53 protein-coding genes and 1 riboswitch (2 of these 54 cut by a window edge) are annotated in these 55,929 nt (G+C 56.9%); of the genes, 24 read left to right on the top strand and 29 right to left on the bottom strand.

Going from position 1 to position 55,929, the window contains the following annotated elements:
- The 6 genes from BHW66_RS07155 to BHW66_RS07130 all read left to right on the top strand — a co-directional run.
- Positions 1 to 32, top strand: the 3' end of a protein-coding gene (locus tag BHW66_RS07155; protein ID WP_046434322.1) for a metalloregulator ArsR/SmtB family transcription factor. Its footprint begins 295 nt before the window's first position; the window shows 32 of its 327 coding nt (coding positions 296-327); the start codon falls outside the window, past its left edge; the stop codon is at positions 30 to 32.
- A gap of 75 nt (positions 33 to 107) precedes the next feature.
- Positions 108 to 941 (top strand): MTH895/ArsE family thioredoxin-like protein, encoded by an 834-nt coding sequence (locus tag BHW66_RS07150; RefSeq protein WP_102758656.1) that lies wholly within the window; start codon positions 108 to 110, stop codon positions 939 to 941.
- A gap of 30 nt (positions 942 to 971) precedes the next feature.
- A complete protein-coding gene (locus BHW66_RS07145; RefSeq protein ID WP_046434323.1) occupies positions 972 to 1,658 on the top strand; it encodes an aromatic aminobenezylarsenical efflux permease ArsG family transporter in 687 nt (228 codons plus the stop codon).
- Between the two features lie 28 nt (positions 1,659 to 1,686).
- Positions 1,687 to 2,661, top strand: coding sequence for a permease (locus BHW66_RS07140; protein WP_046434579.1), 975 nt, complete (start codon positions 1,687 to 1,689; stop codon positions 2,659 to 2,661).
- A 116-nt stretch (positions 2,662 to 2,777) separates the two neighbouring features.
- Positions 2,778 to 3,842: an HD domain-containing protein gene (locus tag BHW66_RS07135; protein WP_102758655.1), complete on the top strand. Its 1,065-nt coding sequence runs from the start codon at positions 2,778 to 2,780 to the stop codon at positions 3,840 to 3,842.
- A gap of 12 nt (positions 3,843 to 3,854) precedes the next feature.
- Positions 3,855 to 5,966, top strand: coding sequence for a ComEC/Rec2 family competence protein (locus BHW66_RS07130; protein WP_102758654.1), 2,112 nt, complete (start codon positions 3,855 to 3,857; stop codon positions 5,964 to 5,966).
- On the opposite strand, the gene miaB is transcribed toward BHW66_RS07130, so the two are convergent.
- From miaB to BHW66_RS07115, 3 genes are read right to left on the bottom strand one after another with little or no spacing between them, the layout of a single operon-like run.
- Positions 5,929 to 7,305 (bottom strand): tRNA (N6-isopentenyl adenosine(37)-C2)-methylthiotransferase MiaB, encoded by a 1,377-nt coding sequence (gene miaB, locus BHW66_RS07125; RefSeq protein WP_046434325.1) that lies wholly within the window; start codon positions 7,303 to 7,305, stop codon positions 5,929 to 5,931. The genes BHW66_RS07130 and miaB overlap by 38 nt on opposite strands.
- 8 nt (positions 7,306 to 7,313) lie before the next feature.
- The gene (locus BHW66_RS07120; RefSeq protein WP_046434327.1) at positions 7,314 to 8,537 is read right to left on the bottom strand and encodes a class I SAM-dependent RNA methyltransferase; all 1,224 of its coding nucleotides are present in this window, start codon (positions 8,535 to 8,537) and stop codon (positions 7,314 to 7,316) included.
- Between the two features lie 15 nt (positions 8,538 to 8,552).
- Positions 8,553 to 8,876, bottom strand: a complete 324-nt coding sequence (locus BHW66_RS07115) for a hypothetical protein (protein WP_012419899.1) — start codon at positions 8,874 to 8,876, stop codon at positions 8,553 to 8,555.
- A 145-nt stretch (positions 8,877 to 9,021) separates the two neighbouring features.
- Here BHW66_RS07115 and BHW66_RS07110 point away from each other — a divergent pair, with 145 nt between their 5' ends.
- Positions 9,022 to 9,594 (top strand): thioredoxin family protein, encoded by a 573-nt coding sequence (locus BHW66_RS07110; protein WP_046434333.1) that lies wholly within the window; start codon positions 9,022 to 9,024, stop codon positions 9,592 to 9,594.
- A gap of 178 nt (positions 9,595 to 9,772) precedes the next feature.
- On the opposite strand, the gene BHW66_RS07105 is transcribed toward BHW66_RS07110, so the two are convergent.
- Positions 9,773 to 11,236: a hypothetical protein gene (locus BHW66_RS07105; protein ID WP_046434335.1), complete on the bottom strand. Its 1,464-nt coding sequence runs from the start codon at positions 11,234 to 11,236 to the stop codon at positions 9,773 to 9,775.
- A gap of 154 nt (positions 11,237 to 11,390) precedes the next feature.
- Here BHW66_RS07105 and BHW66_RS07100 point away from each other — a divergent pair, with 154 nt between their 5' ends.
- Together BHW66_RS07100 and BHW66_RS07095 are read left to right on the top strand one after the other, a co-directional pair.
- A complete protein-coding gene (locus BHW66_RS07100) occupies positions 11,391 to 11,663 on the top strand; it encodes an HU family DNA-binding protein (protein ID WP_046434337.1) in 273 nt (90 codons plus the stop codon).
- Between the two features lie 129 nt (positions 11,664 to 11,792).
- Complete coding sequence (locus BHW66_RS07095) at positions 11,793 to 13,946, top strand: alpha-galactosidase (protein WP_046434339.1); 2,154 nt, start codon at positions 11,793 to 11,795, stop codon at positions 13,944 to 13,946.
- Positions 13,947 to 14,228: 282 nt separating this feature from the next.
- Here the strand turns inward: BHW66_RS07095 and BHW66_RS07090 are convergent, their stop codons facing one another.
- The 5 genes from BHW66_RS07090 to BHW66_RS07070 all read right to left on the bottom strand — a co-directional run bounded on the left by BHW66_RS07090 (position 14,229) and on the right by BHW66_RS07070 (position 17,132).
- Positions 14,229 to 14,474, bottom strand: coding sequence for a hypothetical protein (locus BHW66_RS07090; RefSeq protein ID WP_286688983.1), 246 nt, complete (start codon positions 14,472 to 14,474; stop codon positions 14,229 to 14,231).
- 59 nt (positions 14,475 to 14,533) lie between these two features.
- A complete protein-coding gene (locus tag BHW66_RS07085) occupies positions 14,534 to 14,953 on the bottom strand; it encodes a hypothetical protein (protein WP_286688982.1) in 420 nt (139 codons plus the stop codon).
- Positions 14,954 to 15,051: 98 nt separating this feature from the next.
- A complete protein-coding gene (locus tag BHW66_RS07080) occupies positions 15,052 to 15,483 on the bottom strand; it encodes a hypothetical protein (protein WP_046434345.1) in 432 nt (143 codons plus the stop codon).
- Between the two features lie 13 nt (positions 15,484 to 15,496).
- A complete protein-coding gene (locus BHW66_RS07075; RefSeq protein WP_143247088.1) occupies positions 15,497 to 15,985 on the bottom strand; it encodes a hypothetical protein in 489 nt (162 codons plus the stop codon).
- Between the two features lies 1 nt (position 15,986).
- Positions 15,987 to 17,132: a hypothetical protein gene (locus BHW66_RS07070; RefSeq protein WP_143247087.1), complete on the bottom strand. Its 1,146-nt coding sequence runs from the start codon at positions 17,130 to 17,132 to the stop codon at positions 15,987 to 15,989.
- Positions 17,133 to 17,159: 27 nt separating this feature from the next.
- Here BHW66_RS07070 and BHW66_RS07065 point away from each other — a divergent pair, with 27 nt between their 5' ends.
- Entirely contained in the window at positions 17,160 to 17,585 is a 426-nt protein-coding gene (locus BHW66_RS07065; RefSeq protein WP_143247086.1) for a hypothetical protein, read from the top strand.
- A 430-nt stretch (positions 17,586 to 18,015) separates the two neighbouring features.
- Here BHW66_RS07065 and BHW66_RS07060 read toward each other — a convergent pair whose 3' ends face one another.
- From BHW66_RS07060 to BHW66_RS07030, 7 genes are all read right to left on the bottom strand, one after another.
- Positions 18,016 to 19,629 (bottom strand): aspartate:alanine exchanger family transporter, encoded by a 1,614-nt coding sequence (locus tag BHW66_RS07060; protein WP_022197729.1) that lies wholly within the window; start codon positions 19,627 to 19,629, stop codon positions 18,016 to 18,018.
- A 114-nt stretch (positions 19,630 to 19,743) separates the two neighbouring features.
- Positions 19,744 to 20,223, bottom strand: a complete 480-nt coding sequence (locus BHW66_RS07055; protein ID WP_022197728.1) for a response regulator — start codon at positions 20,221 to 20,223, stop codon at positions 19,744 to 19,746.
- Positions 20,210 to 21,652: an ATP-binding protein gene (locus BHW66_RS07050; RefSeq protein ID WP_046434351.1), complete on the bottom strand. Its 1,443-nt coding sequence runs from the start codon at positions 21,650 to 21,652 to the stop codon at positions 20,210 to 20,212. Before BHW66_RS07050 ends, BHW66_RS07055 begins: the two co-directional genes overlap by 14 nt.
- 67 nt (positions 21,653 to 21,719) lie before the next feature.
- Positions 21,720 to 23,459, bottom strand: coding sequence for an SLC13 family permease (locus BHW66_RS07045; protein ID WP_046434353.1), 1,740 nt, complete (start codon positions 23,457 to 23,459; stop codon positions 21,720 to 21,722).
- Positions 23,460 to 23,537: 78 nt separating this feature from the next.
- Entirely contained in the window at positions 23,538 to 24,290 is a 753-nt protein-coding gene (locus BHW66_RS07040) for an anaerobic ribonucleoside-triphosphate reductase activating protein (RefSeq protein ID WP_102758652.1), read from the bottom strand.
- Positions 24,291 to 24,316: 26 nt separating this feature from the next.
- On the bottom strand, positions 24,317 to 24,511 hold the full coding sequence (nrdD, locus tag BHW66_RS07035; protein ID WP_046434355.1) for an anaerobic ribonucleoside-triphosphate reductase: 195 nt from the start codon (positions 24,509 to 24,511) through the stop codon (positions 24,317 to 24,319).
- A 53-nt stretch (positions 24,512 to 24,564) separates the two neighbouring features.
- Entirely contained in the window at positions 24,565 to 26,661 is a 2,097-nt protein-coding gene (locus tag BHW66_RS07030; RefSeq protein ID WP_012419910.1) for a ribonucleoside triphosphate reductase, read from the bottom strand.
- 156 nt (positions 26,662 to 26,817) lie between these two features.
- Positions 26,818 to 27,016: riboswitch (cobalamin riboswitch) on the bottom strand.
- Between the two features lie 258 nt (positions 27,017 to 27,274).
- On the opposite strand from BHW66_RS07030, the gene BHW66_RS07025 reads away from it, so the two are divergent.
- Positions 27,275 to 29,446 (top strand): glycoside hydrolase family 88 protein, encoded by a 2,172-nt coding sequence (locus BHW66_RS07025; protein WP_215833657.1) that lies wholly within the window; start codon positions 27,275 to 27,277, stop codon positions 29,444 to 29,446.
- Positions 29,447 to 29,497: 51 nt separating this feature from the next.
- Here the strand turns inward: BHW66_RS07025 and BHW66_RS07020 are convergent, their stop codons facing one another.
- A complete protein-coding gene (locus BHW66_RS07020) occupies positions 29,498 to 31,216 on the bottom strand; it encodes a phosphoethanolamine transferase (RefSeq protein ID WP_022197721.1) in 1,719 nt (572 codons plus the stop codon).
- A gap of 228 nt (positions 31,217 to 31,444) precedes the next feature.
- Positions 31,445 to 31,993 (bottom strand): ferritin family protein, encoded by a 549-nt coding sequence (locus tag BHW66_RS07015; RefSeq protein ID WP_012419913.1) that lies wholly within the window; start codon positions 31,991 to 31,993, stop codon positions 31,445 to 31,447.
- Between the two features lie 154 nt (positions 31,994 to 32,147).
- Between BHW66_RS07015 and BHW66_RS07010 the strand changes: the two genes are divergently transcribed.
- Positions 32,148 to 32,696 carry a hypothetical protein gene (locus tag BHW66_RS07010; RefSeq protein ID WP_042447801.1) on the top strand — a complete coding sequence of 183 codons (549 nt, stop codon included), beginning with the start codon at positions 32,148 to 32,150 and terminating at the stop codon, positions 32,694 to 32,696.
- 239 nt (positions 32,697 to 32,935) lie between these two features.
- On the opposite strand, the gene BHW66_RS07005 is transcribed toward BHW66_RS07010, so the two are convergent.
- A complete protein-coding gene (locus BHW66_RS07005; RefSeq protein ID WP_012419915.1) occupies positions 32,936 to 34,084 on the bottom strand; it encodes a M42 family metallopeptidase in 1,149 nt (382 codons plus the stop codon).
- A gap of 90 nt (positions 34,085 to 34,174) precedes the next feature.
- Positions 34,175 to 35,824: a beta-N-acetylhexosaminidase gene (locus BHW66_RS07000; RefSeq protein WP_215833658.1), complete on the bottom strand. Its 1,650-nt coding sequence runs from the start codon at positions 35,822 to 35,824 to the stop codon at positions 34,175 to 34,177.
- 129 nt (positions 35,825 to 35,953) lie between these two features.
- On the opposite strand from BHW66_RS07000, the gene BHW66_RS06995 reads away from it, so the two are divergent.
- Entirely contained in the window at positions 35,954 to 37,144 is a 1,191-nt protein-coding gene (locus tag BHW66_RS06995; protein WP_046434361.1) for an MFS transporter, read from the top strand.
- 8 nt (positions 37,145 to 37,152) lie between these two features.
- Here the strand turns inward: BHW66_RS06995 and BHW66_RS06990 are convergent, their stop codons facing one another.
- Both BHW66_RS06990 and mscL read right to left on the bottom strand, forming a co-directional pair.
- Positions 37,153 to 38,298 (bottom strand): alkaline phosphatase, encoded by a 1,146-nt coding sequence (locus BHW66_RS06990; RefSeq protein WP_046434591.1) that lies wholly within the window; start codon positions 38,296 to 38,298, stop codon positions 37,153 to 37,155.
- Positions 38,299 to 38,387: 89 nt separating this feature from the next.
- Positions 38,388 to 38,801 carry a large conductance mechanosensitive channel protein MscL gene (gene mscL / locus BHW66_RS06985; protein WP_012419919.1) on the bottom strand — a complete coding sequence of 138 codons (414 nt, stop codon included), beginning with the start codon at positions 38,799 to 38,801 and terminating at the stop codon, positions 38,388 to 38,390.
- 188 nt (positions 38,802 to 38,989) lie between these two features.
- Between mscL and BHW66_RS06980 the strand changes: the two genes are divergently transcribed.
- The 3 genes from BHW66_RS06980 (at position 38,990) to efp (ending at position 41,422) form a co-directional block, all read left to right on the top strand.
- Complete coding sequence (locus BHW66_RS06980; RefSeq protein ID WP_046434364.1) at positions 38,990 to 40,246, top strand: acetylornithine transaminase; 1,257 nt, start codon at positions 38,990 to 38,992, stop codon at positions 40,244 to 40,246.
- 27 nt (positions 40,247 to 40,273) lie between these two features.
- Positions 40,274 to 40,732 carry a hypothetical protein gene (locus BHW66_RS06975; protein WP_046434366.1) on the top strand — a complete coding sequence of 153 codons (459 nt, stop codon included), beginning with the start codon at positions 40,274 to 40,276 and terminating at the stop codon, positions 40,730 to 40,732.
- 123 nt (positions 40,733 to 40,855) lie between these two features.
- Entirely contained in the window at positions 40,856 to 41,422 is a 567-nt protein-coding gene (gene efp, locus BHW66_RS06970; protein ID WP_012419922.1) for an elongation factor P, read from the top strand.
- Positions 41,423 to 41,527: 105 nt separating this feature from the next.
- On the opposite strand, the gene BHW66_RS06965 is transcribed toward efp, so the two are convergent.
- A complete protein-coding gene (locus BHW66_RS06965; protein WP_215833659.1) occupies positions 41,528 to 42,469 on the bottom strand; it encodes a glycoside hydrolase family 16 protein in 942 nt (313 codons plus the stop codon).
- Between the two features lie 173 nt (positions 42,470 to 42,642).
- On the opposite strand from BHW66_RS06965, the gene BHW66_RS06960 reads away from it, so the two are divergent.
- Positions 42,643 to 44,901 (top strand): heavy metal translocating P-type ATPase, encoded by a 2,259-nt coding sequence (locus BHW66_RS06960; RefSeq protein WP_215833660.1) that lies wholly within the window; start codon positions 42,643 to 42,645, stop codon positions 44,899 to 44,901.
- 30 nt (positions 44,902 to 44,931) lie between these two features.
- On the opposite strand, the gene recN is transcribed toward BHW66_RS06960, so the two are convergent.
- Positions 44,932 to 46,590 (bottom strand): DNA repair protein RecN, encoded by a 1,659-nt coding sequence (gene recN / locus BHW66_RS06955; RefSeq protein WP_046434595.1) that lies wholly within the window; start codon positions 46,588 to 46,590, stop codon positions 44,932 to 44,934.
- 64 nt (positions 46,591 to 46,654) lie between these two features.
- Here recN and BHW66_RS06950 point away from each other — a divergent pair, with 64 nt between their 5' ends.
- From BHW66_RS06950 to BHW66_RS06925, 6 genes are all read left to right on the top strand, one after another.
- The gene (locus BHW66_RS06950; protein ID WP_046434597.1) at positions 46,655 to 47,428 is read left to right on the top strand and encodes an MBL fold metallo-hydrolase; all 774 of its coding nucleotides are present in this window, start codon (positions 46,655 to 46,657) and stop codon (positions 47,426 to 47,428) included.
- A 25-nt stretch (positions 47,429 to 47,453) separates the two neighbouring features.
- On the top strand, positions 47,454 to 48,248 hold the full coding sequence (locus BHW66_RS06945) for a WecB/TagA/CpsF family glycosyltransferase (RefSeq protein ID WP_094140487.1): 795 nt from the start codon (positions 47,454 to 47,456) through the stop codon (positions 48,246 to 48,248).
- Positions 48,249 to 48,351: 103 nt separating this feature from the next.
- Entirely contained in the window at positions 48,352 to 49,101 is a 750-nt protein-coding gene (locus BHW66_RS06940) for an MmcQ/YjbR family DNA-binding protein (RefSeq protein ID WP_094140485.1), read from the top strand.
- 104 nt (positions 49,102 to 49,205) lie between these two features.
- Positions 49,206 to 49,532 carry a hypothetical protein gene (locus BHW66_RS06935; RefSeq protein ID WP_046434602.1) on the top strand — a complete coding sequence of 109 codons (327 nt, stop codon included), beginning with the start codon at positions 49,206 to 49,208 and terminating at the stop codon, positions 49,530 to 49,532.
- A 78-nt stretch (positions 49,533 to 49,610) separates the two neighbouring features.
- Positions 49,611 to 49,940, top strand: a complete 330-nt coding sequence (locus tag BHW66_RS06930; RefSeq protein ID WP_046434370.1) for a hypothetical protein — start codon at positions 49,611 to 49,613, stop codon at positions 49,938 to 49,940.
- Between the two features lie 55 nt (positions 49,941 to 49,995).
- Positions 49,996 to 50,163, top strand: a complete 168-nt coding sequence (locus tag BHW66_RS06925; RefSeq protein ID WP_153816450.1) for a hypothetical protein — start codon at positions 49,996 to 49,998, stop codon at positions 50,161 to 50,163.
- Positions 50,164 to 50,254: 91 nt separating this feature from the next.
- Here the strand turns inward: BHW66_RS06925 and lpxI are convergent, their stop codons facing one another.
- The 5 genes from lpxI to BHW66_RS06900 form a co-directional block, all read right to left on the bottom strand.
- A complete protein-coding gene (gene lpxI, locus BHW66_RS06920; RefSeq protein ID WP_046434374.1) occupies positions 50,255 to 51,118 on the bottom strand; it encodes a UDP-2,3-diacylglucosamine diphosphatase LpxI in 864 nt (287 codons plus the stop codon).
- 29 nt (positions 51,119 to 51,147) lie between these two features.
- Complete coding sequence (locus BHW66_RS06915; RefSeq protein ID WP_046434376.1) at positions 51,148 to 52,422, bottom strand: 2-oxo acid dehydrogenase subunit E2; 1,275 nt, start codon at positions 52,420 to 52,422, stop codon at positions 51,148 to 51,150.
- 18 nt (positions 52,423 to 52,440) lie between these two features.
- Positions 52,441 to 53,415, bottom strand: coding sequence for a transketolase C-terminal domain-containing protein (locus BHW66_RS06910; RefSeq protein ID WP_046434377.1), 975 nt, complete (start codon positions 53,413 to 53,415; stop codon positions 52,441 to 52,443).
- A 21-nt stretch (positions 53,416 to 53,436) separates the two neighbouring features.
- Positions 53,437 to 54,438, bottom strand: coding sequence for a thiamine pyrophosphate-dependent dehydrogenase E1 component subunit alpha (locus BHW66_RS06905; RefSeq protein WP_232053480.1), 1,002 nt, complete (start codon positions 54,436 to 54,438; stop codon positions 53,437 to 53,439).
- Between the two features lie 184 nt (positions 54,439 to 54,622).
- A complete protein-coding gene (locus tag BHW66_RS06900; RefSeq protein ID WP_215833661.1) occupies positions 54,623 to 55,435 on the bottom strand; it encodes a MerR family DNA-binding transcriptional regulator in 813 nt (270 codons plus the stop codon).
- A 296-nt stretch (positions 55,436 to 55,731) separates the two neighbouring features.
- Here BHW66_RS06900 and BHW66_RS06895 point away from each other — a divergent pair, with 296 nt between their 5' ends.
- Positions 55,732 to 55,929: the 5' portion of an efflux RND transporter periplasmic adaptor subunit gene (locus BHW66_RS06895; protein WP_046434379.1), read on the top strand. 957 nt of this gene lie beyond the right edge of the window; 198 of the gene's 1,155 nt are visible here — the first part of the coding sequence; the start codon lies at positions 55,732 to 55,734; its stop codon lies off the right edge, out of view.

Here is a 55,929-nt window from a genome sequence, read left to right as displayed (position 1 = left end):
GTTTGAAGGAAAGTCCCATTCTGCGGAGATAAGGACATGATACTCTAGTTTCTTCTGATTTCTACACAAACACTTTGATATTCTTCAAAATCTAAATCAATAATACCATGAACAACATTGTCGTTTACGGACCGGGATGCGCCAAGTGCACTGCACTGGCGGATGTGACGAAGCAAGCCATGCAGGAACTCCATTTGGACGCTTCTCTGGAAAAAGTGACGGATGCCATGCAATTTGCCGTAGCGGGAGTACTCGTGACCCCGGCGTTGGCTGTGGATGGCAAGGTATTTGTTTCGGGGAGAGTTCCATCCAAGGATGAAATCAAGAAGATTCTTCAAGAGACCATTCAGGCTGATTCTTCCCGGCAGAAATCCTGCTGTTGTTCCGGCGTAGCAGAATCTGCGTTACCTCAAGAAAATGATTCTCATGCGAAAGAGGTATCATGTTGCGGAGGGAGCTGTTGCAGCAGTGAGGCATCCAAAGGATGCTCCGGATGGAAAAAGGCTGTAGTCTGGGTGGTTGCCCTGCTCATCCTGCTTGCCATCGTCAAAGTTATCAACCACCAGGGAGCTGAAAACCGTGAAGAACCAGCCGCCACAACTGTGACGATGAAATCCGGGGTAGAGGCGGTTTATTACGAATATGGGGCGAGATGCCCAACCTGCATCCGTATGGAGACATGGACGAAGGAGGCGATCGAAAAGAATTTTCCGATTCAGCTTAAGGAAGGCAAGTTGGCTTTCCGCGCCATTCCCGCCGACAAGGACGCCGTTGGCAAGTATGAATTGACAACCAAATCTTTGCTTCTCAAGGATTGGAAGGACGGCAAGGAAACGCGCTGGGTGGATCTGGATCGCATCTGGGACTTGAGTGGTAATGAACAGGAGTTCAAGGAATATGTGGTTCAGAGCATCCGGAAAGCACTGGATGACGCTCATTGAACGTTTACCTTCCTTCTAATATTTTCCGTGATGGACTGGCCTCTTTTATCTCTGCTGCCTATAGGCGTAGCGGCAGCCGTTTCTCCTTGTCCCCTGGCAACGAATATTGCCGCTGTGGGATTCATTTCCCGTGGCATCGGCTCCCGTCATCAATCAGCCATCGCCTCACTTCTCTATACTTTGGGCCGTGTGAGCGCTTATGTGCTGATCGGGTGGTTGGTAAGCCGGGGCTTGGCATCGGTCCCCATGTTGTCATTCTGGATGCAGGAGGAACTGCCGGTGTATCTGGGCCCGGTGATGATGGTGGCAGGGCTGATCCTTCTGGGGTTCATCCCGTTCTTTTCCCTAGGGAAAAAACCGGGAGAGGCAACAGCTCAAAGCCTTATGGCTAAAGGCGGCATCTGGGGGGCGTTTGCGCTAGGTTTTCTGTTCGCCCTAGCTCTTTGCCCTCCTTCGGCGGCGCTGTTTTTCGGAACGGCTGTCCCTTTGTCCATACAGGCTGGGAGCACTGGTTCCCTATTAGGAATTTCCCTGTTCGGCATAGGAACGGCCCTGCCCGTGGTCGCATTTGCCTTACTGCTGACATTCAGTGCGGAGAAAGCCGCTGCTGCCGTGCGCCACATGCCTAAAATCCAGCAAATCATGAAACTTGTGACGGGATGGTTCTTCCTGTTGCTTGGCGGGTACTGGCTGTTCAGCCGGATTCTTCTCGTTTGATTCTTTCTACATTACCCTTTCTTATTATATGATTCAAGATTTTGCCAACTGGCTGGTTTACAAGATGTTGGAATTTACTCCCCACACACAACTGGGGGAGGCGGTCAACTTTTTCGTGTACGATACGGTCAAGATTCTTTTCCTGTTATACGCGATCAGCCTCATCATGGGGGTGGTAAACGCCTATTTCCCTGTAGAACGCATCCGCGTATTTCTGATTACGAGGAAGCTTTACGGGCTTCAATATTTCTTCGCGGCTCTGTTCGGAGCCATGACGCCATTTTGTTCCTGTTCCTCCATTCCCTTGTTCATCGGATTTGTGAAGGGTGGCATTCCCTTGGGGGTGACGTTTGCCTTCCTGATTACGTCTCCTTTGGTTAATGAGGTGGCGATCGCCATATTCCTCGGAGCATTCGGTATCAAGATTACGGTGATCTATGCTGTTTCCGGCATCCTGTTGGGCATGGTCGGGGGTATAGTCCTGGAGAAATTCAAGCTAGAACGTTATTTGTCTCCCTGGATACGTGACTTGCTGGTTCAGTCGAATGCAGAGAGCAATGACTGGGAACGGAAAAAGACACCCTTCATGGGCAAATTGCCCGTTATCATGCGCGATGCCTGGGGAATCGTCAAGGGAGTGACCCTGTACGTGGTAATCGGCATTGCCATTGGGGCGGCAGTGCACGGCTATGTGCCTGCCGGATTCTTCGAAGAATCCATGAGCCGGGAAAATTGGTGGTCGGTGCCTGTCGCTGTCATCTGTGCGGTACCCATGTATGCAAATGCTGCGGCTATTGTTCCGGTGATCGAGGTATTTGTCGCAAAGGGAGTACCAATCGGAACGGCAATTGCATTCATGATGGCGACAGTAGGACTTTCCCTTCCGGAAGCCGCCCTTCTCAAAAAAGTGATGACCTGGAAGTTGATCGGTATTTTCTTCGGAACGGTCACGGCGTTTATCATTTTGTCAGGTTATGTATTTAATTTACTGATTTCTTGTTAAGAAAACCGTCATTGGATTATTTAGTCCATATGAATATTGGGAAAATAAGCGGTTTCCTTTTTTTATTATCGTAGTCCTCCCGCGTTTTCTTGACGGATGGAGGGAAGAGGGGCAAGATGGCACGCATGGAACAAGTCAGTCTCATGGAATTGGGCAAGCTGGCCGCAGAAGGCCAGGTTGAAGCGGAAGTTTTTGCCCAGATTGCCCAATGCGCGCAGAAGATGACCAAAGGCAACAAGCCGTATCTGGATGTGTCTTTTGCCGATGCGGAAGGGACCATGGGATTGAAGGTGTGGGAGGATAAACCCTGGTTCCGGACGCTTGCTTCGCTGCCCCTCCGCAGTTTTGTGAGCCTGCGCGGCCAATGGGCCAAGGGAGGGTTCGGCATGGAAGTTGCCGATTTGGACGTGCGGTTGCTGGACGAACAGGAAAAGGAAAACTTTCTGGCCGGCTCCGGAACCTTGAAGAAAAAGCAGGAAGCTGATCTGAAGGAAATCTGCATGTTCATCAAGGGCATGAATGATCCGCGCATACGCGCCCTGTGCATTGAATTCATTGAGCAGTTCGGGGAACGCCTCCAGCGCGCCGCCGCCGCCCGCACTTACCATCATGCCCGCCGCGGCGGACTGGTGGAGCACGTGGCGGGGATGATGCGCACGGCCTCTGCCGTCTGCCAGGCGAATCCGGAGCTGAACCGTGACCTTCTGCTGGCCGGGTGTCTGTTCCACGACTGCGGGAAGTTGTGGGAAAATTGCTACCCGAAGGAGGATTTTACGATGCCTTATTCGGAGGCCGGAGAACTGCTGGGCCATATTCCGCTGGGCATTGAACTGGTCAACAATTTGTGGAAGCGCATCATGTCCCTTCCGGAGGCGGATTCCTGGAAGACGCTGGACCCTCCTTCACCGGACGTGCGCATGCACCTGCTGCACCTGATTGCGTCCCATCACGGGGAACTTGCCTTCGGTTCTCCCGTGTTTCCCAAGACGCCGGAGGCGGTGGCCCTGCATTACATCGACAATCTGGACGCCAAGCTGGAAATGTTCCGCGGGGCTTATGAGACAAGCGAGGCCCTGGCTCCCAGAGTGCTCCAGCGCAAGGCCCCCCTGCCTGCCAACGTTGTTCTTCCGCTGCCTTCCGTTCTCCCTCTGGAGCCGGACGGCGAAGACGCTCTGCCGTAAGGTTCCCCCTGCATGGAAGAGGTTCGGCGTGTTCTTCGTCCGTGGCCGGAACGGATGACGGCATCTGCTCCCTTGCTGATTCCGGCTTTGTCCCTGCTGTGCGCCTGCGCGGCAATGGATGTTTCCCTTTGGTTCTGGATTCCATGCTTCTGCCTGGCGTCGCTGCCGTGTTTTTTACGTGCGCCCTCCATGGGGGTGCTTGCCGTTGCCCTGGCGATGTGGGCCGCCGTATATCTTTTCGCGTATGAACGGGAATACGCAGGCGTTCCCGTGGAAGCGGGGAGAGTCATGGTTATGGAAGGCTCCGTTGAGGCTTTTTCCGGAAAATCCGTGTTGTTTCGCCCGGATGGTTCCCGGTGGCTGTACGCGGTTTCCTCCCGTGACGGGGCCTGCCCTCTGGAGGCAGGGGAACGCTACCGGATCAGGGGAGAGGCGTATCCGCTTCAGGCGCCGTGCGGTCCCGGCATCTTTGACCGGGAGCGTTGGGGGTACCTGCACGGCATCATCGCCGGAATCCGGCTGGATGAGTACTGCCGGAACGGGCCGGGAGACTGGCGCAGCCGTTTCCGGGCTTTTTCCCTGCGGCTCCGGGAAAGGGCTGCCTCCCTGCTCAGGGAGGGCGCCCCTCCGGATGATGAGGCCCGGCAGGTGATGGTTTCCGCCGTGCTTGGGGACAAGACGGACGCGAGGCCGGAAACGATGGCGAAGTTTCTGGAAAGCGGCTGCATGCATGTATTCGCTGTCAGCGGCATGCATGTGGGCGTGGCCGCCATGCTGGTTCTGGGTATGCTGAGGCTTTTGCATGTGTACCCCCGTGCGGCCCGGCTGGCCTGCATCCTTTTGCTGGCGGCGTACGTGTTCGTGACCGGGATGTCCGCTTCCGCCCTACGGGCGTTCATCATGGCGACAGTCTGGCTTCTGGCGTTTGTGCTGCGCAGAAAGGGACATCCGGCCAATATTCTGGCGCTCGCTTTCATCCTCCTCTGTTTAATGAACCCGCTCCAGGTTTTCCAGCCGGGGTTCCAGCTTTCTTTTTGCGTTTTTGCCGTCATTGTCTGCCTGGCGGAATGGCTCAGCCGGGAAAAGCCCCTGTGGTCGCCGGACCCGTTTATTCCTCCCCGGATTTATCATGCGCGGGAAAGATTCCTGGTGCGGCTGGAAAAAGCATGCCGCGGCGCGCTGATCGTCTCCGTGGGGGCGTGGCTGGCTTCCATTCCCCTGACGGCATGGCACTTCGGAACCTGGAACCTGTATGCTCCCTTGACCAATTTGTGCCTGAGCGTACTTGTCTTTCCCCTTATGGGCATTTCCCTGTCCGGGCTGATGTTCGCGTGGTGCCCGTGGATGCTGCATGTCTGTAATACGGCCGCTTCCTGGCTGGCGTCCGCCATGCTGTCCGTAGCCGGGGGAGTGGCTTCCCTGCCGTACAGTTATCTTTCTTCCGCACCGCCTTCCGGGGAAAATGAAGCTGTTATCGTTCCCTTGCAGAAGGATGCCTGGGCCACAGTCATTTCCAATCCCGCATTGGTTGTGGGAAGCGGAACGGAAGATGCGGTGCGGTACACCCTCCTTCCCGTGCTGAAGGCGCGCAGTATCCGGCCCTGCGGCATGCTGTCCTGGGGAAACGGCAAAGCGGAACGGGCCGGAGAGAAAGAACTGGAGAAGGAATATCCCGGAATCCGGAACTGGGGCGCGGAGTTCGGGGAATGTCCCGTCCGGCAATGGAGGTTACGGCCGGGCAATGCACTTGTGCTGGAAGATTTTCCTGTCCCGTTGCGCACGGGAATCCGTCAGGACCGGAACCGGGTGTTGTCATGGGAATGCCGAGGGCGGCGGTTCCTGATGATAGGGAATACCGGGTTTTCTTCCCTGGCGCGTGCGGAGAAAACACCGCGGGCGGACGTATTGCTCATCGGGCATCATCCGCGCGACCCGGTGGACAGCGCGGCGTGGATCAGGGCCACAGGCGCCCGCGCGGTCATTTTCACGACGGAGCATGAATGCCCCGTACCGGAGGGAACAGCCGTATACCGTCTCCGGGAAACCGGAACCCTCTATCTGCGGATGGAAGAAAAGAGCGTGCAAATTATCCCCTGGAGGGGCATGGAACGCCGTACAGAGTAAATCCCGTGCTTTCCTCAATGCGGATGGGAAGGATCTCTCCCGCCAGGTCAGGGGCGGCATCCACCATGACGGGCTTGTTCTGGGAGGTCCGGCCGGAGAGGCGCGCCGCATTCGTTTTGGACGGCCCTTCCAGAAGAACTTCCTGCACGGTGCCTACCAGATCCCGGTTTTTCCGGATAGCTATTTCATTGACTACGGCCAGAAGATCCTGGTTGCGCGCTTCCTTCACTTCCTCCGGAATCTGATTCTCCATAACGGCGGCGGGTGTGCCGCGGCGCGGGGAATAGCGGAAAATGAATGCGTTGTCAAACTGGACCTGTTCCACGGCCTGCCTGGTCAGCAGGTAATCCTCCTCCGTTTCTCCTGGGAAGCCCACAATGATATCCGTGGTGATGGACAAATCCGGGCGTGCCTGCTTCATCCGGGAGCAAAGGTCCAGATAGGTTTCATTCCTGTACGGCCTGCGCATCATTTTCAGGATGCGGTCGCTGCCGCTCTGCATCGGGAAATGAATGTGGCTGCACAACTTGGGAAGGTAGGTGAACGCCTGCACCAGATCCTGGCGGAAACCGATGGGATGCGGGGAAACGAAGCGGATGCGCCGGATTCCTTCCACTTCATGCACGGCTTCCAGCAGCTGGACGAAGCCGCCCTTGCCGCCTGCCGTTTCCATCTGCCTGCCGTACCGGTTGACGATCTGGCCCAGCAGCGTGACTTCCTTCACGCCGGCGTCCGCCAGCATCTTCACCTCATCCACCACGTCCCGGATGGGGCGGCTGCGTTCTGCGCCGCGGGTGTAGGGAACAATGCAGTAGGCGCACTTCATTTCGCACCCCTGCATGATAGAGACATACGCCGTGGAGCGCACGCCGGGATTCAGGTGATCCCGGATTCGGTTCTGGGAATCCTCCTCTTCCGCCACATCGCACACATGCGTACCGGAAAAGGCGGTTTGCAACTCATCCATGCGGCGTTCCTGGCGCGCGCGCAGAATGCCGTCCACATGTTCAAATACGCGGTGGTATTTCTGGGTGCCGACCACGAGGTCCAGGCGCGGCAGTTCCTTGAACAGCTCCTCTTTTTTACTTTGGGCCATGCAGCCCATCATGCCGTACACTACATGCGGACGGTGCCGCTGCTGCTTGGCCAGAAGCCCCATTTTTCCCAGAGCCTTTTGTTCCGCCTGTTCCCGGATGGAACAGGAGTTGAACAGGATGACGTCCGCCTCATCCTCGCGGTCCGTCATGGTGTAGCCCTTCTGCACGAACATGCGGGCCACCTGTTCGGAGTCCCGTTCGTTCATCTGGCAGCCGTAGGTTTTGATATAAAGCTTGGGCATGGAAAAAATCAGGTATTTTTTTTCAGGGTGACCACGCATTCCAGATGCTTGGTCTGGGGGAACAGGTCAAAGGGCTGGACGGCGGTGACGGAATACCCGGCCTTGTCGAATTCCGCCAGATCCCGTATCTGGGTGGCGGGATTGCAGGAAACGTAAACGACTTTTCCGGGGCCGAAGGCAAATAACTGGGCCAAAAATTCCGCACTGCATCCTTTCCGGGGAGGGTCGATCACCACGGCGGTTTTTCCTGCAGGGAAATCCACCCGGGCAAAAATGGCTCCGGCGTCCGCCGCCAGAAATTCCGCGTGTTCAATTCCGTTGCTGCGGGCATTGCTGCGTGCCCAGTCCGCAGAAGTCTCGCTGACTTCCACGCCCAGCACTTTTTTAAATTTCTTCGCCAGGCTCAGGGCGAACAGGCCGGAACCGCAGTAGGCGTCCACCAGGAATTCCTCCCCGTCCATACTCGCCTGTTGGGCCACGTAATCCGTAAAAAGCGGAAGAATGAAAGGATTATTCTGGAAAAAGTCTCCCGCCAGAAAATGGAATTCCAAATCGCCCACCCGTTCGCAGGCGACGGCATTGTTATTGGTGATGACGGTTTCTTCCGAGGCCCGGAGCAGAATGGTGGCTCCCCGTTTGAACCGGGCGGCGGCCTGGTAAACGCTTTTGCGGGCCAGGGGCAGGGCTTCATTGATGCACTCCATGGCAATCGGGCATTGCGGCACGTCCACTACGTCCCTTCTGGAGCCTGCTTTCAGGAAACCGATGGCCGGCTTGCCTCCTTCCTTCGGCTTGTCAAAATGAGGCGTAATCTTGGAGCGGTAATGGTATTGGCGGGGGGAGGCTACGGCCGGATTGACGGGCAGTTCCAGCCCTGCCTGCAAGCGGAGCAGATCCGCTACCTGCCGGGTCTTCCAGAGAAGCTGGCGGTCATAGGAAAAATGCTGGTACTGGCATCCCCCGCAGGTTCCGAACAGGCGGCAGCCCGGTTCCACGCGGTCCGGGCTGGGGTTAATTACTTCCACCAGATCGGCGGAGGAATAGTTCCTGTCATTACGCCAGACGCGCGCCTTTACACGGTCTCCCGGCAGGGCGAAGGGGACAAAAACCACCCATCCGTCCACGCGGCCAATGCCGTCGCCTGCATTGGAAAGGGCGTCAATATCCAGTTCAAGCTCCTGGTGGTAGGAAAAAGGTTCGGGGTGGAAACCCTTGGGAATGGTCGCAGTCATGGTGGTGGGAAAAGATTATGGGGCGGAAGGGGTAATCAACTTGCCGTCCAGATCGTACAGCAGGGTTTCCGGCAGCCGGGGGGTGCGCAGTCCGGGGCGGAAATCGCCCGGCAAGACAGCCGGCCCCGGTGCGGATTCTTCATTCTCATCCTCTGGAAGAATCTCCTGTTGCGCCGGAGCGGGCGCCCAGGGTGCGGGCTGGTTGGCTGAAGCGGTTTGTTCCGGCTGAACGGCAGGAACTGGGGCGGGGTCCTGAGGTGCCGTTTCCTTGTTGGAGGCGCAGGAAGAGGTCCAGGCCAGCCCGGCAATCAGACAGGAGCGGATCAGGAGTTTTCTCATGGCGCGGATTCTTACAGCTTCATCCGGACTTGGCAAGTGAATAGCCCTGTTATGGACCGTGTAAAGGGCATTTCTTTTTTACTTGGAAACCGGGGAATGCTTGCTGTTTGACTCTTCCAGGATAGTGTTTATAGTAGGAGCACGTATGAGATTTTTTCTTTCTCTGTGTTGTTACGCTGCGGTTTCAGGGGTGTTTGCCCCACAGGCCGGCGTGGCGCAACAGCTTCCTCCCATTTTCGGGTTTGCCAATAAAGACAGGATACCTGAAGTTAATAAGTCGGGCAGTCCCGTTTTTGATAAACTCCGTAATGAAGCTATGAAGAAAAAGCAGCCGCTGGTAATTTATCTTACTGGTTCTTCGTGGTGTTCCCAGTGCAATATTTTTACCCGGGAATATATCAAAAAAACAAATTTCAAAAATGCCGCCGGGAAAAAATTTATATTTTGGCTGGTGGATACCAAACAGGTGCCGGGCAATTCTCCGGGGACGTTTCAATTTAAAATGGTTCCGGAAGAAGCCGCAAAAATCGTGGGGTGTGTGGATTCTCCCCGCGCGCCGTATGTGGTTCTTGGACCTCCCGCCGTGTTTATCATTGATCCTGTTTCCGGAAAATTGATCAAGAGCCTGTTCTCCAAGAGTGAAGTGGACAAGTATGGAAAACCTCTTGCCGGAATTATTGAAGAAACCTGGGTGGAGTTTTCCCGCAAGCCCAAATAGGAAACGGAATGTATGCGGGGAACGTCCGGTATTTTCATGCTCCAGCCAAGATGACGGGGAACAATTCCAAAAGTTCTTTTGTTTATTTATAGGAAGCGAAAAAATCCTCCCGGCATCCCTCCGGCTCCTTTAAAAAAGGCAGCGTGCGGAATCTTTTTCCGGGGCGGAGCGATTGCCGTTAAAAACGGTAAATGCAGCGCAGCCATGGGCGCGACGTGCCGGAATAGTAGGGATACCACCGGTGTCCGGGGTGGTGCATGGTGCGGCCCCATTCATCCTGACGGCGCGCCTGGGGCGCATAGAAGAGCTGCTTCCACTCCCGGCTGGCGAAGGAAGAAGGCTCTGTTTCCGAAGCCGGAGGCGCCAGAAACGCCTGGAAGGCGCTGGAAGAACAGCAATAATAGGGAATGTTGAACCGGGGCGCCATTCCGAACGCCAGCAGAAGCCATATCCAGACGCGGAAACCGGGACGCCGCGTCCAGGAGGAAGCCAGAAAGGCAAGCAGGCAGGCCATGACCGGAACGCTTCCTTTGCAAAGCAGGTCATTGACGTCTCCGTTCACGTAAAAAAAAGGCAGAATCAGGCCGGTTGCCAGAGTACAGATAAAGAGGGGATTCCTCTGGAAATCCCGCCAGCAGAACAGGGCGTACAGCAGGAATGAGGTCGCCATAAGCAGGAAATCCCCCGGACGCGTATAAAAAGGCCGCATGCCCATGTGGGAGGATGGCGCGTTTACCGCCCCATAATAAAGAAGAAAACACGTTCCCAGCAGAACGGCGGCCGAAAAGGAGGGATGGAGCAGGACATCCCGGAGAGGGAGGACGCCTTTCCATTGGCGGCGCCACTGGCAGGCCGCCAGGGGCAGCCCTCCAAGGGCCGCGAGGGGGGAATAAAAGGCCGTGGCTGCGAACAGAATAGGCATCCAGTATAGGGGCATGCGTCCTGAAGCCAGGAAGATGAAAAAGAGCAGAACAGGAATGGATGCGTTTGCGCTGCACATGATTTGTTCCGCCGTGCCGAAGTAATGCAGGCGGAACAGGTTCAGCCCCAGCCAGCACTGGAGATTCAGCAGAGAGCCGAATGCCGCCATCAGCAGGGCGAGCAGCAGGGAGCGGCGTCCGGAGAAAACGCAGAGCCACAGCCAGGAAAGGAACAGGCCCCAGGCTCCCCACAGAACGACAAGCATGCGCGCGGCGTCCAGCCCCGCCAGTTTTCCCGCCAGGGCTGGGACCAGCCAGAACCCCGTGTTGTAAATCAGCACGTTCCCGTCCGGAAAGATGACGGGCCACGGGCTGGCGACCAATTCACGCAGACAGGCATTTCTGACGATATGGTCAGGGTGCTGGTTGACCCACTCCCCCCATCCGGAAAGCGCCATCAGGGCGGCAAACGCCGCCAGGGCGAGAAATGAAGAGCGGGTGAACAGGGGGAAGGCGGGGAGAGAATCCCTTGTTTGCGGTTCCTTGCGTTTTCGGGGCGCCAGTCCCGCAGCCGTCAGGAGCGTGAGAGGGAGAGCGGCGTACCAGTGCATCCACCCGGCCAGGAATACCAGCACGGGCAGCAGAAGCCAGGCGCAGGTGTGCCACTTCAGCGCGGTTGCGTTGAACGCTTGTTCCGGGCACGGGGCATCAGCGGCAGGCATTTCCCCGGAACCTTAATGGGGCCGGCCTGCGGGGGCAAGGAGGAAACTCGCAGACCGGAACGGAAGGGGGCATTTGTATGGGTATGGTGGCAGGAATGAGCGCGCGCCGTTGCCTCTTTACCGGAAAAACGGGGCAGGTCATGCTGGGAGGCCTATGAATAAAACACAATTTATCAGGGAGCTCCAGCGTGAGCTGGGGAAGGACGTTACTTCCCGGCAGGCGGAACACGCGTTGAACGCGGTGCTGGAGACGATTGCGCGGTCGGTCCGGAGGCGGTCGCTGGTGAAATTCCGGGGCTTTGGCACTTTCCGCGTCAAGCGCCGCCGCGCCCGCATCGTACGCCATCCGGAAAACGGCGGCAGGCTGCTGGTGCATGAATCGAAAACCATGAAATTCCGCCCCTCTTCCCTTCTGTGGAAGGAGTAGGGAAGCCGTTCGGCAGCTCCTGTCATTTTGCCATTGACTTCCCCGTCCGCGGAGGCCCTTAATGTGGATAAGGCAGGAACATTTTTGCCTGCCTGCATAAGTAACTGGCCCCTTCCACGTTTGCCGATCATGACTCCGGATTCCGTTCATCTGCTGACCCGTTCCTCCCAGATGACCCTGTGCAAAGATGAACAGGGCCGTGTGCGCCGCGCCTATTACGGCCCGAGGCTGCATCAGCCGGAGGATGCCCTGGAAAACGCCGCGGATGCTCCTCTCCTGTATTCCTCCCTGGCGGATTCCGTAACAGGGCTTCCCAATGCGTCCGGCGAGTACTGCATTTGCGTGACCCAGGCGGACGGGGCCCTTTCCCTGAGTCTGGAATGCCAGGGTTGGGAAGTGCTGGAACTGGATGACGACCGGGAAGAAGCCGTCTTCTATGGGAAGGACCCTTCCTACCCTGTGCGGGTGGAAATCCACGTGCGCTCCCACAGGGAATCGGACACCTTTTTGCAGTGGGCGGTTGTTCGGAACGAAGGGAAAGAAGGCATCCGCCTGCACCGCGCTGCGTCCGCACAACTGGGTTTGCGCGCAGAACGGTACTTCGTCACCAGCTTCCGCGGCACCTGGGGCGGCGAGTCCCTGATGAGTGAGGAAGAAGTGGCCCGGGGGCATGAACTTGCCCTGGTATCCGGAACCGGCACCCGCACCGCCCAGGAGGGAAGCCCCGGATTCATCATCTCTCTGGACGGTCCGGCGCGGGAGGATTCCGGGGAGGTTGTTCTGGGGGCGCTGGCATGGTCCGGCAATTACCGGATATGGTTCCGGCACAGCCCGTATCATTACCTTTTTGCCGGAGCGGGACTGGATACGGCTCCCGCGCCCTATCTGCTGGACGGCGGCGGCGTGTTTGAAACGCCGCCCCTCATTCTGACGCACAGTAAAAACGGCAAGGGAGAGGCCTCCCGGCGCATCCACTGCTGGGCGCGCCGCTACGGCCTGCGCGGCGGAGGAACAGAGAGGCCAACCTTGCTGAATTCCTGGGAGGGGGTGTATTTTACCTTTACGGAAAAAGTGCTGCACGGCATGATGAAACGTGCGGCGGACTTGGGGATAGAGCTTTTCGTGCTGGATGACGGCTGGTTCGGCAACCGGTTCCCCCGCAATGACGCCCGCGCGGGATTGGGGGACTGGCAGGTGAACCGCGCTAAATTGCCCCATGGGCTGGAAGGCCTTATCCGCCATGCGGAAGAACTGGGGATACGCTTCGGCATCTGGGTGGAGCCGGAAATGGTGAACCCTCATTCGGAGCTTTATCAGAACCATCCGGAGTGGGTCATCGGTCTCCCGCATCGAGAAAACAGGCAGGAACGCAGCCAGTATTTGCTGGACCTGAGCAATCCTCATGTATGTAGGTACATTCTTGACGCCATGCGGAAGCTGCTTGGAGAACATCCGGGCATTTCCTACGTCAAATGGGATTGCAACCGCAAAATTTCCGACCCCGGCTCTCCCTGGCTGGACGCCTGCCGCCAGGGGAATCTGCCCATTGACTATGTGCGGGGCTATGAACACGTTCTTGATACGCTGGCGGCGGAATTCCCGGATGTGACATTCCAGGCCTGTTCTTCCGGCGGAGGCCGCGCCGACTATGGAACCATGCGGAGGCATCATGAATTCTGGACGTCCGACAATACGGACGCTTATGAACGCGTGTTCATGCAGTGGGGCATAGGCCACCTGTTCCCGGCTCTTTCCATGGCCGCCCATGTGACAGCCTCCCCCAACCACCAGACGGGCCGCTCCACGCCGCTCAAATTCCGGTTTGACGTGGCCATGTCCGGACGGCTTGGCTTTGAACTCCAGCCATGCGACATGACGGAGGAGGACATAGCCTTTGCCAAACGTGCTCTGGCGGAATACAAGCGCATCCGTCCCGTAGTCCAGTTCGGGGACTTGTACCGCCTATCGTCCCCGTATGAAAGCCGGGTGGCCTCCCTGATGTATGTATGCGGAAAACGGGCTGTCGTTTTCGCCTGGCTGATGGATAAATGGCTGGCGGATTCCCCTCCACCCCTGCGCCTGAAAGGCCTGAATCCTGCCGCCAGGTACCTGGTGCGGGAAATCAACATGAATGAAGACGGCTCTCTCACGAACGTTCACGAACAGGTGCTGGGCGGCGATTTCCTGATGGACGCCGGCATCCGCATCCGCTGGAAAAAGGCCTTCCAGTCCGTCTGCCTGGAGGTGGCGGAAACAAACCCTGATGCTCCGGCTTCATCATGAAATCGGCGTTTGGCGTGGGAGCCATAGCCGCCTTACTGATGTGATGAGTTAGGAGTTCTCTTAGAGGTGAGGGTATACAGCCAATGCGGCAGAAGACAGGCGCATTCCAATGCCGGTTTGCCGATGTTCTTCTCTTTTTCTACAGGAAAAGGTGATCATTCAATCTTGATGAGGCCCTCCCTGATGAGCCGGGCCGCTTCCCGTTCTATTTCCTTTTGATGTTGTTTCATGTAGGCCTGGTACGCTTCCTCAATATCGAAACGGATGGTCAGGACCCATTCTTCAGCCCTTCCCTCTGATGCGGTAATCTGGATAATGTTTTTTTATATATTCCCGCTGTTTTTCCAGGAGCTTGTCCAAATCCTTCTCATTAAACACAGCGGGATTGGTGATGACAGGGGTATCTTTTTCTTCTTCCTGCTGCTGTGCGTCCGGCTGCCGCGGCTGTTCTTCCTGCGCTGCAATTGGGCTGATGAACCCGGGCAGGCAGGAGACGGATAGGGCGAGTATGGTTGATGCAGGCTTCATGATGCTGGTCAGGCGGCGTGCGGTTTTTGCCTCTCCCTTTTATACAGGAAGCAATCAGATTATTCAATTTGAATGACGCCTTCCCTGATGAGTCGTTCCGCTTCCCGTTCTATTTCCTTTTGATGTTGTTTCATGTAGGCCTGGTACGCTTCCTCAATATCGAAACGGATGGTCAGGCCCCATTCCTCATCTTCGTTTTGTAAATCAAACTCCGAATAGTGACGGCTGTCAAAATAATCCTGCTCTTGCGGATAATGTTTTTTTATATATTCCCGCTGTTTTTCCAGGAGCTTGTCCAAATCCTTCTCATTAAACACAGCGGGGTTGGTGATGACAGGAATATCTTTTTCTTCTTCCTGCTGCTGTGCGTCCGGCTGCCGCGGCTGTTCTTCCCGCGCTGCCGCGAGACTTCCTGTTTTCAGCATAAGGAAAAACAGAACAATGCCCGTGGTCGCGACGAATTTCAGAGGATGATTCATATGGAATTCTGTTATGGTTTTTTCCTTGGGAAAACAAGAAAGGTCATGAACGTTCCAATGCTGGTTCGTGTTTCCTCTTCGTTACAGGAAAAGGCCGATCATTCAATCTTGATGAGGCCCTCCCTGATGAGCCGTGCGGCTTCCCGTTCTATTTCCTTTTGATGTTGTTTCATGTAGGCCTGGTACGCTTCCTCAATATCGAAACGGATGGTCAGGACCCATTCCTCATCTTCGTTTTGCAAATTAAAAAATGAATATCGATGACCATCAGAATAATCTGTATACTCTCCTTCAGCCCAGATTTGATAATCTGGGTAATGTTTTTTCACATATTCCCGCTGTTTTTCCAGAAGCTTATCAAAATCTTTCTCGTCAAAAATGGTAGGATTCATAATGACAGGAATATCTTTTTCCTCTTCCTGCTGCTGTTCGTTCAGCTGCCGGGGCTGTTCTTCCTGTGCCTCAATCTGGCTGATGATCCCCAACATGCAGGAGAAAAATATGGCGAATATGTTTGATATGGATTTCATATTTCTGTTCAGGTTATTGGTGGTTTTTGCAATCTTCCTTTAATTGTTTTTTTAAGAGATTACTAATTTTATTTATTCCTTCCTTTACTACATAAGGAATATCTTTTGGAGGATGGTAGTCCACTCCGGACCGGGATATATTGGTCATGTGGCCTATTTTCCATTCTGATTCTACCTTTCCGTGATGGACAAACCGATAGATATAAACGATATGCACGTGGCGGAAAGCCTTATCCGTTTTCAGATTTTCAGCCAGGGTAAGGAGGCCGCTCGCTTTTTTGATGGCCTGGACGGCTATTTCGCTCAATACTTTTTTGGAGATTTTTCCCAATCCTTTTTCTGCCGCGCCCAACGCAGCCGGTTTGGAACCGCTGGCGGTAGTATAGGAGATAAAATCACCTAGTTCGGCCTTGCACTCTGCTGAAGCGGGCAGGAAGCTGAAAGAGCAAAGGATCATTGCCGCGATATATGGCCATATTCGTATGGATGGTTTCTTCTTCATATCAATTTATTTCCGTGGAGCCGGGTTTCATTCCCGCGTTCTTTTCCGTTGAGGCGGAAATTTTTTCAATAAACTCTTTTCCCTCTCTGTTTAACTTCCCATCCCCCCAGATGCTTAACAGGGTTTGATAGGTTTCCACATAGTATTTTTGCGTCTTATCCCTTTCCGTCAACGCTTCAATGACTCTTTGCATCACTTTGACCGAATATTTTTTCATCTTAGGTGTCCATACGGCGTGTTTTCCCTTTTGGGTCCATAAGGACAGATGTTTTCCGGTAAAGCCCGGCTTGTATTCGGCGACGCCTTTGATTTCAGGACAATCCCCCACTAACCTGTTCCAGACCAGGCGGGTAAAAAGTTCTTCCGCATGGGGCGTGCAGTCGGGGCCGAGCGCGCAGGCATAGAGTTCATAGGGATTCACCCTGTTTTCCCGGATATTCAGCACGCTTTTCGCCGCGTGCCAAATGAGATTGTGCTCATTGGGCATCGCTTGAGCCAGTTCCTTGAGCAAGGCGAGTTTTCTCCGGTCGCTGGCGTTTTTGGCCTTGATATCCAGATAACGCTGCCACGCAGGATAATTGAAGGGATTAAATTGACGCGCTTCCCGCAAGAGCAACTCCACATGTTCCTGTTTTTGTGTGCAGAAGGACAGATAATACGTTAAAGCCGATTCTTCCGCATGAGGATGATGAATGAATGAATCGTAAGCCATCACCAGTTGAACAGGGCCTTGCCAGGGAATCTGAGCGCCGCCGCTGGCCCAATTCCAGCCGCCGAGATTGTTGCCGATTTGCCAGTGGCCATTGGGGTGTTTCCATACGAAAGCGCAGTGTCCCGGCTGTCCAATCGGGTAAGCGGGAACTCCTTTGGAACGCAGGAATCCAGCCGCGCCTTTGGAGACGGCGCCGCATACTCCTCCGTATTCCGTGTAAAGTTTCAGCGTGATGGGCTTGTGGTCGTAAAAAGCGCTTCCGGCATGGACGCTGACGCCTTTGTCATTCTTTTTACGGTAGGGAATGAATCCGGGAAATCTGCTTCCGGCTTTCTCCGGCCTGATTTTTTTCCCTGCGATAAATTGCTGTGCCCATGCCAGATCTTCAAAACCTTCTTTTCCCCGGAATACGATGGCCCATTCCCAGGGTTGCAAGGTTTCTGCCTGTGGATAGCATTTGGCGTGGTGATGAGAATCCCGGTAGAAGTTAAATTTGGCGATGCATTCTTCAGGAGAAAAGATGTTTGCGACAAGGCCGGCTCCCAATGCCATGCTGAGTTCAACGGGATTGAAATTCTGATCGCTGGTATTCCAGATTTGGTAAAAAACGGAAAGAGTACTTTTGCCGGCTGGACCAGATTGGGCGAGCATGTTGAATACTTTCGGGTGGCTGGAAAGCCATTTCCTGAAGACCTGATCCTTGAGTTCCTCCTGAGTGAAAGGTTTCCCTCCTTCGGCAGTATTGAAAAACTGGTGCAGGCAGCACAATGCCGCCACTTGAGGGGATTGAATCAGTTTTCGTATTTTGTCGGAGGTAAGCGGGCCGGAATCAAGCCGGCTGCGCAGGACTTCCCGGATTTTACCGGCAATGAAGGAGGATCGCCCTGAAGAAAGCAGTGTTTGTATGTCTGCTTCATATGAAGCCAGCGTGCCAAAGCTCTCTATAGACATGAGCATGCTGAAGAGGAAAAGCCAGAGGATGTTTTTCATAAGGTATGAAAGACAGACTTAAATGCATGGCAACATAAATTGAAAAAATGTCAATAAAATATGATTTTTTTGAATATGAAAAATACATTTCATATTTCGCTTTTATATCAAAATGATATTGACGGCAAAAGGATTTTTTCAAATGGAAAATTGGGATCATTGGCTCTGAGAGACATTGGATTTTCGGAGCCGAATCCGGGATGATTTTTGTGTCTATCCCTCCCGCAAGATGATGAAAACGGGGTTCCATTCGGAAAAAGAATGGAACCCCGTGCTGAAGCGGTAAAACAGAGATAATAGTTTTCAGGTCAGATGATCTCTGCCATTGTCAAATTCCCACCACGCCGCCGATGGTCTGGATGATGACCTTGGCGACGATGGTCATCAGGATAAGGGCTACGGGATAGGCGGTGGCGTAGCTGACCACGGGGGCCTGGGAGTCCGTCTTGCTGGCGATGGCTCCCAGGGCCGGGGTGGAGGTCATGCCGCCGCAGATGCCGCCCAGGCATTCCAGAATGTTCATCTTGAAGACTTTCATGCCCACGAAGTAACCGGCGAACATGCCGGAGCAGGTGACGATGACGCCCATGATGAAGACGGCCGCGCCGTGGGTGGCTACCGTATCCACCAGGTCCGCTCCACCCTTGATGCCGGCGTCAGCCAGGAAGAAAACCAGCCCCAGATCCTGCAAAAGAAGGCGGGTGGGGCGTGGGATATAGCCGACGATGGGGCCCAGACGTCCGAAGTGGCCGAGCAGCAGGGCGACGATAAGGGGGCCTCCCGCAATGCCCAGAGAGATGCCCGCGCCGTTGCCGAGGCTGAAGTTGACCAGGCCCAAAATGATGCCCAGGGAGAGGCCGAAGCCCAGGGAGAGCAGGTCCGTCTGGTTCATGTCCTGGCTGCGGTGGCCGATTTTGTCCCCGTATTTGGTAAGGTTTTCCGGGGAGCCCACCACGGTCAGCACATCGTTGCGTTCCAGCGTGGTTTCCCCCGTGGGGACGAAGGTGAAGCCCAGGCGGGAAATGCGGGAGATAATGACGCCGTCCGTGCGCAGGGTTTTCAGGTCGCGGAGCTTGTGCCCGGCATAGTTCTTGTTTGTCAGAATCAGTTTGCGGCGCTCCTTCTGGGAGTCCATGGGGTAGGGATTGTCGCATACCTCCCCCAGAAAGGCGATGTCGTGAGGCATGGTGTCGCTGTTGCCCACAATGAGGACTTCCGTTCCTTCCCGGAACGTGTCTTCCGGCGTCAGGGGCATCAGCCTGTCGTTGCGAACCACGCGGGTGACCATGCAGTGCAGACCGTCCAGCAGCTTGCAGTCCGCAATGTTCTGGCCTATCAGGTTGGGCTGTGTGACGCGGACAAGGCGGGAAATGATGCTGACTTCCTGCCTGGAATGCATGGCTTTGGCCTCCTTGTTGAGGTCAAAGCGCAGCAGGCGCGGCAGGAGCTGGACGAAAAGGACCACGCCCACCACGCCGAATGGATAGGCGATGCCGTAACCGATGCTGACGCCGCTTCCGGAGGCTCCCGGCAGGCTTTCCGTGGCGGCCGCCAGCGCCGGGGTGCTGGTGCATGCGCCGGCAAAGATGCCGGAAGAGATTCCCGCGGGAACTTTGAACCAGATGCCGAATAGGCAGGTGAATAACGCTGACACTCCTACAATCACCGCAGACATGATGGCCAGTTTGCTGCCCTGTTTGGCGATGGCGGAGAAGAAGCGGTTGCCCGCGCTGAGGCCCACGCAGTATACAAAGAGCGCCAGACCCAGCTGCCCTACGCCGTCGGGAATGGCCAGGCGGTAGTGGCCGGCGGCCAGCGCCACGAAAAGAACGCCGGAAAGGCCCAGGTTCAGTCCGTATATTTTAATGCTGCCGAGAGCGATGCCGAAAAAGATGATTCCGAAGAGAACCAGGGTGTTGTGTTGGAGCAGGATATCAAACATAAAGACGGTTAGCGGTTTTGTTCCCTTCCTTGGCGCAGAGCAGGGGAATGCCCGTCACGGATGAGAATGCGTGCGTTGAGAAAGCGGAGGGCGCGGCATATTTCTTCCGGCGCGTCAGTTTCTCCGCAGGTAATCCAGCAGAGTGGCCTGATCCAGGCAGGACATATAAGGCGTATGGTCGATGCCCTTTTCCATAATGAACCTGGTCAGCAGTTTGCGGGCGGTCGTAAGGAGAACGGCGGGATCCCAGGGCTTTTCCAGATAGTTGTCAATGTGTGCGTCATTGACGGCCTGGATAGTGTCCGCATGGGTGGCCTGCCCGGTCAGCAGGATTTTGCGCGTCCCGGCGAAACGGTCGTCTTTGGCGATGCCTCCAAGCAACTCTACTCCTGAACCTCCCGGCATGACGTGGTCGGAGATAACCAGTCCCGTCAGTTCTCCGTCCTGGTCGAATTCTTCCAACAGTTCGCGGCATTCGGATGCGGATTCCACCCCTTCCAGGCGGAAGCAGGAATTCAGCGGACGAAGGTCGCGCAAAACGCTGTCAAGGACTTCCGGCTGGTCGTCCACGCAAATGATGTTAATTTTTTCCATGATTGTTGATGGTTGGTATGATTATCGTAAAAACGGTATGGCCCGGCACGCTCTCCAGGCGGATGCGGCCGCCGTAGCTGTCCACAATGCGCCGGACGATGGTGAGCCCCAGCCCCAGGCCGAAGGAAAGCCCCTTCTTTTTGGTAGTGAAGTTGGGACGGAAAATTTTTTCATGCAGGTCCTTTGGAACGCCGGGGCCGTTATCTGTGACGGAGACCAGAATTTCGCGGGTGGTATGGGATGTCTGGTCCTTGCTGCTGATTTTTTCCACCCGGCATTCTACGTGGATGGCAGGGTTGGGGGTATTTTCTATTTTCAGCGCGTCGCAGGCGTTCTGAAGCAGGTTGATCCAAATTTGAACGAGCTCCGTCATATCCGCGAAGATGCCGGGCACGGAGTCCCTGGGAGGCAGGACCATTTCAAAATCAACGCCGCGCAGACTGGACTTGACCAGAGCAACAGCTTCCGTAAGGGAATCCGCCACGTTTACTCCTTCTTCCCGTCTGGTGTTGCCTCCCCCCAGCAGGCGAACGGAACGGACAATGGCTGTAGCGTGCCTGACAGCCAGTTTCATGTCATGCAGGTCGTGACCCAATTCCCAATAAGGGAGGTTTTGTTCCAGCTGGCTGAGGAATGGTTTGTCCAGCAGCTCCGGCTGATTCTGTATGTCCGGAATCAGGGCCAGGGCCTTGGCCACGTCCTGGGAAAGCCCGTAATTTTTTTCAAACTGGCGCGCCAGCCTGCGCTGTTCGGAAGTGGATGCGGAGGAAGTCCCTTCCAATCCTTTGTTGTACAGGGTATACCGGAAGGCGTTTTCCTGGCGGAACATGTTGTCCAGGGTTTCCAAAACAAAGTCTGTTTTACGGGACAGGACTCCCAGGGAATTGTTGAGCTCATGGGCTATTCCGGCGGATAATTGCCCCAGGGTGGCGGCCATTTCAGAACGGTGGAGCATCCGCAGCGCTTCTTCCTTTTCCGCAGTGCGGTCAAAGACGCGGGTATTGCGTGCCGCCAGTTCATGGACAATGGCGGGAACAAACTGCTCCAGGAGCGTGCCGTAGCGTTCCACATCCACGGCGGGGGTGGTGGTGTCGATATAGGCCAGTTCCAAATCAGTTTCCGCAATGAGATCGGAGGAGCTGCGGAACCATCCGGAAAAGAAACTTTGCACTCCCAAATAGTCTCCGGGGCCGGCCCGGAACGCCTTGTAGATTTTGTGGGAAGTGGAAGCTGTTTCCGGGTCTTCTTTAACGACATGGCGGGAGGAAACCACGCTGCCGGATAAAATCAGGTAAAGCCTTTTATTCTGTTCCCCCTGGCGGACGACGGCGTTTCCCTTGCTGATGGTGATAATGCGGTCCGGATCGGAAAAATACGCCAGATTGATGCGTTTTAATTTTTTCTGGAATTCTTCCTGTTCAATGATCATATGGCGCTTTTCCCGTTGATGTTGGCCATGCCGGGGCAACATGTCCCGGCATGGAACATTACCTTACTTAAAAAGCATGGCATTGGGCAAGAATCATCATCATGACATAGGTCAAAATCATGCCCAGGATACCCAGAATGACGCCGGAAATGGCCATCCCCCTGGAGCTGACCAGGCCGGTGGCATAAGCCAGGGCGTTAGGGGGGGTGCTGATGGGAAGGCTCATGCCCAGAGAGGAGGCGAAAGCCACGGATACCAGCAGGGCGGTAACGCCCCCCATGGGAGCCAGATTGTCACCCATGTTGACGCCGACGACCGCGATAATTGGAATGAGCAGGGAGGCTGTAGCCGTATGGCTCATGAAGGTAGCCATGAACAGGCAGATGATTCCCGTCCCCACCATGAGCGGGAAGGGGGACCATTCGGCAAAGGGAATGGAGCCAATCAGGTTTTTTGCCAGTCCGGTGTCTTGCAGGGCCAGCCCCAGGGCAAAGCCGCCGGCTACCAGCCAGAGCACGTCCCAGCCCATTTTCTTCAAGTCTTCCCTGGTGATGGTTTCCGTAATGGCAAAGACGGCGATGGGAATCATGGCGATGGTATTGGAGTCCAGCCCGTGCACGCCCTTACCCGTTACCCACAGTAGGACGGTAACGGCAAAGGTGACGTAAACGATAATGGCCTTGGGGGTTCTCAGGAATTTACCGCCCACCTGCAGTTCCAGTTTCTTTTGAGAGATGGGGAACAGCCACAGCAGGAGAAGCCATGCAATCAGAATCATGACGATGACGAAAGGAATGCCGAACATGAGCCATTTGCCGAAGGAGACGTCCAGCCCCATACCCTGCAATGCCTTCAGCGCGATTGCGTTGGGGGGCGTGCCGATAGGCGTTCCGATACCGCCGAGGTTGGCGGCGATGGGGATGGCCAGGGCAAAGGCGGCGCGGCCTTTGTCTTCCGGAGTGAACAGGGCCAGCACCGGCGTCAGGATGGCGAGCATCATGGCGGCCGTAGCCGTATTGCTCATAAACATGGAGAAAAGGGCCGTTACGGACATCAGCCCCAGAAGTACGAATTTGGGATTGGTGCCGAAGGGTTTTAAAAGTACTTTGGCCAGGTTCATGTCCAGCCTGTATTTGGTTGCGGCCGCAGCCAGGAAAAAGCCGCCCAGGAAAAGCATGATGATGGGATCCGCGAAGGTGGCCATCGTGGATTTTTGCTGCATGGTGTTGACAAATTGCAGCCCCTGGATGCGCGAGGTTATTTCCTTGCTGTACAGGCGCCCGGCCGCGGTCTTGAGCTGGGCGGCTATGGATTCCTGCCCGGCGGCTTCTTCCGTTTTTCCTTCACGGGACAGTTCCTGTGCGTTCAGATCTATTTTTTCATAAGCGTCCATGAGCTGGAACCCCAGGGTCATCCTCACTTCTTCCGCGTCCAGCTTGGTTTTCTTATTTAACCGGTTTTCGACATTTTCCTTCAATTTGCCGACTATCTCCGGATTGATCCCTTTGCCTATGGCGTCATCCAGAATGGAGGATACCGCCGCCTTGTCATAGCGCTCCGGCATCAAGAATGAGAGAGAGCCGTTGGAGACGCACAGCAGGGACAGGGTAATGACCATCACGGAGGTGGTCCAGATAGGGATGGGTTCCAAAATCCAGAAGAGCGCCGCCATGACGAACATGGCGATGACGCGGATTTCAATAGGGCTTAATTGGATTCCCCATGAAGCGAAAGGCAGGAAGAAGACGACTCCTGCGGCGGCCAGGCTGATAGCTGCCTTGAGCAGCTTGTTTTGGGTTTCACTCATGAATAATAACTGGTAATATGGTTGGCGGGCGGAAGGGTACTTCCCGATTTTACAAATAGAAACTTTTATTTAAAAAAATTATGTCAGAGGGGACGGCTGCTGTTTTCCGGAGTTGGAGCCTGGAGCTTTCTCTGTGATGGGAAAATTGCGCAACCCTATGGGGATGTGTGTGTTCAGCAGGGATAAGTCAATCATCCGTTCGGGAGCGCTGATTTGGCCGAGTGTTTCCTCTGTATTAAAAAAATTTTGAAGGTAGTAGGTCCCTCTATAGCCGCGCGACGTCAAATCCCCGCTGATCTGGTTGATTTCCTTTTCGCCGAGAAGGTCGGAGTGGATTGTCGTCCGAACCTCAAACGGGAAATTTTTGTTGATCAGATAATCCAGTGTTTGAGTAAAGAAGGGAAATAAGTCCGGACGCCCGGTAATGGAGCCGAACAATTTTTCCGGCGCTTTGTAATCTAGTGCAATGTAGTCGCAAAGCCCTTCCTCCACCAGCGTTTTCACTACGCCGGGCCGGGTGCCGTTGGTGTCTATTTTGACTGCGAAACCAAGCTGCCGTATATTGCGGCAGATAGGGATAAGGTCGGGACACAGCGTGCACTCGCCGCCGGACAGGACCACCCCGTCCAGAAATCCCACCCGATCTCTGAGAAAATCAAGATAGTCCGTCCGGTCTCCGGCGGGAGAATCCGTGCCCCTGACCAGGGAGACGTTGTAACAGTACTGACAAAACAAATTACAGCCTCTCAGCCAGAAGATGCAGGCCACCTTATTTGGAAAATCCAGCAAGGTGAGCGGCGTGATGTCTGCTATGCCCCGACCCGTTCCCATCGACTTCGCATATGTTGTTGGGAGAATTATCGCGGCTGTTCCGTTTGGACGGAGCAGGAACAGGGGCGGCCCGGTTCCACGAAGTGGACGCGGTCATGGAACTCGCCCTGTTTACCGGCGTTGAAAGTTTCCACAGGGCGGTGATAGCCCATGACGCGCGTGTAAACGGTGCAGCGGGTCCGGTCCTGTGCGTACTTGCTTAATATTTCCTGTTTGGTCATTGTCGTATTAATGGTTGGGTTTTGAAGTCGGGCGTCTATAGGAAAAACGATTTTCATTCATGCCTGTGGATGTGGAGCAGCTCCTCATCGCAGAAGGGGCAGTATTCATGTTCCCCGCGCAGATAGCCGTGCTTTTCGCAGACGGAGAAGAGCGGGGTGACGGTGAGGTACGGCATGCGGAAGCGGGTCAGCACTTTGCGGACAATGTCCCGGCACGCTTCCGGGGAGCTGATGGCTTCGTTCATGTACATGTGGAAGACGGTTCCTCCCGTGTAGCAGCATTGAAGTTCGTCCTGAAGCTGGAGCGCCCGGAACAGGTCGCTCGTGTGGTCCACGGGAAGCTGGGAGCTGTTCGTGTAATAACGCTGCCCCACAGGGCCGGCCTGGATGATGTCAGGATAGCGTTTCTGGTCTTCGCGGGCGAAACGGTGCGTGGTGCCTTCCGCGGGCGTGGCTTCCAGGTTGTACAGATTGCCGGTTTCCTCCTGGTATTCCTGCATTCGCAAGCGGATGAATTCCAAAATCTCTTCAGCAAAGGCCCTGCCTTCTTCAGAGGTGATGTCCATTGTGTCGTTGGAGAAATTGCGCAGCAGCTCGTTCATCCCGTTGACGCCAATGGTGGAGAAATGGTTGCGGAAGGTGGGCAGGTAGCGTTTGGTGTAGGGGTACAGGCCGCGGTCGTACATTTCCTGAACGAAGGCCCTTTTCTTTTCCAGGCAGGATTTGGCCAGATCCAGCAGTTCTCCCAGCCTGGCGAACAGGGCCTCCCGGTTTTGCTTGAACAGGTAGCCCAGCCGGGCCAGGTTGATGGTCACTACGCCGATGGAGCCGGTCATTTCCGCGGAGCCGAAAAGGCCGCCGCCGCGTTTGAGCAGTTCCCGCAGGTCCAGCTGGAGACGGCAGCACATGGAACGCACGGCATCCGGCTTGTAGGCCCGTTCGTCAGGCACGCGTTCCCCGTGTTCATTGACGGTGTACTGGCTGCCGATGAAGTTCTGGAAGTAAGAGGAACCGATTTTGGCGGCGTTTTCAAACAGGAGAGGCACGTTTTCCCCTTCCCAGTCAAAATCTTCCGTGATGTTGACGGTGGGGATGGGGAAGGTAAAGGGCTGTCCGGTGCTGTCCCCTTCCGTAAGAACTTCGTAAAAGGCCTTGTTGATCAGGTTCATTTCCTTCTGGAAATGCTTGTAGGTCAGCTCCGTCAGCTTGTTGGCTCCGCGTTCCCTAGCCAGGGCGAGCAGGTTCGCGTCTTCTATTCCTTCAAAGAGGTGTTCCCCTCCGCTGAAGGGGGCCTGATCCCGCAGGTCGCGCGGCACAGTCCAGTCGATTGTGACATTGGTAAAGGGAGACTGTCCCCAGCGTGAGGGTACGTTCAGGTTGTAGACGAAACTGCGGATGTCTTTCTTGATGCGGGGGAAGTCCGTCTGGTCTTTGAAAACGTAGGGAGCCAAGAAGGTGTCAAAGGAGCTGAAGGCCTGGGCGCCGGCCCATTCGCTTTGCAGAATGCCCAGAAAGTTCGCCATTTGGCCCAGGGCTTCCCGGAAGTGGCGGGGCGGCCTGCTGTTCACGCGGCTGCGCACGCCGTTGAATCCTTCATTGAGCAGGTTGCGTAGGCTCCATCCGGCGCAGTATCCGGTCAGGCAATCCAGGTCATGGATGTGGTAATCCCCTTCCCGGTGCGCGGCTCCTTCCCGTGCGGAGTAAACCTGGTCCAGCCAATAGTTGGCGATTACCTTGCCCGCCGTGTTGTTGATGAGCCCCGCATTGGAATACGTGGTATTGGAGTTGGCGGCAATGCGCCAGTCGCTCTGGCCGATATATTCCTCTACCGTCTGCTTGCAGTCCACGTAGGTATTGCCGGAATAAAGGCCGCCAAGCTGTTCGCGCTGCATCTTGTGCAGGAAACGGTAGGTGATGAAGGCCTTGGCCGTGTCAAAATATCCGGAGCGGAACAGGGCGCGTTCAATCATGTCCTGAATCTCTTCCACATGCGCGCTGTCCTGATGGCTCAGCTTGGCTTCCACCTCTTCATAGATGGAACGGTTGTAGGCGGTCCCGGAACTGTGGAAGGCTTTTCTAATGGCCTCTTCAATCTTATAGCCCTGGTATTGTTCCTTTTTCCCGGAACGTTTGATGATGCTTGTTGCCATGGTGGGTTTCTCGCTTGGAAAGGGTGGTGACCGCTCATCCGCGAGCCTGGGCAAAAGCCTGGAAAGACCATAGGCAGGGGCCGACCGCATGTGTGCATTCCCGGAAAGGGAGGGCATGCCGAAGACCTGTGCGTATGTTCATCCTGTCCGCGGGATGGGAATACGGCAGCATCAGGTCGTCTTCTGGCTTCCGGTGCGACATGTGATGGGGACTTCCCGGCTGCCTGGGCAGCCAGTGTCCGGTCCATCGTCTACCGGTTACAGCGGCGCGTCCGCGACGGATTTTCACCGTCTTCCGTTACCTGCGCTGGAACGCAATGAATCACAGAAAGAGACCTCCCGCAAGAAAAATGTATAAATAATGTGTTAAATAATTATTCATATGCTATATATGGTATATGACGGTAGAAAAATGATTGATAACACAGCTTTCTTTTCCGTCATGGCACCATATATGCCCTTGCGTTCCTTTCCCGGTCTGGAGGAGCGCGGAAAAAGAAAAATTCTTGTTACAAGAAAATTCCAGCCTTCTTTTCCCGTATGATATGACATGCGTTTCTTTGCCTTTTCAAAAAATGGATGGAAGAAATACTTTCTGTTGCCGGTCCTTTCCATGCTTTCCGCAGGAACTTCCGTTTCCGGGGCTTCCGCAGACTGGAATGAAAAGACCATCCGGGACAATCTTCAGCTGGTGGCGGAATGGCAGGCGAAGCATCCCAAAAAACGTTCGCCGCTGCATTGGACTTACGGTGCCTTTTATTCCGGCCTGGTGCAATATGGCCTGTCCGTTCCGGAAGGGCCGGGGCTGCCGTTGCTGAGAAAAGCGGGAGAAGAGCAGGAATGGAAGACCCTGAACCGGCATTATCATGCGGACGACCATGCCGTGGGGCATGCCTGGATGGAGATGGCGATGGAAGACGGCAATCCCGCCGCAGCTGAAAAGATTCGCGCCGTGCTGGACAAGGTGATGAACCGGCCTTCCTCCGCTTCCCTCCAATTCCTGACTCCGGGCTGCCAGGACCGCTGGAGCTGGTCGGACGCCCTGTTTATGTCTCCTCCCGTGTTCGTAAAACTGGCGGCCTATACCGGAGACCGCCGTTATCTGGAGTTTATGGATAGGGAATACAAGCTTACCTGCGACTATCTTTTTGACCGGGAGGAGGGCCTGTTTTTCCGGGATTCCCGCTATTTTACCGTTCCGGCGGCAAATGGGAAAAAGATGTTCTGGAGCCGGGGCAACGGCTGGGTGATTGCCGGATTGCCTCTTATTTTGCAGGACATGCCTGCGGACTGGCCTTCCCGCCCCTTTTATGAAGACTTGCTTAAACGTCTGGCGGCAGCCCTGAAAAAATGCCAGTCGCCCGACGGTTCCTGGCATGCGAGCCTGCTGGATCCGGACGAACCTCCCTTGAAAGAGATGAGCGGCACCCTCTTTATCATGTACGGGATGCTGTGGGGAGTGAACCAGGGATATCTGGATGCGGATGAATACCTTCCCTCCATCCGTAAAGCCTGGAAGGCCGCCTGTGATGCGGTCAGCAAGGAGGGCGCGCTGGGCTGGGTGCAGCCTATTGCGGACAAGCCGGGCCATTATTCCGGGAAAGATACGGAGGTGTACGGCGCAGGGGCCTACCTGATGGCCGGGAGTGAGTTGCGTAAATATGTCATTGGCCGGGATCATCCGCGGAAAAAGACCGTGACCGTTACGAATCCCCTGGGCAGGTTCCGCCCTGCTGAAACCGTGTCGGTTCCATGGCCGTCCGGAGGTTCCGGTGATGCCGCCGGCCTTCGCGTTTTTGACGTCCGTCACGGACGTGTTATTCCGCATCAGCTGGCGGATACGGATGGTGACGGAACGACGGATACCCTTTTGTTCCAGAGCAATTTCCGTCCCGGGACGATCCGTGATTTCTGGATTCTGGAGAATTCCTGCTTGGGCGAAGCGCCTTCCGCGGATGTCTGTTTCAGCCGTCCGGTACCGGAGCGGCTGGATGATTTCGCGTGGGAAAATGATCTTACGGCGCACCGGATTTACGGTCCGGCCGTCGCCAGGCCAGCCCCTGAGGGAGAGGGCCTGGTTTCCAGTGGGACGGATGTATGGAGCAAGCGCGCGGGTGCTCCCGTTATCAATGAATTTTACAAACGGGGGGATTACCACCGGGATCACGGTTGGGGACTGGATATGTACAATGTAGGTCCGGGGCGGGGCTGCGGCGGCATTGCCGTGTTCAGGGATGGAAAACCGCATGTGTCTAGAAACTGGGCCAGCGCCCGGACATTGTACAATGGCCCGGTCCAGACTGCTTTTGAGGTGGTTTATGCACCGTGGGACATTGGCGGCGGCGTGCGTGTGGCGGAGACGCGAAGGGTGACGCTGGATGCGGGAAACCGTTTCTCCAAAGTCCGCAGCGTCTTGAACGTCCGGGGGACTGAAACGGTGAAGGCCGGTGTGGGAATGGATACCGGAAAGCGCAGAAATGATTATGAAGCGGTTATGGAGGACCGGGAGTCCGGCGGCCTGATGACCGCATGGAGCAGGCCCCGGAAGGATGACGGATGCCTGGGAACCGCCGTAATCGTGCCCTGGGTTCCGGAAGGCCGTGCGGTGGATGCGGAAGGCTGTACCTACTTGCTCAGGAAGGTCGCGAACGGAGAACCCTTTGAATGGTACATGGGGGCGGTTTGGGACAAGGCTTCTCCCATTCGGTCCGCTGCCGGCTGGGAAGCGGAGGCTCGCCGTGTCCGGGAGTGCATCGGCCATCCTCTGCAAGTCCGGGTGCGGTAGGAGCCGCCGCATCCTGTTGTTTCTCGCGGAGCGCGTGGAGGCTTCCTCTTGTTACGGCTGCGGCGGTGCGGGAATGGGCAGCCATTCCGCCAGCGTTTCCGGCTGGAGGGGGGCCGGAGTTTCCCGCGCGTCCGGAGAAGCCAGATTCAGGTCGTTCCTGACGATTTCCGACCGGATGGAAGCCAGGGAAAGAAGGGTATGGAAGATGTGGTCGTGGGAGACGGCTTTCAGCCGGTTGGCTTTCAGGGCGCGCACCATGTCCGGATAGCGTGAGGCGAAAGCGTCCGAATACCAGATGAACATGGCAGGCCGGTAAACAGGCGGCAGGATATGGCCCTGGAACATTTTTCCTTCCTCTCCCAGCGCTACGCCGTGGTCGGAGCAGTAAAAATAAATGGCGGGCCTGTTCTTCAACAGTGCAATCATGCGGTGAATGGAGGCATCCAGGTCGACGATGGAATTGTCATAGGCATTGACGGTTTCTTCCAGACGGGCCTTGGGGTCGTCCATATTGCAGGATGCCGGGGTAAAACGTTCCGCCTGCGCGGGATAGCTGAACGCCATATGGCTCCCGTTATTGTAAATGATATAAAGCTGCCTGTTGCGGCCGAAGTTTTTCAGGGATTCCTCCATGACCAGGGAAGTTCGTTCCTGCATCATTCCGGGCGTCTGGTGCTGGAGCGGCGTCTGTCTCCGTTCACGGCAGTTCCGTGTCAGGATGCCCAGGGAATAATCATGAATGGAATCTCCGCTCAGGTCCATGATACGGACGGTGCGGAATCCGTGTTTGTTGAACAGGTCAATGAAGGAGGAGTGACCGGGAGTGCGGCGGCACAGTTCCGCATCCGTAAACATGCCGATGGCGGAAATTCTGGTCACGATGCCGAAGGAAGTGGCATGGGGGAAGGAAACGACGTTGGGCTCTCTGGAAAGCCGGGGCATTGTGTTCCGATGGTAACCGTTCAGGGGAAGATGGTCCCCCCGGACACTCTCCCCCATGTGGAAAACCACGGCCAGGTCGTCTGGGGCTTCGCACTGGGAAAGGGGCTCCGCGCAGGACGGAAGGTTCCGCAATGTGTTGAAACGCCCCGCATCCTGGGTGATGTATTCGTCCGCCAGTTTGCACGTCATTGCAATATCCACGAGAGGCCAGCCTTTTGCCTTGTCAGACGTGTAGTAAAGATAAAGGGGTTCCGAGCTGTAGGAGGCTGCCGGAATGCTCAGCAGCAGAAGGGCCGCGTACAGGCCCCAAATGCATGCCAGTGCGCCCCACGTGGCTTTTTGGCGCAGGGAACGGCGGCTCCAGTAGATGGCCAGGTAGATAAACCCGGCCAGAAGCAGGGTTCCTGCAATGGAAGCGGGGGTGCAGAAGGCGCAGGCTTCCTGGAAATTGGTCTCCGCCATGCTGGAAAGCACGGAAAGGTTCAGGACCAATCCGTACCGCATCTGCATCATGTACAGGCCCGCATTGAACAGAATGATGGCGGGAAGAAGGACATAGGCGGTGAAGCGGTATTTCAGGCAGAGAAGAATGGTGCCGCAGAGCAGGGATGCGGAGCAGGCGATGCCCATGCTGCTCATCAGCAGGCTTTGGCCATCGTTGAGCACATAGGGATTGGCCGCCAGCGCCGCCGCAAGCCCGGCTGCCCACAGGCAGCGCATGCGGCGGGGAATGAACGCGGCGCGCAGAGCCTGGCAGACAGCGGCCGACAGGCCGTATGCGGACGGATACCGTTCTGCGGAACCGGCGGATGCATGGGGAGGGATCATCGCAAAGGAGGGATAAAGAATGCTTCCTGCTTAAAGCGAAGAAAAATTATAAGAGTTTTAAAATGAATCGCAAGCAGAATGTTGGAGAAGCTTTTTCCGATGTGGGCCGCCTCCGTAAAAAGGGAAGGGTTTTCTTCCATGGACTGCTGCGGCAAAAACAGAAAACCGCCCGGAATGTTCCGGGCGGTTCCTGGGTGCCGAGGACGGCCTCCGGTGCTCAAACGGAATTTATCCGATGACGAGGAATTTTTCAGCCTTGGTGCCGCAGAGGGGGCACGCATCCACGCCTTCCAGAGATTTGAACGTGTCTCCGCAAACCAGGCATATCCAGTATTGCCTGGGCAGGGAACTGGTATCTCCGCTTTCCAGGGCCTTCAGGGCGACGGAATAAAAATCGGCATGTTCTTTTTCCGCTTCCGTGGCCCACGTGAAGGAACGGACGGCGGCTTTCTGCCCTTCTTCTTCCGCCACAGCGATGAATTCCGGATACATGCTTTCAAATTCATGGGTTTCCCCGGCAATGGCGGCTTTCAGGTTTTCGGCGGTGGTTCCTACATGGATCTGGATATCGATGGGCTCCATTGTTGCTCCCAGCTTTTCCAGAACCTTGTTGTGGTTGGCGGCGTGGACGGATTCCGCCTTGGAGGCGGCTTCAAACAATTTCTGAATAAGGGGCTGCCCTTCCTGGGCGGCTTTGGCGGCATAGGCCGCGTAAGTGGCGGAGGCGGTGCTTTCGCCCGTAATGGCAGCTTTCAGGTTTTCTATGGTCTTAGTCATCGGAAATAAATTTATAATAATTCTAAAAAGATGCAACTGAAAAAATCCTTCAAGGGAGGAAAAAACGCAAATTCCTCTTTCTGCGGCATCACGGGGAGCCGTTACACAATGATTCATTGACGCGTGCATGGCGAGCCTGTACAACGGAAACGTTATGAAGAGCATTGTAACAATTAGTTCGGCATGTGCCCTGGCATTTGCAGGTATGGCTTCCGCCCAGGATGCCCCGGCTCCGGCACCCGCCGCTGAAACTCCTGCCGCGCCCGTTGCGCCGGCCGCTGAAGTTTCCAAGGAAGCGAAGGAAGCCGCTGATCAGATGCTGGCGTTGATGAAGGAAATGTCCGCCACGCTCAGCACGGTGAAGGACAAGGCCACTGCAGACGCGGCTGCGGAAAAGATGGCAAAAATCAATGAAAAGGGGGAAGCCCTTTCCAAGAGCGCCCAGAAGGTTCAGGCTGAAATGGATGCCGCCATGCAGGCACGCCAGGCCGAGCTTCTGCCCATTTTCATGGGCATGATGACTGACATGCAGCGTTTGCAGCAGGCCGACTTTTACGGAAGCCAGGCCCTGAAGGACGCCATGAAGCAGACTGGCGCTGCCGGTCCGGAAGAAGATGTGGAAGTGGAGGAAGATGTGGAGGTAGAAGCAGTTCCGGCCCCCGCTCCCGCCCAGAAGGAAGCGTCCGCCCCCGCCGCCAAGTAACTTTCTTTTTCAGGATTGTCTCTCCTCCGGCATTGCGAGATGCCGGAGGATTTTTTTATGGAAGGGCCATCTGAAAAAGCCTCCGGGGGGGTGACGCAGGAACCTGCGGTATGCCTGGCCGAATGGGAGAGGACGGTGTCCGGAGTTTGCCGGAACATTTGAAGGAGGCTGAAAACAGGCAGGCCGCCTCCGTTTCCGGTGCGGCCTGCCGGGTAGTGATGAATGAATGGCCAGACCTGTTATTTGGCCTTTTTCTTCTTGGCAGCGGCTTTGGCGGGCTTGGCTGCCGTTTTTGCGGCCTTGGCGGGTTTTTCCGCCGGGCATTCGTTGACGGAGTTCCAGGACCAGTCCCATTTGTCCACGTTCATGGCGCAGGCGGTCAGAAGCGCTACGGAAGCGTCCAGGTCGTCTTTGTGAGCCATTTCAATAACCTGGTGCACATTGCGGGTGGGAACGGAAATGGCCCCGGCAATGGAACCGCCCGGAACGAATTTCTGCATGGCTCCGGCATCCGTGCCTCCCGCCGGCAGCATTTCCGTCTGCCATTTAATTTTGTTGGCGTCTGCCATGGCCTTCATGAACTTGACCATGCGGCGGTCTGCAATGACGGAACCGTCATACAGCTTGATGGCGGCGCCTGCGCCCAGGTGGGAAACCTGGTCGTGCGCCGGAGTTCCGGGAATGTCACAGGCGATGGTGACGTCCAGGGCAATGGAGAAATCCGGTTGGATGTCCAGCGTGCCGGCCTGCGCGCCCCTCAGGCCCACTTCCTCCTGAACGGTAAAGGCGGCCACGAAGTTGCAGGAGGGTTTCTTCCTGGAAGCCTTGATGGCGCGGAGGGCTTCAATCAGCACGTAGCATCCGGCGCGGTTGTCCAGAGATTTGACGTTCACGCAATCCCCCATTTCCACCAAATCCCGTTCACGGGTAACGGAGTCGCCTACGGAAACGTATTTTTCCACTTCCTCCTTGCTCATGCCCAGGTCAATGAAGAAGTCGGTCACTTCTGGCAGCTTGGTGCGTTCCGCCGGGGACATGACGTGGATGGGTTTCACGCCCATGACGCCGATGAGGTCTTTTTTACCGTGGACGATGACGCGCTGGGCCGTCAGCGTCTTGGCGTCAAAGCCGCCCAGTGGCAGGAATTTGATGAACCCCTTGTCGTCGATGTGACGGACCATGAACCCGATTTCATCCATGTGGGCGGCGGCCATCATGGTTTTTTCCGTGTTTTTGCCTTCCACGATGGCAATCACGCTGCCCATGTTGTCCACGCGCACGGCGTCCACCAGCGGGGCCACTTCCTGGATGATGAAATCGCGGATTTTGTCTTCAAACCCCGGAGCGCCCGGAGTCACGCAAACCTGACGAAGCAGTTCCAAATTCATAATGCCGTCAATGTAATGGTTTTCATGAAGGTTGGCTAGCCCATAATGCGGCCTCCGGAAGGAGGCGCCGCAGGACCCCGTCTGCCGTGCTTAACGGCGTTCCCGCGTAATGACGGCCTCCGGCTGTGCGGGGGCTCCATTGTCCGGTCTTTTGTAATTGACGCCGCGGGCGTCCAGGAAGGGAAGCTGGCGATCGAGGCGTTTACGGAAATCTTTCTCATTTTTTAGCTCCTGCGGGGTCCAGGCAACTTCCGCCAGCGCCAGGGCGCGGGGGAAGACATGGTATTCCCATTTCGGCAGGTTCGGGATATATTCCGTCCAGATGTTCGCCTGGCAGCCCAGCACCTGCTTTTCCCGTTCCCGGGGCGTTCCCTGAGGAACCGGTTCCAGTCCGTAAACATGCTGCCAGGTCAGCTGATTATTGTTAATCGTCTCGTATTCGGGGGCAGCGGGTTTTCCGGGCCCCTGGTCATAGTCAAAGTACAGGTGGCTGTTGGGCGTCATCACAATATCGTTGCCCCGTGCCAGGGTTTGTGCGGCGATGTGCGGCATTTGGCTGCGCCAAACCATCATGGTAGCGGTGGGGGAAAGGCCCCCTTCCTGGATTTCATCCCAGCCGATGAGCCTTTTTCCGCGGCTGTTGATTATTTTTTCCACGCGGCGGATGAAGTAGCTCTGGAGTTCATGCTCGTTGGCCAGGCCGTTGTCCTTCATGACCTGCTGCGCTGCGGGGGACTGCTTCCACTGGTTTTTTGGAGCCTCATCCCCGCCGATGTGGATATAGGGACTGTCCGGGAACAGGGCGCACACTTCGTCAATGACGTCTTCCAGAAAACGGAAGGTTTTTTCCGTGGGAGCGAAGGTGTAGGGAAGCACTCCCCAGGTTTCCTGCACCTTGGGCGCATAGCCCGGAATGTCCGTGTTGCCCAGTTCCGGATACGCGGCGATGGCGGCGGAGGCGTGGCCCGGCATTTCCACTTCCGGAATGACGGTAATGCCCCGGTTTTTGGCATACCGCACCACTTCCCGGATTTCATCCGCGGTGTAATGGCCGGAGTAGGGCGTGCCGTCTGCCTTGTTGCGGTTGCCGATGACGGGGGATTGAGCCCGGGCGCCTCCCACGGTTGTCAGCCTGGGGTACTTGGCGATTGGGAGACGCCACCCCTGGTCGTCCGTCAGATGCCAGTGCAGGGTGTTGAATTTGTACCGTTCCATCAGGTCCAGCACTTTTTTGATGTCCCGCACGGGCATCATGTGGCGGCAGCTGTCTACCATCAGGCCCCGCCATGAAAAGCGGGGCTGGTCTTTTACGTCCATCCGGGGCAGGGCCGGAGCTCCGTTTTTGTCGGCAGCGATGCTTTGAACGAGGGATTGAAGGGCATACAGGGCTCCGTTCACGGAACCGGAAGCAATGGAGATGGAATCCGGCGTTACGGCAAGGCGGTAGCCTTCCCTGCTCAGGGAAGCGTCTTCCGTAAAGATGATGTCCGCATTGTTTTTAACCAGGGCCGTGTTGATCCCGTTGTCGCGGAAAATCCGTTCCGCCTGCCTGGAAAGAGGATTTTTTTCCGGGAGCCTGACGCCGTTTTTCAGGGAAAACCCGCTTTCTCCGGTTTGGACGCGCATGGCGGCGGGCAGGGGAATGATATGGGGCGCTTCGAGAACCGGAGCGGATGGGGCGCCCCAGCAAAGGGAAAACAGGCTGAAAACCGTGGCGGAAAAGGTACACTTGGAAATCATAGCGTACGTAAATACGCGGCATTTTCCGGGAAAATTCCGTTTCGAGGTTATTTTTGCAAATGCAGAGAAAACCGGCACATGAAAATAGCGGTTGTTCCGTCCGGGCGCCTGTGAGAGTATTCCCGCGCTATGAATGGAGCCGCTTCCCCCCGCATCAGGAAGACGATGGTATTTGTGCTGCTGGCGCTTTTTCTGGGCCAGTTCGGAAGCGGTGTGTATGATCTCGTTTTCAGCAATTTTCTGCGTGATGCCCAGCATCTTGACGTGGAGATGCGCGGGCTGATTGAATTTCCCCGGGAATTGCCCGGCATCCTGTCTCTTTTTGCGGTCAGCCTGCTTTTCATGTTTAATGAGGTCCGCATGGCCGGGGTGGCGTGCCTGCTGATGTTCGGCGGCATGTACGCGCTGGCTTTCTGCGGCGCCGGAACCAGCCTGTGGACTTTGTCTGCGTGGATTTTGACGGTGAGTCTGGGTCAGCATATCCTGATGGGCATGATTGACACCATTGTCATCCATACGGCGAGGCCGGAAAACCGCAGTCTGCGGCTCGGCCAGATGAAGGCTCTGGGAACGGCGGCCGCGCTGCTGGGCGCGCTGTGCGTGTGGATCAAGTGGAAATTCAATCAATCTTTTGCCGTGGACTTTTTCGTCACGGGGGGCGTGTGCCTGCTGGCATCCCTGTTCCTGAGCCGGGTGAAGACGCCCGTCTTCCCGCAGCGGCGCGGATGGAGGCAATGTTTCGTCTTCAAGCGCAGATATGCCGTTTATTATGGATTGGAAATTCTGCACGGCATCCGCAAGCAGCTTTATCTGACCTTCGGTTTCTGGCTGATGGTCAGCACGCTGGGCCAGTCTCCCGGATATATCGGAAAAACCCTGCTCATGGCCGGCGTCATCGGGCTGGTCACTCAACCCCTGATCGGCTGGAGCATCAAGCGCTACGGGGAACGGAAGGTGACGATTTTCGACAGCGTGGCGCTGTCCCTCCTGTGCCTGGCATACGCCTTCGCTCCGGAACTGCTGCCCCTGCATTGGGCCGTGGGAGTAGTGACCGCCTGCTTTGTCCTGGACAACCTGCTGTTTGCCCTAGGCATGGCCCGGAGCACCTACGTGGCCCGCATCTGCGAGAAGCCGGAGGACATTACGCCAAGCATTTACACCGGGCTGGCCATCAATCATGTGGCTTCTATCGCTTACGGCGTGCTGGGCGGCGTGATCTGGATGAATACGGGCGGCCCGCAAGCGGTGTTCCTGATAGGCGGTGCGGCTACCGTCGGGGCTGGGCTGGTGGCGCGGCGCATGGACAGGCCGCAGCCTTGACCGGGCGCCTAACGCACGGGTTTGTCCGCACCTTTTTTAAGGGCGTTCATAATCTTGTTGAAGATATCCGTATTTTCATAAATGCCGGTGAAGTCGCCGCTTCCCGCGCCGAAGGCATACACCGGAACAGCCACGCCGTCATGACTGCCGGAACCGAACCGGCCCGTTATTTCCCCCTGTTCCCGGCTGCCGCCCGTGAGAGCGAACGCGCCCGTATTATGGTCCGCCGTGATGACGACCAGGGTGCCGGGGTGTTTGGAGGCCCAGTCAAGCACGGCTCCCGCAGTCCGGTCAAAATCAAGGAGCTCTTCCATCATTTCTTCCAGATTGTTGCTGTGGGCCGCCTTGTCAATGTTGGACCCTTCAATCATCAGGAAAAATCCGTTGGGATTCCGGGAAAGGGTATCCAGGGCTTTCACTGCGGCCTGGCGGAAAACGTCGCCCCGTTTGGAGGGAGGGGGAAGATTACCCGGAGCGGCGACAACCAGCGTTTTTCCGGAAGGCAAGGCTCCGGCTTTTTCCCAGGAGCGGGCGACACGGTAGCCCTGCGCCTGCATTTCCTGGAAAATATCCCTGCCGTCCGGCCTCTGCGTGAAGTATTTGCCGCCGCCGCCAAAGATGAAATCGGCGCGGGAACGGGGGTAATCCCCGATGATGCCGTAAGCATCCGATCTTTTTTCATTATTGGCGCAGAAAGATGCCGGGGTGGCGTCATTCAGCTCGCAGGTAGCGATGACGCCGGTGGATTTGCCCATGTCCGCAGCCTTGTCCACCAGGGAATCCAGCTTGTTGCCCCTGGGGCATACGGCGACCCGATGGTAAAGCGTCTTGGTTCCTGTCGCCATGGCGGTGCCCGCAGCGGCGGAGTCCGTGACCAGCTTGTCCGCGCACCATGTTTTGGAAATGCCCGTAACAGGACAGTTTTCAATAAACAGGCGGCCTCTGTTGGCCGCCCATGCCGCAGAAAGGTGATGAATGCCCATTCCGTCCCCAATCATCAGAATCACGTTGGTGACGGGAAGGCTGCGGTCAGGTTCCGGGATTTCCGTCACCGGATAGGGGCGTTCCAGAATGAAGCGCTGGTTTTCCGCCGCCGGAAGCAGGGACGGGGCAAGAAAGAGGGCAAAGGCTAAAAGGCGCAGCGGAGAAGTCATGCAATCACTTTCCCGTTTGCGGCGGAACAAGTAAAGAGGAAAAAACATGCCGGTCCCGCATGGAACCGGCATGAACCGTTCAAAAGAACTTATTTGGCGTCCGCCTGTTTTTGCAGGATGTCCCGGATCTGTTCCAGAAGGACGACGTCATCCGGCTTGGGAGCAGGGGCGGCCGGAGCTTCTTCGCTCTTGCGCCTCAGGGCTCCGATCAGCTTGATGGCTACAAAGACGGAGAAGGCGATGATGAGGAAGTCAATGGTCGCCTGGAGCAATTCACCGTATTTTAATTCCACATCGCCCAGTTTCAGCACCAGGTATGCCAGGTTGACCCCGGAAGTAAGGTAACCGATGATGGGGGTGATAATGCTGGAGACGAAGACGGAGACGATTTTGTTGAATGCGCCGCCGATGACGACGGCCACCGCCAGGTCAATAACGTTCCCTTTAAGGGCGAATGCCTTGAATTCTTCCAGAAAGCCTTTGAGGTTGAAAAAATGAGCCATAGTGGATTATTGCTGGTTGCGGTGGTTATTCTGCCGTTAAAATGATAAAAGAAAAGAAAAATGAATGAGCGGCGGACAAAGATGTGACTGTCTTCCGGGGTAAAATGCGGCAATCATGACGTGGTTCCCAAAAAAATCATTTACAGACGGGGCCAGAAGAGCAAACTACGCCCATATTACCTTAACTTATGAACACAGAAGAAAAGCTCAACCAGTACGTACTCCATTCCTATGGCCGTTATCCCATGGCTGCCGTCCGCGGAGAAGGCTCCCGACTGTGGGACAGCACGGGGAAGTGCTATCTGGACTTCTGTGCCGGCATTGCGACCTGCGTGCTCGGGCACTGCCATCCTGCGGTGACGCAGGCCCTGCAAAAGCAGGCCGCCACCCTGGTGCACTGCTCCAACCTGTACCAGATCCCCCAGCAGGCGGATCTGGCGGAATTCATCGTGACCAAATGCGTGGAGCGCCCGGGAAAAGTCTTTTTCGCCAACAGCGGTGCGGAGTCCAATGACGGTTTAATCAAAGTAGCGCGCCGTTACGGGCACCGCAAGCCCCAGCCGGACGGCAAGCCCCGTTATGAGGTGCTTACGTTCAACAAATCCTTCCACGGGAGGACGCTGGGCAGCATGTCCGCCACGGGGCAGGATAAAATCAAAATCGGCTTTGACCCCATGCTGCCGGGATTCCGCCATTTGCCTTTCAACGATCTGGAAACGGCCCGCGAAGCCATCAGGCCGGAAACGGTGGCCTTCATGCTGGAAACCGTCCAGGGAGAAGGAGGGGTCAACTGCGTGACTCCGGAATTTCTGCGGGGCCTGGCGCAGTTATGCAGAGAGCACGATCTTCTTCTGCTGATGGATGAAGTGCAGTGCGGCTTTGGCCGCTGCGGCGACATCATGGGATGGCGCGCCGTAGCTCCGGATGTGGAACCGGACGGCATTTCCTGGGCCAAGGCTCTGGGCGGCGGTTTCCCCATCGGCGGCTTCTGGATTTCCGACCGCGCCATTGACGGCCAGGGTACGGAGCTTTCCTCCATCATGGATCCCGGCTCCCATGGCTCCACGTATGGAGGCAACCCGCTCGGCACTGCGGTAGGCCTGGCCGTGCTGCGGGAAGTTGTTTCCCAGGGGCTCCCGGAGCGGGCGCGGCGCCTGGGCGCGGAAATTCGCAGGGAAATAGAATCCTGGAACCTGCCTGTTGTTCAGGGCGTGCGTGGCCTGGGCCTGTTGCTGGGCATTGGCCTGAACCCGGAAATGGTAGCCGCGCCGGAGGGCAAGACGATCGCCTCCGTAGTGGTGGAGGCCCTGCGGCAGGAAGGGTTGCTTTCCGTTCCCGCCGGGCCGGAAACCGTCCGTCTGCTGCCGCCGCTGAATGTCAGTGAAGAGGAAATCCAGCAGGCTCTGGCCATCATCAGGCGCGTGCTTAAAACGTACGCCAAATAGAATACAGCCCTTATTTGCTTTATTGTTATGAAGGAAGAAGCCATTAAAGCCCCCGGCAGCACGATAAAGCAATATTCCATCATGCTCCAGAACCGGGTGGGGGCCCTGACCGCCCTCCTCGGCCTGCTGGACATGCACGGCATTTTCTGTCTGGGATTCAGCATGCAGGACTGCCATGAGGCGACTATTGCGCGCCTGATTGTCAGCGATCCGGAAAGGACGTCGGAAATTTTTCTGGAGAAAGGTATTTGCTATACGGAGTCCGGGGTGCTGGTGGCGGTGCTCCGCCATGGCCCCGCAGACCTCAAAAAATGCCTGGATGCGCTGTATGTCGCGGAAATGAACGTCAACTTTCTCTATCCCCTGCTGCCTTGCGTGGGGCGGGGGTCTCTGGTGGCTCTTCACGTGGAGGATCTCAACTTCGGGCGCACCGTGCTGAATTCCAGCGGCATCAAAGTCCTGTTCCAGCAGGACCTCAGCCGGTAGGAACAGCCGTTTTTCCTTTCTTCCCCGCTGCCCTGTTCAGGAGTGTTTTCTCCAAGCGCCTCAAGGGGTTGCCCGGCTTTTTCGCCTTGACGGGAGGGGAAAACATGGTATGGTACGGGCCGCATGGCAAAAGTACCCGTAATCAATCTTCGCAAGGGACACGCGGTCAATTACAACAATGACGTTTGCGTTGTAGTCAGCATGGAGCACAAGTGCCCCCCCCGCATGGCTTCCTATGTGCAAATGAGCATCCGCAGCATTTCCACTAAAAAGGTGTATAACCTTCGCCTGACTTCCAATGAATCCCTGGAAGGCGTCAACCTCGCCCGTGAGGAATATGAGTTCAGCTACATTGACGGCATGGGTTATCACTTCATGAATCCGGATACATACGAAGACATCACCGTGTCTCCGGAAATCGTGGAACCCGTCAAGGATTATCTGATGGAAGGCAATATCTACATCCTGCTTTTCACGGATGAAACGGTCGTTTCCGTAGAACTCCCCGCCGCCATCACCATGGAAGTGGCGGAAGCTCCTGAAGGCGTCAAGGGCGACAGCGCGAACAATGTTTACAAATCCGCCACGATGACTACCGGACTGGTGGTGCAGGTGCCCCTTTTCATCAAGCCCGGTGAAAAGATTTCCGTAAAGACGGAAGACGGTTCCTATCTGGGCCGCGTAAACTGAGTTGCCCCTCTTTCTGTTCTTTGAAGAGCCCCGTCCGGTTTGTCCGGATGGGGCTTTTTTCATGCCGCAATCCCTGCCCTTTTTCCTGTTTCCGGAAGAGGGCAGTTACTTTTCCGCGCGGTATGGAATGGTTCCTTTATGGGGGGAATCCTTTTTCTGGTAAATGCGAACGTAGTCTATTTCGTATTTCTGGGGCAGCGGCAGTTTGTCCAGATCTCCGCCGGTGGCGCCCAGAGCCAGGTTCAGGATGATGAAGTGAGGCTGCCGGAAGGGATTGGCGACTTCCTTGTAAGAGGCGTTGACGGTATTATCGAGGGGAGTCCGGTTCAGCAGAATATCGTCCGCATACAGGCGCACTTCCTTTTCATCCCAGTCCATACGGAAGACATGGAAGCTGTCCGCCCAGTCCGCGTGTTTTTCCTGGAGCCATTTGAGCGGCGTGTAAGTGGTGCTCCATTTGCCCACGTGTTTTTTGGGGGAACCCCAGCAGAGATTGGCCAGATAGGTGGACTGGTAGTACTCCATGATGTCTATTTCCCCGCACATGGGCCACTTTTCCTTGACGCCCAAGGTCCAGAAAGCAGGCCACATGCCTTCCCGCGGGCTGAATCTGGCCCGGATTTCAAATCGCCCGTACAGCCAGGAAAATTTGCTGCGCGTCGTCAGGGAGGCAGAGGTGTATTCCGCCTCTTTCCGTGTCGTCTGCCAGTTTTTTCCCTCCGGATCGTAATGGGGGTTGGCATGTTTTTCCTTCCTGCCTTCAATAATCAGCATGCCGTCTTTGCAATAGGCATTTTCCGGCTGGTACCATTGCGCTTCCTTGTTGCGGACGAAACCGTGTTCGTAATTCCATTTGGCAGGGGCCGGACGGCCGTCTTTGTCGAATTCGTCGTGCCAGACGAGTTCATAATCGGAATAATCCGCTTTTTCCACGACTCTCTCCGTTTTTTTGACGCCGTCTCCATGGAGGGTGTAAAGCTGGGCGTGGAGGGGGGTGGACAACAAGGCCGCGCTGGCCAGGACTTTGAATAGAGGAGGAATGTTCATGGAGGAAATTAGAGGTGTTTGTTACTGGTACGGGGCCGCGGGCGTTTTTTTGTCATTTTTTATCAGAGGGGGCTGAAGCCGCGAAAGCGGCTTGAGGAACGGAATAAATGTGTTAGGTTCGGCTAACAGTATGGGGTCTTGTCTGGACCCGGAACATCAAACATTCCGTTTTAATGACAATGGAAGAAAAGAACTATCTTGTTTCCGGTATGCATTGCGCCGGGTGTGCCGCTAAGGTGGAGCGCGCCGTGGAAGGATTGGAGGGGGTGGAGCGCGTAGAGCTGAATTTGCTGACGGGGAAGATGACCGTCTTGTTTGAAAGGCCTGATTCCCCCGCCATGGAGCGGATAGCTCCGGTGGTGGAGAAAGCCGGCTTCCGCCTGGCGGACTGGAAAGAGGAGCCGCTTGCCGGAACGGAGAGGGAGGAAAGGCTGGAACAGGAGGAAACGGGCGGCTCCCGTCTCGTTTGGTCCATTCTGCTGCTGGTTCCTTTGATGTATTTGTCCATGGGCCCCATGTGGAACTGGCCCGTCCCGGAAGGGAGTTGGGGGCTCTGGATGAATTGGTGGACACAAGGCATTCTGGCGGGTGCCGTCCTGTGGCTGAACCGGCATTATTTGATAAACGGCGTGCGGCAGCTTGTGGCGCTGTCTCCCAATATGGATTCCCTGATCGCCATCGGTTCCGGCTCCGCTTTTCTGTATGGGCTGTATTTGCTGGTAGCGGGGATGTGGCAGGGTTTCAGTGTGGAAGGAATGGAGCTGTATTTTGAATCTGCAGCCATGATCGTCACCCTGATTTCCCTGGGGAAATACCTTGAACGCCGCTCTTATCGGAAAACGAATGCCGCCGTAAAAGGGCTGGTGAAGCTGGTTCCCCAGGAGGCGCTGGTATGGCATGACGGCGCGGAGCGCGCCGTTCCGCTGGATGAAATTCGTTCCGGGGATCTGGTGGTGGTGAAAACCGGGCAGCGGATTCCGGTGGACGGCATGATTGAAGAGGGGCAGGCGGCTCTGGATGAATCGGACCTGACGGGGGAAAGCATGCCGGTGGACAGGGCGGCGGGGGACCGGGTGATCAGCGGAACGTTCAACCGGGCCGGGTATCTCAAAATCCGCGCGGAACGCGTGGGCGGGGATTCCACGCTGGCCCGCATGATCCGCCTGGTGGAACAGGCCAGCCAGTCCAAGGCGCCCATTGCGCGGCTGGCGGACCGGGTATGCTATTTCTTTGTCCCTGCGGTCATTGCCGTTGCCCTGGTATCGCTGGTTGGGTGGATGGCTGCCGGGGAGGGGTTTTCCTTCGCCCTCGCCAGGGCAATTGCGGTGCTGGTGATTTCCTGCCCCTGTGTCCTGGGGCTCGCTACGCCTATCGCCATTATGGTGGGGACGGGCAGGGGCGCGCGGCTGGGCATCCTGTGCAAGTCCGCCGGGGCTCTGGAAGCCCTGAGCCGCGTGGATACCGTCGTTTTTGACAAGACGGGCACCCTGACGGAAGGGGAGCCGCGGGTAGTGGCCGTGCTGCCGGAGGAAGGCATGGATGCGGACGCGCTGGTGGAAATGGCGGCGGCTTTGGAACAGGGTTCGGAACATCCTGTGGGAAAGGCTGTTTATGAACACGCCAGGCTTCTGAATTTGCCTGTCCGCGCCGTGGCGGATTTATCCGTGGTTCCTGGCCGCGGCATTGCCGGAACGGTGGATGGGGTGCCTTATGCGGTGGGCAATTCCGGATTCATGCAGGATAAGGGAATTTCCTGGAAGGAGGATGAAAGCCGCCTGCGGGAGTTCATGCGGCAGGGCGCGTCCCCGCTGTATGTGGGTAGGGGCGGATGCCCTGCCGGCGTCATCATGGTGGCGGATTCCCTGAAACCGGACAGCCGTGCGGCGGTGGACAGTTTGAAGCGGATGAACCTGCGCGTCGTCATGCTGACGGGGGACAACGCCGCCACGGCGCGGCACATGGCCGGAGAACTCCACATTGACGAGGTGGTCTCCGACGTGCTTCCGGATGAAAAGGCCTCCCATGTGATGAAGATGGAGGAACGCGGGGACAAGGTGGCGATGGTAGGGGACGGCGTGAACGACGCCCCGGCTCTGGCCTGCGCCCGGGTGGGCATTTCCATGAAGTCCGGAACGGAGCTGGCGATGGAATCCTCCGACATCGTGCTGATGAAAAGCAACCCCGCAGGCGTGGCGGAAGCTGTCCAGCTGGGCCGCACCACGCTGCTCATCATCAGGCAGAATCTTTTCTGGGCTTTCTTTTACAACATCATCGGCATTCCGTTGGCCGCCGGGTGTTTATATCCCGCCTTCGGCCTTACGCTGAATCCCATGATTGCCGCCGGGGCGATGAGTTTGAGTTCCCTGTGCGTCGTATTCAATTCCCTGAGGCTGCGGGGTTTCACCCCACGCCTGGGGCGCCTGGGGAAATAGGGCGGCCTCTCCCCCACCGGCGTTTCCCGTTCAGGAGGGCTGCAGCAGGGCCTGGGCCAGCGTGCGTGCGTGGTCTCCGCCGCCGCCCAGCATGCGGACCAGTTCATCCACCCGTTCTTCATGGCTCACCTCCCGCAGGCAGGAGATGGTGCGGTTGCCCGCGGATGCTTTCTGAACCAGGTAATGATGGGAGGCCAGGGCCGCCACCTGCGGGAAGTGCGTGATGGAGATCACCTGGTGCCTGTTTCCGAGCTGCTGCATCTTGAATCCCACAGCCCGCGCCACTTCTCCGCCCACGTTGGCGTCTATTTCGTCAAATACCAGCAGGGGGGTGGCATCCTTGTGGGCCAGGGCGCTTTTAATCGCCAGCATGATGCGCGCCAGTTCCCCGCTGGAGGCAATCAGACGGAGAGGCTTGGAGGGTTCTCCGGGATTGGGGCCAAACAGGAATTCCACCGTTTCCATTCCCTGTGAGCCCGGTTCCTGAAGGGGGAAGAGGCTCACTTCAAAGACGGCCTGGCGGAATCCCAGCTCCCGGGAGTGCCTGACGATGGAAGCCGCCAGCCTGGGCGCGGAGTCCTGGCGCGCTCTGGTCAGAGCCTGCCCGGCGGCGTCCATCTGCTTGCGCAGGGCGGCGATGGAGGCCCTCAGCTCGTCCAGGCGTTCCGTGCGGTGTTCAATGCGGTCCAGGCGGCTGGTCGCCTCCTCCCTCCGGGAACAGACGTCCTCAAAGGAGGGGCCGTATTTCATTTTCAGAGATTCCAGCAGGTTGATGCGTTCCTCCAGCTGGAAAAGTTCCCGGGGGTCGCAGTCCAGTTCGGCGGAATAATCCGCCAGGCGTCCCTCAATTTCCTTGAGTTCCAAATTCACTCCCGCCAATGGAGCCAGCCACGCGGCGGTGGAGGCGTCCATGCGTTCCAGCTCATGGGCCGCCCGTGTCAATTCCCTCAATTGGGTCCCTAGGCCGGGCACATCCGTTTCCTCCAGCATGGAAAGCATTTTGGAGACCTGTTCCCGGAGCCGGGTGCCGTTGCGGGCGCGCTGCCAGCGTTCTTCCAGCGTGAGCACTTCTTCCGGAGTGAAGGCGGCGGAATCTATTTCATCCACCTGGTGGCGCAGTAGTTCTATTTCCCGTGCGGTGGCCGCTTCCGCATGTTCCAGGTCATCATAGGCCCGGCGCGCATCCTGCCATTGCCTCCAGGCGTCCGAATAGGCGTGCACCAGGGGAGCGTGCTCCCCGAAGGCGTCCAGCAGGGAAAGCTGCCTTTCCTGGGAGACCAGGGAGCGGTGGTCGCTGGGGCCGTGCATGTCCACCAGGCAGGCTCCCGCTTCCCTCAGCAGATTCAGGGTGCACGGGCTGTCGTTCAGGAACTGGCGGTTGGCCGTGGAAGAGATGAGGCGCTTGATAATCAGGTTGCCGTCTTCGCAGGGCGGGACGCCATGCTCGTTCAGAATGGCGTGCACGGGGGAGGATTCCGGCAGATGGAACACAGCTTCCACGCTGCATTGCTGTTCCCCGGAGCGGATGAGCGTCTTGTCCGCCCGTTCTCCCAGCGCCAGGCGTATGGCTCCAATGATGACGGATTTCCCCGCCCCGGTTTCCCCCGTGATGCAGATGAATCCGGAACTGGGTTCCCAGAGCAGCTGGTCCACAAGGGCCAGGTTTTTAATTTTCAGCAATGTAAGCATTCGGGCTTTGGATTTTGAATGCATTATGGCATCATTTGCCCTAAACGCAATCATGACCTCTGTGATGAACATTCTCTTTTTGGGCACAGGAACGTCCACCGGAGTGCCGCAGATAGGCTGCTCCTGCGCGGTCTGCACGTCCCCGGACCCCAGAAACAGGCGGTTGCGTTCTTCAATTTATGTGGAGGCCGCTGGCACCCGCCTCCTGCTGGATTCTTCCCCGGATTTGCGGCAGCAGGCCCTGCGGGAAAATATCACGGATGTGGATGCCGTTCTTTATACGCATGCCCATGTGGACCACGTGGGAGGTTTTGACGATTTGCGCGCCTTCTGCTGGCGCCGGTCCGGCGGCCTGCCCATGTATGCTTCTCCCATGACGGTGGACGCCCTGCGGACCATGTACGGCTGGGCGTTCGTTCCTAAACCGGGGCGGAGCGGGTACGTCAGGCCGGAGCCTCACGAGGTGACGGCTCCGTTCCGTGTGGGGAACGTGCTGGCGACGCCCCTTCCGGTGCTCCATGCCGGGGTGGAGACATATGCCTATCTCTTGGAAGCGGAAGGCCGGAGCCTGGTTTACATGCCGGATGTGAAAAGCATCCCGGCCCCGTCCTTGGAGAGGATGAAAGGAGTGGATTTGCTGATTATTGACGGACTGCGTTATCATCTGCACCCCACGCACATGTGCCTGGAGGAAACGTTGGCCGCCATTGCCGCCGTCCGGCCCCGCCGCGCCGTGCTGACCCACCTGTCCCATGATATGGATTACGGGATTCTTTCCGGCAAGCTGCCGGAAAACGTCATGCCCGCGTATGACGGGCTGAGACTGTCCCTGCCGTAATGCTCACGCTGCATGTTCTCAGGCCATGACTATTCCAGACAATTCTGACCGTCCCGGCGCGCGGATACCGTGCGAAACCAGAAACGTATTCGGCTTTTCCGTAGCCGTCAGTTCCGTGGAAGAGATGTCCGCTGCGCTGGCGGAACGCGCGCTGGAGGCGGAAGCTCCGTTTCTGGTGGCCGCGGCGGATGCCCATGTGGTAACCCTCGGCGTGCATGACCGGGATTACGGGAACGTGCTGGAACGGATGGACGTGATTTGCCCGGACGGTATGCCGGTAGTGTGGAGACTGAACCGGGGGCTTTCTTCCGGGGAAAGGGAAGCGTGCCGCGTGAGCGGGCCAGATTTGATGGAAGCGCTGGTGCGTTCGAATGTGCAATATCCGGGCTTGCGCCATTTTTTGCTGGGCGGGGATGAGAAGCTGCTGGAAGCCCTGTCTGGGGCATTAAAGGAAAAATACCCCGGTTTTCAACTGGCCGGGGCGTATTCCCCTCCGTTCCGCCCTTGGACGGAGGAAGATCTGGAAAACATGCGGGAGGCGGTTGCTTCAAGCGGGGCCAATGTGGTATGGGTGGGGCTGGGCTGCCCGAAACAGGAGCGGTGGATGGCGGAGCAGAGGGAATTGCTGCCCCCCGCGGTTTATGTGGGCGTAGGGGCGGCGTTCGCTTTCCATGCCGGTACGGTGAAACGGGCTCCGCGATGGATGCAGAAGAACGGTCTGGAATGGTTGTACCGCATTTACCGGGAGCCGGGAAGACTGCTCAGGCGGTACGTGAAGCACAACAGCCTGTTCGTGTGGTACGTGCTGACGGGCAGATAGGGCCGTTTTTCCGGTGTGCGTCCCGGAGTAGAGCCGCGGGTTATTTTATCCTTGTGCCGTTTTCGTGCGGCCCTATCATGATTCCGTTTGAACCTGAACGGAAATGGTGGGCGCTCTTCCCTCCTTCGTCCTTAACCTTGTTTTTCTTATGTTCTTTCGCCGTATTCCCCGGAAAAGCTGGTATGAAAAAACTGTGGAACGCGTTTTCAGGGACAGGAAGCTGTGCGTGGAAAAGCTGCTCTCCTTCGGTTTCGTTCGTGTGGAAAGCGGTTTTCTGCGCAGGGCGGCATTGCTGGACGGCCAGCTCTGCATGGAATTGGAAATACACGCGGATGGTTCTGTTCATGCAACGGTGCATGATGCGGACGGGAAGAATATCCGGCATGCTGACCCGGGAACGGAAGACAGGTTGCGGACAAGAATGCTCCGCAGGGAATATGAGGAAGAACTGTGGCATGTGGCGGAATGCTGCTTTGAACCTGATTTTTTCAAGGCGGCTCCCGCCCGGAGCCTCATCGCGCACATCCGTAAAGCTTACGGGGAGGAACTGGAATTCCTGTGGAGGAAGTTTCCGGGGAACGCAGTGGTGCGGCGGAAGGATACGGAAAAATGGTACGCCGCTTTTCTGGCTGTGCCGCGCTTGAAGCTGGGGGGCAGTTCCAAGGAACGGGTGGAGGTTTTGAACCTGCGGGTTTGTCCCGGTGAGTCCGGGATTCTTGCGGATAATCGCAGCCGTTTTCCGGCCTACCATATGAATAAGAAAAACTGGGTGAGCTTCTGTCTGGATGGAACCGTTCCCTTTGAGGAATTGGCTGCGCGCCTGGAAACCAGCCGGAGGCTTGCCGGAAAGTGAGCTCCTCCGGCGCGGGATGTCGGGAGAAACCGTCTTCCCGCCCCCGGATGGACGGCCGGAAAGGGGGTCTTGACCCGGAAAGAGGCGGAGCCTACAGTAAGGGCATGAATATAGAAGAAAAAGCTCTGTCCACCTTCCGCACGGCGCCCTGGCGCCACAACTGCGCCCAGGCCGTCTGCGCGGCCCTGGGCAGGGAGGATTTGCTGGAAACCGTTTCCTCCTGCGGTACCGGAAAGGCTCCAGACGGACTGTGCGGCGCCCTTTACGGGGCGCTGCTGTGTACGCCCGTGCAGTCCAGGGAGGAGCTGAGGCGGCGGTTTGTGGAAAAGCTGGGCTATTCCCATTGCAGGGAATTGAAAAAAGAGGGGTCCGTGCCATGCCGGGATTGCGTTGCCTCTGCGGCGGTTCTGGCTTTTAACCTGAGGGAGTGAACGCAGAATGACACTGCCGGATTCATGGTTTTTCATGAAAAAAGAGTCTATTGGAATGAAACCAGATAGAATAACATCATGAAAAAATTGATCTATATGATAGCGGCAGCGGCCGTTGCGATTCCGGTGGTGGCCCTGGCCCAGGGAGCCTGCGGCAGCGGCTCCTGCTCCAAGGGAGACAAGGACATGGCTGAAGCCAAAGAGCACATGAAAGAGGGCGCCAAGGCTGCCAAGGACGCCGCCTCCGAAAAAATGAAGGAAGGCAGGCAGGCTGCCAGGGACGCCTATGAAAAGGGCAAGGAAACCGCCAAGGATGCTTATCAGGACAGCAGGGACGCCGTTGACCATGCGGCGGACAGGGCTGCCGATAAGGCCGAAGCCGTCGGTGACGCTGTGAAAAACGGTTAACTCAAACGATGAACAATAAAAATATTTGCTTATTATGTGCGAATCCAAGGATCATATGAATAAGGGCTGCGGATGTGCGAACGATGCCGCTTCCGGCAAAATGGAGGAAGGCAAGCACAAGATGAAAGACGCCTGCGAAAGAGGCAAGGAAGCCGTCAAGGACATGGCTGAAAGCGTGAGCGACAAGGCCAAATCCATGATGGACAAGGATAAGAATTCTTAGTCCCGGCGGCGGTTGAAGCAAGCCGTTTCCCATTCTTCCTCCCGTGCGCGGGATGACCTCCCCTTGTCCGGATTTCCGGACGAGGGGATTTTTATGCGGGCCGGTTTTCCGGGGAAGGGGTGTCCTGTTCCACGGGCTGGAGGGCATGCAGGCTGATTTTATGCCTTTTGCATAATTCCTCCACCCGGTCGCGTTCCAGCAAGATGGTTTTGCCCGCTTCCAGGGCGATTTGCCTGACGCCGCATTCCGCGCACGTTTCAATGGTGACGGGGCCGACTGTCGGGATATCAAAGCGCATGTCATGCCCCAGGCGGGCCACTTTGGCCAGCGTGGCCGGTTTGCCGTTGCCCAGTTCCCCTCCGCGGCGTATGCAGTTGTTGGTGCCTTCAATCGCTTCCACGGCGATGACGGTGCCGCCGTGCACGATGACGGACTGCCCGATGTGGAGACGGCTGATTTCCTTGGCCGTCTGCATGCCGAAGCGGGCATCCTCCCATTGTTCAGGCGTGGGAGGCGGTCCGGCGATATGCCCCGGCTGCGGCATGTGCTCCTCCATGTAGGTGGAGGCCGGGAGGATGGTGAAGCCTTCCTTTTCCGCTTCCGTGATGACGGCCCCAAGCAGGGAGTCCGCATTTTTTTCCGGCATGCGCATCAATACGGAAAGGGCGCGAAGGTCCGGACGGAGGGAAAGAATGTTCTTCGGATTGATGCCGCCGGCCATGATGACGTTCCTTACGCCGTGCTTTTTCAGGAAAGTGAACGGCTTGCTTATCTGGCCCACGCTGAATTCCTGGTAAGCGTCGCACAGGGGGATGACGGCGGGGTTGGTTTCCCCCTTGAACCCTACGGCCACGATACGCAATTCCGGCATCCGGCGGCGTGCGCCCCGGACAATATATTCCGGATAAACGCCGTCTCCGGCTACCAGGCCTAATACGGGCGGGTCTGTTGTCATGCGGCGTGAAGCTGGGGGAACGGGGCTGGTTACAGGTATTCCGGGCGCTGGAGCAATTCCGCCACGCGCTTGAGCAGGCGGCCGATGTCCGCTCCGTCCACCACGCGGTGGTCTCCCGTAGCCACGATGTTGGCCTTGGAGATGGGGATAAACGCCTCCACTTCGTCACTCCAGACCGGGGTTTTGGTGACGGCCCCCACCCCCAGGATAATGGATTCGCTGGGCATGGGCATGGGCGCGGCAAAGGTGAGGCCGAAGCCGCCGAAGTTGGTGACCGTGGCGATGCCGCCCGTGCTGTCTTCCGGAGCCAGCCTGCGGCGGCGCGCCTGGGCAATCAGCCTGTTATAGTCTTCCAGAAGTTCTTCCATCGTCCGTTCGTTCACGCGGCGCAGCACGGGAACCATGACGCCGTCCGCCACCTGGGCGGCGATGCCGATGTCAATTGTTTTGGGAGAAAGAATGTTTTCCCCCACCAGGTAGCCGGCGCATTCCGGGCTTTCCGCCAGGGCCAGGGCCAGGGCGCGGGCAAAGTACAGGGTGATGCCGGGCCGCAGCGGGGAATTTTGCCTGTGCTTGATGAGGGGGTCCATGAATACGGGACGCCCGGCGGAGGCCAGCGGACGCGTCCAGCTGCGGCGCATGGCGTCCGCCACGGCCAGCCGCATGGATGAGGCCTTGCGGTGCGGCCATTGGCTGACATATTCCAGGAATTCTTCCAGGTCGTCAATGGTGACGCGTCCGCCCGCCCCGGAACCGGAGATGAAAGCGATGTCGGAGGCGCTCATGCCCAATTCATCCATGCGCGCCTTCATCCGGGGGGACATGTAGTGCGCGCCCTTCATGCCGGCGGGTACGGGGAGGCCGCGTACGCTGGGCTGGACTTTCAGGTCCGTTCCGTTTTCCTGATAGGATTCCCCCGTCACCCCGAAGTGGACGCCTGCGGGTTTTTCCTCCCGGGGAGGGGCGGAGGGCGCGGCCTGGGGAACGGATTCCGGACTGGCTGGAAGGGACGGCTGGGTGGAATCTCCGGCCGGAGTCGCTCCGGAACGCTCAATTTCCTCTTCCGTGGCCTCAATCATGGCCATGCAGGCGCCGACCACGACGGATTCCCCTTCCTTGATGAACACATCGCTCAGGATGCCGCCGCACATGGTGGTGACCCCCATGGTGGCCTTGTTGGTTTCTACCTCAAAGATTTCCTGGTCGGCTTCTACGGTATCGCCCTGGGCCGCCAGCAGGCGCAGCACAGTGGCTTCCGCAATGGAATCCCCGAGCTGGGGCATCAGAATGGGTACTTTAGGCATGATGGAAACTGGGTTGAATCAAATGGATAGAAGATGGCGGATGGAGGCGGCAATGGATTCCAGCGTGGGGCGGTGCGCCTTCCAGAGGTTGGGGTGCTGGGGGATGGGGGTATCCCGTGCGTTGAGCCTCTGGGGCGGGGCATCCAGCAGGTGGAAGCCTTCCGCGACAATGCGTGAAACAACTTCCGCCGTGACGCCTCCCCACGGAAAATCTTCCCCGACGACCAGGACGCGGCCGGTGCGCGCTACGGAGGCGATAACGGTATCCATGTCCAGCGGGCGCACCGTCCGAAGATCCACGACCTCCACTTCATAGCCGCTTTCCTTCTCAAGCAGGTCTGCCGCACGCACGGCTTCCGGCACCATGGCGCTGTACGCCACCACGGTGGCATGCTTCCCCGTGCGGGCGATCCGGGCCGTGCCGAACGGGATGACCGGGGTTTCCCGGTAGTTGTCCTCCGCCTTCAGCCAGCGGTACAGGAACTTGTGCTCCAGAAAAATGACGGGGTCCGGAATTTCCACGGCCTGGCGCAGCATCCAGTAGGCATCCGCTACCGTGGCCGGAGTCATGACGTGCAGGCCCGGATAATGGGCGAACAAGGCTTCCAGGCTCTGGCTGTGGAAAGGGCCGGTGCCGGGGGTTCCCCCGCAGGGCAGGCGCACCGTGATGTTGGCGGGAATGCCCGTGCGGTAGTAATGGGTGGCCGCCATGTTGACAATCTGGTTGAAAGCGATCGTGCTGAAGTCGGCAAACTGGACTTCCATAATGGGCTTCTTGCCCATGACGGCGGCCCCGGTCACCATGCCGGCCATGGCGTCCTCACTGATGGGGGCGTCAATCACCCGGTCCGGGAATAGCTCCTTGAGGCCCTTGGTCGCTTTGAAAGCGCCGCCGAAAACGCCTATGTCCTGCCCGTACAGAAAGACGTCCCTGTCTTCCGTAAGCAGGTCTTTCTGGGCGTCGTGGATGGCATCAATGTATGTTACGCTCATGGGAATATTCCGTTTGCTGGCTTAATAAGGTCTCCATACCGTGGCGTTCCAGTCTTCCCGGAAGGGGTCCGGTTCCGGTTCCCGCTGCGCGGTGGCTACGGCCAGCTGGACTTCATCGGCATACTGTTTTTTCAAAGCCGCCGTTTCTTCCGGCGTGAGCCAGCCGGCTGCCAGCAGCTGCCGTTCCGCGACTGCTACGGGGTCTTTTTTTTCATATTCCTCTTTCAGTTCCCTGGGGATGTAGGAGGCGTCGTCATGTTCCCCGTGCCCGCACATGCGGAGGGTCTTGGCAAGCACCCACTGGGGGCCCCGGCCTTCCCTCGCGTTATTGACGGCGGTCCGGAAGGTTTCCAGCGTGGCCATGAAGTCCGTGCCGTCCGTTTCATGCACGGTGAATCCGTAGCCGCGGCCCCTGTCCGCCAGGGAGGCTTCTCCGAATTCCCTGATATTGGGGGTGGAGTAGGCAAATTGATTATTGGTTACCACGAGCACCAGAGGCAGCCGCTCCACGTTCGCCATATTGGCGGCTTCGTGAAAAGCTCCCGTGGACGTGGTGCCGTCGCCGCAGAAAGCTACTCCCACGGGGCCGGGCAGTTTGCCGTCCAGGCGCTTGGCGAAAAGGCAGCCGATGACGAAAGCCACCGTGCTGCCCAGATGGCTGATGGGAGCCATATAGCCTTCCGCTGGCAGGCCCCGGTGGACGTTGCCGTCCCGCCCTTTCATATATCCCAGGGCGGAACCCAGATAGGCGCGTGCCGCTTCAATAATCGGTTCCCCCCAGGTGACGCGTGCCGCCTGTTCCCGGATGAACGGGGCGATTACATCGTAGCCGGCAGTCAGAAAGACGCCTCCGCATGCGGCAATCGCTTCATGTCCGCGGCCCAGGTAAACGCCCCCCGTAATTTTGCCCGCTTTGTAAAGGCTGGAAATTTTGGTGTCAAAAGCCCGCGCCAGCAACATGGCCTTGAAAGCCCTGACGGCATTTTCCTTTAAGTCCGGTTGTGTAGTGTCGCAATGTGCCACCCCATTATTTTATATGCTGCATAAGGAAATGCAATGCCATTTCATGAAACTGCCTGAGACTTTGTGTCCGCAGGCGCGGGGCCGCTCCGCAGGGCGGCGGAGGTTCGCGGGGGGCGGTTCCCGGCTGGCGGGAGCGCTTTTGCATCTTCCGCTCCCGCCAGCGGATGCGCGGAAATTTCCGGATTCATTTCCCACCCGGCGGCAGGCTGCATCTCAGTTCGAATTTGGGATTTGCCACATCGTAATCTCCGGGAAACAATTCCGTCTCCATAATGATTTTATCATATTCCTGCGCAAAAAGGTCCGGAAAAACGCCGGGCGCCTCCGCAATGCCGCTTTCCTGCCTGATGGCGCAGAGAAAGGAGGCGGCGGGCAGACGCATGATTTTCTTCATCCGCCGGGCGTCTCTTCCGGCCGCTTCCACCTCCACATACAGGAACTGCTCCGTCCCTGCTTTCCGGTGGAAGGAAAGCAGGCCGGCTTCCGCGCCCAGCCGCAGCTGGCAGCGGTCAATATCGTCAAAGATGCGGGTCATGAGGATGTTAAATTCCGGAGTATGCTGTTTTCCCGCATAGGGCGCCACCCAGCAGTATTTTTCCGGCAATGCGTGGATGGCCTGTTCCCCATGAAGCAGAAGATCTTCTTCCCGGTCCATCTGTTTCCGGAATTTTTCCAGCAGGCGCAGCTTTTCCTGAATATCCCTGATTTTCCGGTGTGCCAGCATGGTGCCGTGGGAGAAAAGTTTCTTATAATGGATCCTTCGCTGGTCCCTGGTCAGGAAGCCGGTAAATTCCTTCAGGGGAATATCCAGGAAAATGCAGGCGCGGATGGTATCCACCACGGGAATCTGGGAAAGAGTGTAGTAACGGTAGCCGGTGTCCGGGTCCGTATAGGCCGGGAGCAAAATGCCCAGTTGTTCATAATACCGGAGGGATTTGACATGTACGCCGGTCTGTTTGGACAGATTGCCGATGGTTAGTAAATTCTGTTTGTCCATCCTGTATTGCGGTTGGTGGGAGGGAATTGATTGTTTCCGCCGGAAGAGCCCCGGCGGCAACGGGAGCTGCGCGCAGAAGAAACCTTTCTGAAGACGAAGTTATTTCCGTCATCTATAGGGTTTTTATTGTCAATAATTTACAATAAATGACAAAGACCTTCCCCACTTAATTTTTCCATTGCCTCTTGACTCTCCCATTATGGGATACTTTACATCATATGGCAATTGAAAAATCCCCGGTCTTGTCGGAAGTGCGGTTCCGGGGTTTCTTGAGGTTCCAAACAGCATGATTCCTGATGAAAATAATTAATCTTTTATTCTGCATGCCCCTGCTGGTGGTTTGCTTCTCCTGCCAGCGGGAGGGTGAAAGCCAGGCAGGCGGATTTCCCGGCGAAACCGTGCCGGAAGTGTCTGTCATGACGGTACGCAGTACTCAGGTTCCCGTAACCGCCAATCTTCCCGGCCGTATGGAAGCGTATCTCCAGGCGGAAGTG

The organism is Akkermansia sp. 54_46 (assembly GCF_001917295.1).
Classification (GTDB): domain Bacteria; phylum Verrucomicrobiota; class Verrucomicrobiia; order Verrucomicrobiales; family Akkermansiaceae; genus Akkermansia; species Akkermansia muciniphila.
This window is presented reverse-complemented; position numbering and strand designations above follow the sequence as displayed.

Coding starts and splice junctions, on each gene's coding strand:
- BHW66_RS07045 (WP_046434353.1), bottom strand. CDS start 23,459: ATGAGTGAAACCCAAAACAAGCTGCTCAAGGCAGCTATCAGCCTGGCC.
- BHW66_RS06940 (WP_094140485.1), top strand. CDS start 48,352: ATGGTGGGCGCTCTTCCCTCCTTCGTCCTTAACCTTGTTTTTCTTATG.
- BHW66_RS07150 (WP_102758656.1), top strand. CDS start 108: ATGAACAACATTGTCGTTTACGGACCGGGATGCGCCAAGTGCACTGCA.
- BHW66_RS06975 (WP_046434366.1), top strand. CDS start 40,274: ATGAAGGAAGAAGCCATTAAAGCCCCCGGCAGCACGATAAAGCAATAT.
- BHW66_RS07005 (WP_012419915.1), bottom strand. CDS start 34,084: ATGAATTTGGAACTGCTTCGTCAGGTTTGCGTGACTCCGGGCGCTCCG.
- BHW66_RS07120 (WP_046434327.1), bottom strand. CDS start 8,537: ATGACTGCGACCATTCCCAAGGGTTTCCACCCCGAACCTTTTTCCTAC.
- BHW66_RS07110 (WP_046434333.1), top strand. CDS start 9,022: ATGAGATTTTTTCTTTCTCTGTGTTGTTACGCTGCGGTTTCAGGGGTG.
- BHW66_RS06900 (WP_215833661.1), bottom strand. CDS start 55,435: ATGGACAAACAGAATTTACTAACCATCGGCAATCTGTCCAAACAGACC.
- BHW66_RS07145 (WP_046434323.1), top strand. CDS start 972: ATGGACTGGCCTCTTTTATCTCTGCTGCCTATAGGCGTAGCGGCAGCC.
- BHW66_RS07025 (WP_215833657.1), top strand. CDS start 27,275: ATGCTTTCCGCAGGAACTTCCGTTTCCGGGGCTTCCGCAGACTGGAAT.
- BHW66_RS06915 (WP_046434376.1), bottom strand. CDS start 52,422: ATGCCTAAAGTACCCATTCTGATGCCCCAGCTCGGGGATTCCATTGCG.
- BHW66_RS06935 (WP_046434602.1), top strand. CDS start 49,206: ATGAATATAGAAGAAAAAGCTCTGTCCACCTTCCGCACGGCGCCCTGG.
- BHW66_RS07100 (WP_046434337.1), top strand. CDS start 11,391: ATGAATAAAACACAATTTATCAGGGAGCTCCAGCGTGAGCTGGGGAAG.
- BHW66_RS06945 (WP_094140487.1), top strand. CDS start 47,454: ATGACTATTCCAGACAATTCTGACCGTCCCGGCGCGCGGATACCGTGC.
- BHW66_RS06950 (WP_046434597.1), top strand. CDS start 46,655: ATGAACATTCTCTTTTTGGGCACAGGAACGTCCACCGGAGTGCCGCAG.
- BHW66_RS07020 (WP_022197721.1), bottom strand. CDS start 31,216: ATGATCCCTCCCCATGCATCCGCCGGTTCCGCAGAACGGTATCCGTCC.
- BHW66_RS07030 (WP_012419910.1), bottom strand. CDS start 26,661: ATGGCAACAAGCATCATCAAACGTTCCGGGAAAAAGGAACAATACCAG.
- BHW66_RS06910 (WP_046434377.1), bottom strand. CDS start 53,415: ATGAGCGTAACATACATTGATGCCATCCACGACGCCCAGAAAGACCTG.
- BHW66_RS06995 (WP_046434361.1), top strand. CDS start 35,954: ATGAATGGAGCCGCTTCCCCCCGCATCAGGAAGACGATGGTATTTGTG.
- BHW66_RS06980 (WP_046434364.1), top strand. CDS start 38,990: ATGAACACAGAAGAAAAGCTCAACCAGTACGTACTCCATTCCTATGGC.
- BHW66_RS07140 (WP_046434579.1), top strand. CDS start 1,687: ATGATTCAAGATTTTGCCAACTGGCTGGTTTACAAGATGTTGGAATTT.
- BHW66_RS06990 (WP_046434591.1), bottom strand. CDS start 38,298: ATGACTTCTCCGCTGCGCCTTTTAGCCTTTGCCCTCTTTCTTGCCCCG.
- BHW66_RS07040 (WP_102758652.1), bottom strand. CDS start 24,290: ATGGGAACGGGTCGGGGCATAGCAGACATCACGCCGCTCACCTTGCTG.
- BHW66_RS07050 (WP_046434351.1), bottom strand. CDS start 21,652: ATGATCATTGAACAGGAAGAATTCCAGAAAAAATTAAAACGCATCAAT.
- BHW66_RS07115 (WP_012419899.1), bottom strand. CDS start 8,876: ATGAGAAAACTCCTGATCCGCTCCTGTCTGATTGCCGGGCTGGCCTGG.
- BHW66_RS07105 (WP_046434335.1), bottom strand. CDS start 11,236: ATGCCTGCCGCTGATGCCCCGTGCCCGGAACAAGCGTTCAACGCAACC.
- BHW66_RS07015 (WP_012419913.1), bottom strand. CDS start 31,993: ATGACTAAGACCATAGAAAACCTGAAAGCTGCCATTACGGGCGAAAGC.
- BHW66_RS07010 (WP_042447801.1), top strand. CDS start 32,148: ATGAAGAGCATTGTAACAATTAGTTCGGCATGTGCCCTGGCATTTGCA.
- BHW66_RS06930 (WP_046434370.1), top strand. CDS start 49,611: ATGAAAAAATTGATCTATATGATAGCGGCAGCGGCCGTTGCGATTCCG.
- recN (WP_046434595.1), bottom strand. CDS start 46,590: ATGCTTACATTGCTGAAAATTAAAAACCTGGCCCTTGTGGACCAGCTG.
- BHW66_RS06925 (WP_153816450.1), top strand. CDS start 49,996: ATGAATAAGGGCTGCGGATGTGCGAACGATGCCGCTTCCGGCAAAATG.
- nrdD (WP_046434355.1), bottom strand. CDS start 24,511: ATGACCAAACAGGAAATATTAAGCAAGTACGCACAGGACCGGACCCGC.
- BHW66_RS07055 (WP_022197728.1), bottom strand. CDS start 20,223: ATGGAAAAAATTAACATCATTTGCGTGGACGACCAGCCGGAAGTCCTT.
- BHW66_RS07135 (WP_102758655.1), top strand. CDS start 2,778: ATGGCACGCATGGAACAAGTCAGTCTCATGGAATTGGGCAAGCTGGCC.
- BHW66_RS06960 (WP_215833660.1), top strand. CDS start 42,643: ATGACAATGGAAGAAAAGAACTATCTTGTTTCCGGTATGCATTGCGCC.
- BHW66_RS07095 (WP_046434339.1), top strand. CDS start 11,793: ATGACTCCGGATTCCGTTCATCTGCTGACCCGTTCCTCCCAGATGACC.
- BHW66_RS07090 (WP_286688983.1), bottom strand. CDS start 14,474: ATGAAGCCTGCATCAACCATACTCGCCCTATCCGTCTCCTGCCTGCCC.
- BHW66_RS07000 (WP_215833658.1), bottom strand. CDS start 35,824: ATGATTTCCAAGTGTACCTTTTCCGCCACGGTTTTCAGCCTGTTTTCC.
- BHW66_RS07130 (WP_102758654.1), top strand. CDS start 3,855: ATGGAAGAGGTTCGGCGTGTTCTTCGTCCGTGGCCGGAACGGATGACG.
- BHW66_RS06965 (WP_215833659.1), bottom strand. CDS start 42,469: ATGAACATTCCTCCTCTATTCAAAGTCCTGGCCAGCGCGGCCTTGTTG.
- miaB (WP_046434325.1), bottom strand. CDS start 7,305: ATGCCCAAGCTTTATATCAAAACCTACGGCTGCCAGATGAACGAACGG.
- BHW66_RS07060 (WP_022197729.1), bottom strand. CDS start 19,629: ATGTTTGATATCCTGCTCCAACACAACACCCTGGTTCTCTTCGGAATC.
- BHW66_RS07085 (WP_286688982.1), bottom strand. CDS start 14,953: ATGAATCATCCTCTGAAATTCGTCGCGACCACGGGCATTGTTCTGTTT.
- lpxI (WP_046434374.1), bottom strand. CDS start 51,118: ATGACAACAGACCCGCCCGTATTAGGCCTGGTAGCCGGAGACGGCGTT.
- mscL (WP_012419919.1), bottom strand. CDS start 38,801: ATGGCTCATTTTTTCAACCTCAAAGGCTTTCTGGAAGAATTCAAGGCA.
- BHW66_RS07080 (WP_046434345.1), bottom strand. CDS start 15,483: ATGAAATCCATATCAAACATATTCGCCATATTTTTCTCCTGCATGTTG.
- BHW66_RS07075 (WP_143247088.1), bottom strand. CDS start 15,985: ATGAAGAAGAAACCATCCATACGAATATGGCCATATATCGCGGCAATG.
- efp (WP_012419922.1), top strand. CDS start 40,856: ATGGCAAAAGTACCCGTAATCAATCTTCGCAAGGGACACGCGGTCAAT.